The sequence below is a fragment of the Sphingomonas sp. P2_B6 genome (assembly GCF_056404755.1).
Map to the genome: position 1 here is coordinate 169,562 of NZ_JBFUDK010000008.1, position 57,671 is coordinate 227,232.

At 67.4% G+C, this 57,671-nt stretch carries 50 protein-coding genes, 1 pseudogene and 1 riboswitch (2 of these 52 running past the window's edge); of the genes and pseudogenes, 36 read left to right on the forward strand and 15 right to left on the reverse strand.

All coding sequences use genetic code 11. The features are described from left to right. A protein-coding gene (locus AC1DX5_RS13580; RefSeq protein WP_478015976.1) for a hypothetical protein crosses the window boundary here: on the forward strand, positions 1-1,149 show its 3' portion. It extends 330 nt beyond the left edge of the window; the window shows 1,149 of its 1,479 coding nt (coding positions 331-1,479); the start codon falls outside the window, past its left edge; it ends in the stop codon at positions 1,147-1,149. Continuing rightward, a riboswitch (ZMP/ZTP riboswitch) is annotated at positions 1,136-1,215 on the forward strand. Its footprint overlaps the gene before it by 14 nt. Before the next feature lie 20 nt (positions 1,216-1,235). Beyond that, positions 1,236-1,940 (forward strand): DJ-1/PfpI family protein, encoded by a 705-nt coding sequence (locus tag AC1DX5_RS13585; RefSeq protein WP_478015977.1) that lies wholly within the window; start codon positions 1,236-1,238, stop codon positions 1,938-1,940. Between the two features lie 25 nt (positions 1,941-1,965). Here the strand turns inward: AC1DX5_RS13585 and bla are convergent, their stop codons facing one another. After that, positions 1,966-2,874: a subclass B3 metallo-beta-lactamase gene (gene bla, locus AC1DX5_RS13590; protein ID WP_478015978.1), complete on the reverse strand. Its 909-nt coding sequence runs from the start codon at positions 2,872-2,874 to the stop codon at positions 1,966-1,968. Between the two features lie 554 nt (positions 2,875-3,428). Beyond that, complete coding sequence (locus AC1DX5_RS13595; RefSeq protein WP_478015979.1) at positions 3,429-4,067, reverse strand: DedA family protein; 639 nt, start codon at positions 4,065-4,067, stop codon at positions 3,429-3,431. 231 nt (positions 4,068-4,298) lie between these two features. Here AC1DX5_RS13595 and rpiA point away from each other — a divergent pair, with 231 nt between their 5' ends. From rpiA to AC1DX5_RS13620, 5 genes and pseudogenes are all read left to right on the forward strand, one after another. Beyond that, the gene (gene rpiA / locus AC1DX5_RS13600; RefSeq protein WP_465175504.1) at positions 4,299-4,955 is read left to right on the forward strand and encodes a ribose-5-phosphate isomerase RpiA; all 657 of its coding nucleotides are present in this window, start codon (positions 4,299-4,301) and stop codon (positions 4,953-4,955) included. A gap of 56 nt (positions 4,956-5,011) precedes the next feature. After that, a complete protein-coding gene (gene tkt / locus AC1DX5_RS13605; RefSeq protein WP_478015981.1) occupies positions 5,012-7,096 on the forward strand; it encodes a transketolase in 2,085 nt (694 codons plus the stop codon). Positions 7,097-7,098: 2 nt separating this feature from the next. After that, positions 7,099-8,226, forward strand: coding sequence for a transaldolase (gene tal, locus AC1DX5_RS13610; RefSeq protein ID WP_478015982.1), 1,128 nt, complete (start codon positions 7,099-7,101; stop codon positions 8,224-8,226). After that, positions 8,220-9,248, forward strand: a pseudogene (gene gnd, locus AC1DX5_RS13615) (phosphogluconate dehydrogenase (NAD(+)-dependent, decarboxylating)); the annotation flags it as partial. The gene tal and the pseudogene gnd, both read left to right, overlap by 7 nt. Continuing rightward, positions 9,248-10,069, forward strand: coding sequence for a Cof-type HAD-IIB family hydrolase (locus AC1DX5_RS13620; RefSeq protein WP_478015984.1), 822 nt, complete (start codon positions 9,248-9,250; stop codon positions 10,067-10,069). The pseudogene gnd and the gene AC1DX5_RS13620, both read left to right, overlap by 1 nt. Here the strand turns inward: AC1DX5_RS13620 and AC1DX5_RS13625 are convergent. Continuing rightward, positions 10,046-11,032 carry a bile acid:sodium symporter family protein gene (locus tag AC1DX5_RS13625; protein ID WP_478016063.1) on the reverse strand — a complete coding sequence of 329 codons (987 nt, stop codon included), beginning with the start codon at positions 11,030-11,032 and terminating at the stop codon, positions 10,046-10,048. The genes AC1DX5_RS13620 and AC1DX5_RS13625 overlap by 24 nt on opposite strands. Positions 11,033-11,263: 231 nt before the next feature. Here AC1DX5_RS13625 and AC1DX5_RS13630 point away from each other — a divergent pair, with 231 nt between their 5' ends. The 15 genes from AC1DX5_RS13630 to guaD all read left to right on the forward strand — a co-directional run bounded on the left by AC1DX5_RS13630 (position 11,264) and on the right by guaD (position 27,928). Continuing rightward, positions 11,264-11,416: an AtzG-like protein gene (locus tag AC1DX5_RS13630; protein WP_465171594.1), complete on the forward strand. Its 153-nt coding sequence runs from the start codon at positions 11,264-11,266 to the stop codon at positions 11,414-11,416. After that, the gene (locus tag AC1DX5_RS13635) at positions 11,409-12,728 is read left to right on the forward strand and encodes an AtzE family amidohydrolase (protein ID WP_478015986.1); all 1,320 of its coding nucleotides are present in this window, start codon (positions 11,409-11,411) and stop codon (positions 12,726-12,728) included. Before AC1DX5_RS13630 ends, AC1DX5_RS13635 begins: the two co-directional genes overlap by 8 nt. 97 nt (positions 12,729-12,825) lie before the next feature. Further along, the gene (locus AC1DX5_RS13640) at positions 12,826-14,175 is read left to right on the forward strand and encodes an NCS2 family permease (protein WP_478015988.1); all 1,350 of its coding nucleotides are present in this window, start codon (positions 12,826-12,828) and stop codon (positions 14,173-14,175) included. 24 nt (positions 14,176-14,199) lie between these two features. Continuing rightward, positions 14,200-15,780, forward strand: coding sequence for a gamma-glutamyltransferase family protein (locus tag AC1DX5_RS13645; protein WP_478015990.1), 1,581 nt, complete (start codon positions 14,200-14,202; stop codon positions 15,778-15,780). Beyond that, positions 15,774-17,081 (forward strand): allantoate amidohydrolase, encoded by a 1,308-nt coding sequence (locus AC1DX5_RS13650; protein WP_478015992.1) that lies wholly within the window; start codon positions 15,774-15,776, stop codon positions 17,079-17,081. The genes AC1DX5_RS13645 and AC1DX5_RS13650 overlap by 7 nt, the downstream gene beginning before the upstream one ends. Positions 17,082-17,118: 37 nt before the next feature. Beyond that, positions 17,119-18,297, forward strand: coding sequence for a pyridoxal-phosphate-dependent aminotransferase family protein (locus tag AC1DX5_RS13655; RefSeq protein ID WP_478016065.1), 1,179 nt, complete (start codon positions 17,119-17,121; stop codon positions 18,295-18,297). A 211-nt stretch (positions 18,298-18,508) separates the two neighbouring features. Further along, positions 18,509-19,390 carry an allantoinase PuuE gene (puuE, locus tag AC1DX5_RS13660; RefSeq protein ID WP_478016067.1) on the forward strand — a complete coding sequence of 294 codons (882 nt, stop codon included), beginning with the start codon at positions 18,509-18,511 and terminating at the stop codon, positions 19,388-19,390. Further along, entirely contained in the window at positions 19,387-19,767 is a 381-nt protein-coding gene (hpxZ, locus tag AC1DX5_RS13665) for an oxalurate catabolism protein HpxZ (RefSeq protein ID WP_478015994.1), read from the forward strand. The genes puuE and hpxZ overlap by 4 nt, the downstream gene beginning before the upstream one ends. After that, positions 19,764-20,243: a 2-oxo-4-hydroxy-4-carboxy-5-ureidoimidazoline decarboxylase gene (gene uraD / locus AC1DX5_RS13670; RefSeq protein WP_478015996.1), complete on the forward strand. Its 480-nt coding sequence runs from the start codon at positions 19,764-19,766 to the stop codon at positions 20,241-20,243. Before hpxZ ends, uraD begins: the two co-directional genes overlap by 4 nt. After that, positions 20,240-20,575: a hydroxyisourate hydrolase gene (gene uraH, locus AC1DX5_RS13675; RefSeq protein WP_478015998.1), complete on the forward strand. Its 336-nt coding sequence runs from the start codon at positions 20,240-20,242 to the stop codon at positions 20,573-20,575. Before uraD ends, uraH begins: the two co-directional genes overlap by 4 nt. 4 nt (positions 20,576-20,579) lie before the next feature. Further along, positions 20,580-21,785, forward strand: a complete 1,206-nt coding sequence (locus tag AC1DX5_RS13680) for a urate hydroxylase PuuD (protein WP_478015999.1) — start codon at positions 20,580-20,582, stop codon at positions 21,783-21,785. Positions 21,786-21,981: 196 nt separating this feature from the next. Continuing rightward, complete coding sequence (gene xdhA / locus AC1DX5_RS13685; RefSeq protein ID WP_478016001.1) at positions 21,982-23,385, forward strand: xanthine dehydrogenase small subunit; 1,404 nt, start codon at positions 21,982-21,984, stop codon at positions 23,383-23,385. Further along, complete coding sequence (gene xdhB, locus AC1DX5_RS13690; protein ID WP_478016003.1) at positions 23,378-25,690, forward strand: xanthine dehydrogenase molybdopterin binding subunit; 2,313 nt, start codon at positions 23,378-23,380, stop codon at positions 25,688-25,690. Before xdhA ends, xdhB begins: the two co-directional genes overlap by 8 nt. After that, complete coding sequence (gene xdhC / locus AC1DX5_RS13695) at positions 25,683-26,648, forward strand: xanthine dehydrogenase accessory protein XdhC (RefSeq protein ID WP_478016005.1); 966 nt, start codon at positions 25,683-25,685, stop codon at positions 26,646-26,648. The genes xdhB and xdhC overlap by 8 nt, the downstream gene beginning before the upstream one ends. After that, positions 26,645-27,928: a guanine deaminase gene (gene guaD / locus AC1DX5_RS13700; protein WP_478016006.1), complete on the forward strand. Its 1,284-nt coding sequence runs from the start codon at positions 26,645-26,647 to the stop codon at positions 27,926-27,928. Before xdhC ends, guaD begins: the two co-directional genes overlap by 4 nt. Here guaD and AC1DX5_RS13705 read toward each other — a convergent pair whose 3' ends face one another. Continuing rightward, a complete protein-coding gene (locus tag AC1DX5_RS13705) occupies positions 27,929-28,999 on the reverse strand; it encodes a LysR family transcriptional regulator (protein ID WP_465171608.1) in 1,071 nt (356 codons plus the stop codon). A 42-nt stretch (positions 29,000-29,041) separates the two neighbouring features. On the opposite strand from AC1DX5_RS13705, the gene AC1DX5_RS13710 reads away from it, so the two are divergent. Beyond that, positions 29,042-30,274: a GNAT family N-acetyltransferase gene (locus tag AC1DX5_RS13710; RefSeq protein WP_465171609.1), complete on the forward strand. Its 1,233-nt coding sequence runs from the start codon at positions 29,042-29,044 to the stop codon at positions 30,272-30,274. 31 nt (positions 30,275-30,305) lie between these two features. On the opposite strand, the gene AC1DX5_RS13715 is transcribed toward AC1DX5_RS13710, so the two are convergent. The 4 genes from AC1DX5_RS13715 to AC1DX5_RS13730 all read right to left on the reverse strand — a co-directional run bounded on the left by AC1DX5_RS13715 (position 30,306) and on the right by AC1DX5_RS13730 (position 35,613). Then, on the reverse strand, positions 30,306-32,234 hold the full coding sequence (locus AC1DX5_RS13715; protein ID WP_478016008.1) for a S9 family peptidase: 1,929 nt from the start codon (positions 32,232-32,234) through the stop codon (positions 30,306-30,308). Positions 32,235-32,511: 277 nt separating this feature from the next. Then, positions 32,512-34,290 (reverse strand): TMEM254 family protein, encoded by a 1,779-nt coding sequence (locus AC1DX5_RS13720; RefSeq protein WP_478016010.1) that lies wholly within the window; start codon positions 34,288-34,290, stop codon positions 32,512-32,514. Positions 34,291-34,300: 10 nt separating this feature from the next. Then, entirely contained in the window at positions 34,301-35,206 is a 906-nt protein-coding gene (locus AC1DX5_RS13725) for an ABC transporter ATP-binding protein (protein ID WP_478016012.1), read from the reverse strand. Next, a complete protein-coding gene (locus AC1DX5_RS13730; protein WP_465175522.1) occupies positions 35,203-35,613 on the reverse strand; it encodes a GntR family transcriptional regulator in 411 nt (136 codons plus the stop codon). The genes AC1DX5_RS13725 and AC1DX5_RS13730 overlap by 4 nt, the downstream gene beginning before the upstream one ends. A gap of 210 nt (positions 35,614-35,823) precedes the next feature. On the opposite strand from AC1DX5_RS13730, the gene AC1DX5_RS13735 reads away from it, so the two are divergent. The 3 genes from AC1DX5_RS13735 to AC1DX5_RS13745 all read left to right on the forward strand — a co-directional run bounded on the left by AC1DX5_RS13735 (position 35,824) and on the right by AC1DX5_RS13745 (position 37,698). Then, positions 35,824-36,126: a hypothetical protein gene (locus AC1DX5_RS13735; protein ID WP_478016069.1), complete on the forward strand. Its 303-nt coding sequence runs from the start codon at positions 35,824-35,826 to the stop codon at positions 36,124-36,126. A 93-nt stretch (positions 36,127-36,219) separates the two neighbouring features. After that, complete coding sequence (locus tag AC1DX5_RS13740; RefSeq protein WP_478016071.1) at positions 36,220-36,924, forward strand: hypothetical protein; 705 nt, start codon at positions 36,220-36,222, stop codon at positions 36,922-36,924. Positions 36,925-37,029: 105 nt separating this feature from the next. Then, positions 37,030-37,698: a hypothetical protein gene (locus tag AC1DX5_RS13745; protein WP_478016013.1), complete on the forward strand. Its 669-nt coding sequence runs from the start codon at positions 37,030-37,032 to the stop codon at positions 37,696-37,698. A 470-nt stretch (positions 37,699-38,168) separates the two neighbouring features. Here AC1DX5_RS13745 and AC1DX5_RS13750 read toward each other — a convergent pair whose 3' ends face one another. The 3 genes from AC1DX5_RS13750 to pdxH are packed head-to-tail and all read right to left on the reverse strand — an operon-like array spanning position 38,169 to position 40,479. Then, entirely contained in the window at positions 38,169-38,963 is a 795-nt protein-coding gene (locus tag AC1DX5_RS13750) for a PhzF family phenazine biosynthesis protein (RefSeq protein ID WP_478016015.1), read from the reverse strand. Further along, positions 38,960-39,904 (reverse strand): cation diffusion facilitator family transporter, encoded by a 945-nt coding sequence (locus AC1DX5_RS13755; protein ID WP_478016017.1) that lies wholly within the window; start codon positions 39,902-39,904, stop codon positions 38,960-38,962. The genes AC1DX5_RS13750 and AC1DX5_RS13755 overlap by 4 nt, the downstream gene beginning before the upstream one ends. Next, complete coding sequence (gene pdxH / locus AC1DX5_RS13760; RefSeq protein WP_478016019.1) at positions 39,901-40,479, reverse strand: pyridoxamine 5'-phosphate oxidase; 579 nt, start codon at positions 40,477-40,479, stop codon at positions 39,901-39,903. The genes AC1DX5_RS13755 and pdxH overlap by 4 nt, the downstream gene beginning before the upstream one ends. A 102-nt stretch (positions 40,480-40,581) precedes the next feature. Here pdxH and ku point away from each other — a divergent pair, with 102 nt between their 5' ends. From ku to aroC, 9 genes are all read left to right on the forward strand, one after another. After that, on the forward strand, positions 40,582-41,478 hold the full coding sequence (ku, locus tag AC1DX5_RS13765) for a non-homologous end joining protein Ku (protein ID WP_478016020.1): 897 nt from the start codon (positions 40,582-40,584) through the stop codon (positions 41,476-41,478). A gap of 69 nt (positions 41,479-41,547) precedes the next feature. After that, positions 41,548-44,031 carry a DNA ligase D gene (gene ligD, locus AC1DX5_RS13770; RefSeq protein ID WP_478016022.1) on the forward strand — a complete coding sequence of 828 codons (2,484 nt, stop codon included), beginning with the start codon at positions 41,548-41,550 and terminating at the stop codon, positions 44,029-44,031. Positions 44,032-44,098: 67 nt separating this feature from the next. Further along, entirely contained in the window at positions 44,099-46,585 is a 2,487-nt protein-coding gene (locus AC1DX5_RS13775) for a circularly permuted type 2 ATP-grasp protein (RefSeq protein WP_478016024.1), read from the forward strand. After that, positions 46,582-47,472 (forward strand): transglutaminase family protein, encoded by an 891-nt coding sequence (locus AC1DX5_RS13780; RefSeq protein ID WP_478016026.1) that lies wholly within the window; start codon positions 46,582-46,584, stop codon positions 47,470-47,472. Before AC1DX5_RS13775 ends, AC1DX5_RS13780 begins: the two co-directional genes overlap by 4 nt. A gap of 68 nt (positions 47,473-47,540) precedes the next feature. Further along, positions 47,541-48,467 (forward strand): DnaJ C-terminal domain-containing protein, encoded by a 927-nt coding sequence (locus AC1DX5_RS13785; RefSeq protein WP_478016028.1) that lies wholly within the window; start codon positions 47,541-47,543, stop codon positions 48,465-48,467. Positions 48,468-48,474: 7 nt separating this feature from the next. Then, positions 48,475-49,443: a YihY/virulence factor BrkB family protein gene (locus AC1DX5_RS13790; protein WP_465171625.1), complete on the forward strand. Its 969-nt coding sequence runs from the start codon at positions 48,475-48,477 to the stop codon at positions 49,441-49,443. Next, on the forward strand, positions 49,440-50,243 hold the full coding sequence (gene fabI / locus AC1DX5_RS13795) for an enoyl-ACP reductase FabI (RefSeq protein WP_478016030.1): 804 nt from the start codon (positions 49,440-49,442) through the stop codon (positions 50,241-50,243). The genes AC1DX5_RS13790 and fabI overlap by 4 nt, the downstream gene beginning before the upstream one ends. A gap of 59 nt (positions 50,244-50,302) precedes the next feature. Then, entirely contained in the window at positions 50,303-50,722 is a 420-nt protein-coding gene (locus tag AC1DX5_RS13800; RefSeq protein WP_478016031.1) for an endonuclease domain-containing protein, read from the forward strand. Continuing rightward, positions 50,722-51,792, forward strand: a complete 1,071-nt coding sequence (aroC, locus tag AC1DX5_RS13805) for a chorismate synthase (protein WP_478016033.1) — start codon at positions 50,722-50,724, stop codon at positions 51,790-51,792. Before AC1DX5_RS13800 ends, aroC begins: the two co-directional genes overlap by 1 nt. A gap of 18 nt (positions 51,793-51,810) precedes the next feature. Here aroC and AC1DX5_RS13810 read toward each other — a convergent pair whose 3' ends face one another. The 4 genes from AC1DX5_RS13810 to AC1DX5_RS13825 form a co-directional block, all read right to left on the reverse strand. After that, positions 51,811-53,100: an adenylosuccinate synthase gene (locus AC1DX5_RS13810; RefSeq protein WP_478016034.1), complete on the reverse strand. Its 1,290-nt coding sequence runs from the start codon at positions 53,098-53,100 to the stop codon at positions 51,811-51,813. A gap of 33 nt (positions 53,101-53,133) precedes the next feature. Further along, entirely contained in the window at positions 53,134-54,240 is a 1,107-nt protein-coding gene (locus AC1DX5_RS13815; RefSeq protein WP_478016036.1) for an ATP phosphoribosyltransferase regulatory subunit, read from the reverse strand. A gap of 118 nt (positions 54,241-54,358) precedes the next feature. Further along, positions 54,359-55,936: a phosphoglycerate dehydrogenase gene (gene serA / locus AC1DX5_RS13820; protein ID WP_465171630.1), complete on the reverse strand. Its 1,578-nt coding sequence runs from the start codon at positions 55,934-55,936 to the stop codon at positions 54,359-54,361. Positions 55,937-56,026: 90 nt separating this feature from the next. Further along, entirely contained in the window at positions 56,027-57,163 is a 1,137-nt protein-coding gene (locus AC1DX5_RS13825; protein ID WP_478016038.1) for a phosphoserine transaminase, read from the reverse strand. A 303-nt stretch (positions 57,164-57,466) separates the two neighbouring features. Between AC1DX5_RS13825 and AC1DX5_RS13830 the strand changes: the two genes are divergently transcribed. Further along, positions 57,467-57,671, forward strand: partial view of an extensin family protein gene (locus AC1DX5_RS13830; RefSeq protein WP_478016039.1) — the 5' end (the start) only. The gene runs 452 nt beyond the window's last position; 205 of the gene's 657 nt are visible here — the first part of the coding sequence; the start codon lies at positions 57,467-57,469; its stop codon lies beyond the right edge, outside the window.

Genomic DNA, 57,671 nt, shown 5'->3' on the forward strand with positions numbered 1-57,671 from the left:
AACAAGGATCTCTGGGATTATATGCGGCTGCGGCTGCGCATCGCGGTGGCGATGACGGTCGCGCTGCTCACGGCGCTCGCTGCGGTGCTGCTGCTCGATCTCGCGACCGGCATCACCGGCAGCGTGCGCGCCGGCTTGGTCACGGCGCTCGCCTATGCGCTGGCGACCCCGGTCTGGGGCTGGTCGACCACCCTGTTCGGCCATGCGCCGGTCGGGGCGCTGCTGCTGATCGCGACCTGGGCGATCTGGCGGGGCACCTCGGACGCGCGCGAGATCGCGCGGCTGCGCTATCCGGTTATCGCGGGCCTTGCGCTCGGCTGGGCGCTGGTCGTGGAGTTCCCGGCGGTCATCCCGGCCTTTCCGATCGGAATCTGGGTGCTGTGGCGGACGCGGGCAGTCGCCTGGCCAGTCCGCGCGCGGCTGTTCGGCGTCGCGGCGGCGGCGGGCCTGGTCGCGCTGCTCCCGCTGCTTGCCTACAACACCATCGCCTTCGGCACGCCGTTCAAGGTGGGCTATCAGGGCGTGGTCGGCTTCACTGGCATGCAACAGGGGTTCTTCGGCCTCACCTATCCCAAGGCCGAGGTGCTGTGGCAGATCGTCTTCGGCACCGAACGCGGCATGCTCTGGCTGGCGCCGGTGCTGCTGCTCGCGCCCTTCGGGCTGGTCCGGCTGATCCGCGCGCCCGGAACGCGCGACCTGGGCTGGCTCTGCACCACGATTACCGTCGCGGTGCTGCTGTACAATGCCGCCTATGTCTATTGGGATGGTGGCCACTCGACCGGGCCACGCCATTCAGTGCCGATGATCGGGTTCCTCTGCCTGGGCATCGCGCCGCTCTGGCAGGGGTGGAAAGCGACCGGCAAAGGCTGGATCGCCGGGCTCATCGCCTCGGGCATCTTCATCAACTTCGCCGTCGCGGCGTGCGAGATCGCGGCGCCGCATGGCTATCGTTTCCCGCTGGTCGCCCCGGTCATGACCGATCTTTTCAACGGCCAGGTCAACACCATCGCCGGCGACTATTGGGGCTGGACGCCCTGGCTCGGGCTGATCCCCTATCTCGTTGTCGCGCTGCCGCTGCTGGCATGGCTGATCCGGCAGGCGATCTTGTCGCCGTCGCCGCCCCGGCATATCACGACACCTCTCGCGTGACTGGCGAATCGTGGAGCACCACGGGGAAGCGCGGGACCTGAAAAGCCGCTCGCCTGGGCAGACCCTCGATCCGAAGGAGTGTCACCATGCCCGATCTCTCGCCGATCCGCGTCGCCTTCCTGCTTTTCCCAAACGTCACCCAGCTTGATCTGACCGGCCCGGCCCAGGTCCTGTCGCGGCTGGGCAATGCCACGATCGATCTCGTCGCGCGCGATCCGTCGCCGGTGCCCACCGATGCCGGGTTCGCGCTGCTGCCGACCGCGACGTTCGAGGATGCGGCACAGCCAGATATCCTCTGCATCCCCGGCGGTTTCGGCGTGAACGATGCGATGGAGACTGCGCCGACGCTCGCCTGGGTCGAACAGGCGGCGGCCGGCGCGACCTGGGTCACCAGCGTCTGTACCGGTTCGCTGCTGCTCGGCGCGGCCGGGCTGCTCAGGGGTTATCGCGCGACGACGCACTGGGCGTCGCACCATCACCTCGCTGCGTTCGGCGCGATCCCGGTGAAGGAGCGCGTGGTGATCGACCGCAACCGGGCGACCGGCGGCGGGGTGACCGCGGGGATCGATTTCGGCCTCGCACTGACCGCCGCGATCCGGGGTGAGGCACATGCCCGGCTGGTCCAGCTCAGCCTGGAATATGATCCGTCGCCCCCGTTCGATTCGGGCTCGCCCGAACGGGCGGACGCGGAGACGCTGGCGCGGTATCAGGCGCTGGCCGGGAAATCGGCGCCGGGTCGTGATGCGCGGACCGAGGCAGCGGCGGCGCGGATGATGGCGCGCATCTCCTGAGTCCGGCGCATCTGCGGGGCCGGGATCAGCCGGGCGACCCAGCGCGCTCGCGTGCGATCCTCGCGTCGAGCACGCCGCGATATTCGTCCGCATAGGCGCGGCAGGCGCCCGGATCGACGAACGGGTTGGGTGTCCGCCGCGCGCGGAACCTGGCGAGCTTCACGTCGCCGCCCGACACGTCGGGGTGGGAGGTGACCAGGATGTCGCAGGGCAGCGCGGCGAAGACGTCGAAGGTCCTGCGGAATCGTGCGACCGTCGCGGCATGGGCGGGATCGGAGAAACGATAGCCTTCGGCCGAAATGGGATTGAGGCTTGAGCCGAACACCATGTTGCGACAGGTGCCGCCGGCGCAGGACCGCCAGGTCCAGCTCATGCTGCCCGCGGTATGACCCGGCGTGGCGCGCGCGGTGATGACGGTATCGCCGACGCGCAGCTTCTCGCCGTCCTCCAGCGTGCGGATATTGGCGACCGCCGGAAAGGCCTCGAGCTGCCCGAATTGCGGGTCGTCAGCCAGGCTGTGCCCGAGCCCGAGCGCCTGCGCGCCCGCCCGGCTGGCGATCACCCGCGCTCCGCTGTCGCGGGCGAGCGCGGCGATGCCGCCGGCATGGTCGAAATGCGGCTCGGTGCTGAGGATGAACTTCACGTCCTTCACCCTGAACCCGAGCTGGCGGATATGCGCCTCGACGTCCTTCACCGCCTGCGGCACCGAACCGTCGATCAGGACCAGCCCGGCGCTGGTGCGGATCAGACCGACATTGAGGCCGCCGAAACCGACCAGATAGAAATTGCCATGCACATGAACCGGCGCCTGCGGCGCCAGCCAGCGCCTGGCGGATTCGGGTGCGATCGGCCGGGTCAGCGGATCGTCCGCCTGCGCCGTGGCCATCGCCGCTACTGACGCCAGTGCCACGCCGCCGAAAACCATCCACTTCATCGCTCGCTCTCCCGATTGCTCCCGCGACGATGTCGCGGCGGCGCCCGCACGACAAAACATCTTATCTCGGTGGAGACCCCAATTGGATTTGGGGCTTATGCCGCGCGCCATCGCGCCGATACGAACCACGCGCCGAAATATAGGCTCAGTGGCCGATCGAAAGGCGGCGCCCGGCAATCATGGCTGGCCGCCGATTCACTTTACCGGCGGGCCGTCGCATCATCACCGCGAAGGGTGGCCAGCGGCCTCCGTTCCGACCGCCGCTCGCTCAGGTAAGAACCGACAATGATCTCACCATACGATTCTCATAATTCGGCGAATAACGTGTCCGTAAAACGCTTGAAGGCTGAGCGAAACATCGTCGAAACCATCGACGATCCCCAAATGGCGTGTATCGCGCCGACAGACAAACGGCCCCGGGCACACGCGCGCGACCCGAAAAATCGGGGTCGACGTTGGCTGGCAAAAATGCCCGAATACTTGACTGGAACGGCCGAGATACCAGTTCGGTACTGGCAAGTCCGTTGTCGATACTTGCTGGAGCGGCTCCGGATCTATTCCTTCGGCTTGGCCTTCAGTCCATGCACCTTGTGCCAGATATAGAGGCCGACGAGCACGACCAGCACCACGCCGATCAGCGCGTCGGCGCTGTGGAACGCCGCCTTCACGCGTGGGTCGCTGTTCCACTTCTCGCCCAGCACCATGCCGAGCCAGGCCAGGCCGAAGCACCACGGCCAGGATCCGATAAAGGTATAGATATGGAAGGGGATCAGCTTCATCCGCGCGACGCCGGCGGGAAAGGCGATGAACGACCGGATCACCGGCAGCAGCCGGCCGATCAGCACGGCCTGATTGCCCCAGCGATCGAAGAAGCGATCGGCCATGTCGAGCTCGCCCGGGCCGATCAGGACATAGCGGCCCCAGCGCTCGGCCAGCGGACGCCCGCCGCGCTTGCCGACTTCATAGGCGACGATCGAGCCCAGATTGCAGCCGATCGCCCCGGCGGTCGCCGCCAGATACAGGTCGAACCGCCCGATCGAGACGAGATAGCCCGCGAACGGCATGATGATCTCGGATGGCAGCGGAATGCAGGCCGATTCGATCGCCATCAGCAGGACGATGCCGAGATACCCTCCCTTGGAGATCACGGCGATGGTGAAGGTCGCGAGTATCGCGAGGATTTTCTCGATCATGGGTTCCCCCTTTCGACGAAGAGGGTGCGTGTCGCCAGTGGAAAAATCGTGAGGCAAGGGATTGCGGAAACTACGCCGTTCGTCCTGAGTAGCCATTGAGCTTGTCGAAATGGCGTATCGAAGGACAGGCCTCACCCATGTCCTGCGATACGGGTCTTCGACTTCGCTCAGCCCCTACTCAGGACGAACGGAGTAATGGTATCGGGCGTTTGATAGAGGAAGTGGCCGCCCATGACCGATGACGACAAACGCGCCGCGGCGCTCGCCGCGGTGGAAGAGGTGAGGCCGGGCATGCTGGTCGGGCTCGGCACGGGCTCGACCGCTGCCTTTGCGCTCGAACGGCTGGGCGAGCTGGTGCGGGGCGGGCTCGACATCCGTGCCGTGGCGACGTCGCGGCGCACCGAGTCCATGGCGCATATGGCCGGCATCCCGATGCTGGATTTCGCCGAGGTCGAGTCGGTCGATCTCACCATCGACGGTGCGGACGAGATCGACGACCGGCTGTTCGCGATCAAGGGCGCCGGCGGCGCGATGCTTCGCGAGAAGATCGTGGCGGCGGCCTCGCGCCGGATGATCGTCATCGCCGATGCCTCGAAACGAGTCGAGCGTATCGGCAAGGCCAAGCTGCCGGTCGAGATACTGCCCTTTGCCCGCGCCTTCGTCGCGACTCGGCTGGCGGGACTCGGCGCGAAGACGAGTGTGCGCGTCGCGCGGTCCGATCAGGACAATATCATCATCGACTGTTTTTTCGCTGAAATGCCCGATCCTTGCGCCCTGGCCATGGGGCTTTCCGCGATCCCCGGCGTTCTGGGGCATGGCCTTTTCCTTGACGAGGTGGATTGCGCCTATATCGGCGGGGGCGGCCGCGTGATCCGGCTCGAAAGATAAGGCAACCACCAGCGACGGACAGCGTTCGACTGTCCGATAGAAAGCGAGTTTCTCTCATGTCCGATGCCGCCACGGCCAGCGCACCCGCCAAGGGCCTCCACGAGGACGGCTCGCCGGAACGCCTGGCGATCGACACGATCCGCACGCTCTCGATGGATGCAGTGCAGAAGGCCAATTCGGGCCATCCCGGCACGCCGATGGCGCTCGCGCCCGTCGGCCACACGCTCTGGTCGCAATTCATGCGGACCGATCCGGACAAGCCCGACTGGCCCAATCGCGACCGCTTCGTGCTGTCGGTCGGCCATGCCTCGATGCTGCTCTACGCGCTGCTGCACCTCGCCGGCGTCAAGGAGATCGACCGCGACGGCAAGCCGACCGGCAACCTCGCGGTCAGCCTGGAGGATATCGAGCAATTCCGCCAGCTCGGTTCGAAGACCCCGGGGCATCCCGAATATCGCCATACCACCGGCGTCGAGACCACGACCGGTCCGCTCGGCGCGGGCTGCGGCAATTCGGTCGGCATGGCGATCGCCGAGCGCTGGCTCGCCGCGCGCTACAACAAGCCCGGCTTCGACCTGTTCGACCATGACGTCTACACGCTGTGCGGCGATGGCGACATGATGGAGGGCGTCTCGGCCGAGGCCGCCTCGCTCGCCGGCCACCTCAAGCTCTCCAACCTGTGCTGGATCTACGACAGCAATCATATCAGCATCGAAGGCGACACCGCGCTCGCCTTCGACGAGGATGTCGGCATGCGCTTCCAGGCCTATGGCTGGAACGTCATCCATGTCGACGACGCGAATGATATCGGCGCGCTGGCCGATGCCTTCGCCAGCTTCAAGGCGACCAATGACCGCCCGACCTTCATCGTCGTGCATTCGATCATCGGTTGGGGTTCTCCTCGCGCCGGCACCGAAAAGGCGCATGGCGAGCCGCTCGGCGCCGACAATATCAAGGCAACCAAGCTGGCCTATGGCTGGCCCGAGGATGCGCAGTTCCTGGTGCCGGAGGGTGTCGCCAAAGCGTTCGAGAAGTCGATCGCCGATCGCGGCCGTCCTTTGCGCGAGGCATGGGAGGCGAATTTCGCCGACTATCGCAAGGACAATGCCGATCTCGCGGCGGAACTCGACCTGCTGCTCAAGGGCGATCTGCCCGAAGGCTGGGATGCCGATATCCCGGTGTTCGATGCGGACGAAAAGGGCGTGGCGTCGCGCGACGCCGGCGGCAAGGTGCTCAACGCCATTGCCAATCGCGTGCCGTTCCTGATCGGCGGCTCGGCCGATCTCGCGCCTTCGACCAAGACCGACGTGAAGGGCAAGGCGTCGTTCGAGGCCGATAATTATGGCGGCTCCAACTTCCATTTCGGCGTGCGCGAGCATGGCATGGGTGCCGTGGTCAACGGCATGGCGCTGTCGCACCTGCGCTCCTACGGCTCCACCTTCATGGTCTTCGCCGATTATATGCGTCCGCCGATCCGCCTTGCCGCGATCATGGAACTGCCCTCGATCTTCGTCTTCACGCATGATTCGATCGGCGTGGGCGAGGACGGCCCGACGCATCAGCCGATCGAGCATCTCGCCACGCTCCGCGCGATCCCCGGTCTCGACACGATCCGCCCGGGCGACGCGAACGAGACCGCCTGGGCCTGGCGCGCCGCGCTCGAGCACAAGCATCGCCCGACCACCCTGGTCCTGTCGCGCCAGGCATTGCCGACGCTCGACCGCACCAAATATGCTTCGGCCGAAGGGCTGATGAAGGGCGCCTATGTTCTCGCCGGCGACGCCGACCCCGAGGTGATCCTGATCGCCACCGGCAGCGAGGTCTCGCTGGCGGTCGCGGCGCATGAGGCGCTAACGGCACAGGGCGTCCGCTCTCGCGTGGTGTCGATGCCGAGCTGGTATCGCTACGAACTGCAGGATCAGGCCTATAAGGAATCGGTCCTGCCCAAGGCCGTCACCGCCCGCATCGCGATCGAGATGGGCGGCGAGATCGGCTGGGACCGGTATGTCGGGCTCGACGGCAAGACGGTGACCATGTCGACCTTCGGTGCCTCCGCCCCGATCKCGAAGCTGCAGGACAAATTCGGGTTCACCGTCGACAATGTCGTCAAGGTCGCCCGCGCATTGCTCGGAAAGGATTGATCATGGGCCGTCTCAACGATCTCGCCGCCCTGGGCCAGGCCGTCTGGCTCGATTTCGTCGACCGCAAGTTCCTCGCCGAGGGGGGCTTGCAGAAGCTGGTCGACGAGGACGGGCTGACTGGCGTCACCTCCAACCCGTCGATCTTCGAAAAGGCGATGGGGCACGGCGACGCCTATGATGCTGCGCTCGCCGCGTTCGACCGCGACCATCCCGGCGCGCCGGCGATGCAGCGCTACGAGCATCTCGCCATCCAGGACATCCAGGCCGCGGCCGATACGCTGCGCCCGGTCTATGACCGGCTCGGCGGCAAGGATGGCTATGTCAGCCTCGAAGTTTCGCCCTATCTCGCCAACGACACCGACGGCACCATCGCGGAAGCGAAGAAGCTGTGGGCGGCGGTCGACCGGCCGAACCTGATGATCAAGATCCCGGGCACGCCCGCTGGCGTGCCCGCGATCGCCGCGACGATCGATGCCGGGATCAACGTCAACGTGACGTTGCTCTTCTCGATCGAGGCGTACAAGGCGGTCGCGCTTGCCTATGTCGACGGCCTCGAGGACCGGGCGTCGCGCGGCGAGCCGGTCGACGGGATCGCCAGCGTCGCCAGCTTCTTCGTCAGCCGCATCGACAGCAAGATCGACGACAAGATCGACGCGCGCGTCAAGGACGGCGATGCCGAGACCGACGCGCTCAAGGCCGTGCGCGGCAAGGTCGCCATCGCCAATGCGAAGCTCGCTTATGCCTGGTATGAGGAGTTCATCGCCTCGGATCGCTGGCAGGCGCTGGCCGCCAAGGGCGCGATGCCGCAGCGGCTGCTCTGGGCGTCGACCGGGACCAAGAACCCCGATTATCCCGACACGCTCTATCTCGACACCCTGATCGGCAAGGACACGGTCAACACCGTGCCGCCGAAGACGCTCGACGCCTTCCGCGATCACGGCACCGCGGCGGAGACGCTGACTCAGGACGTCGACGGCGCCCGCCACACCCTCGCCGAAGCCGAACGGCTCGGCCTGGATTTGACCGGGGTGACGGATACCCTGGTCGAGGAAGGCGTTGCGTCCTTCTCCAAGGCGTTCGACGATCTGCTCGGGGCGATCGGCGCCAAGCATCCCGAACCCGCGAACTGATCCAAGACCTGTCCACAACGACCCATCCGGAGATTGCCATGCGTATCGGACTGATCGGCCTTGGCCGGATGGGGGGCAACATCGCGCGGCGGCTGATGCGCGCGGGGCACGAAACGGTCGCCTATGACCGCTCGCCCGAGGCGATCGCCGAACTGGTCGAGGACGGCGCTGTCGGTGCCGACTCGCTGGAGGACATGCACGCCAAGCTCGCCAGCCCGGCGATCTTCTGGGTGATGCTGCCCGCCGGCGCGCCGACCGAGGACACGATCGCGACGATCGCCGGCTTCGCGAAGCCCGGCGACATCGTCATCGATGGCGGCAACAGCTTCTACAAGGACGATATCCGCCGCGCCAAGGCGCTGGCGGAAAAGCAGATCCGCTATGTCGATGTCGGCACCTCGGGCGGGGTCTGGGGGCTGGAGCGCGGCTATTGCATGATGGTCGGCGGCGACAAGGAGGCTGTCGACCTGCTCGATCCGATCCTCGCCGCGCTCGCGCCCGGCCTCGGCACGATCCCGCGCACGCCCAATCGCGGCGACAAGAGCGAGGATCCGCGCGCCGAGCAGGGCTATATCCATGCCGGCCCTCCCGGCTCGGGCCATTTCGTGAAGATGGTCCATAACGGCATCGAATACGGCCTGATGCAGGCCTATGCCGAGGGCTTCGACATCCTCGCCGGCAAGTCTTCGGACAAGCTGCCCGAGGACGAGCGCTTCGATCTCAACCTGACCGACATCGCCGAAGTGTGGCGGCGCGGCAGCGTGATCTCGTCCTGGCTGCTCGACCTCTCCGCCTCGGCGCTCGCCGAGGATCAGCAGCTCGACAAATATTCCGGCAAGGTCGCCGATTCGGGCGAAGGCCATTGGACGATCGAAGCGGCAATGGAGGAGGCGGTGCCGGTCAACGTGCTCAGCGCCGCCCTGTTCGCGCGCTATCGCAGCCGGGTCGATCATACGTTCGGCGACAAGCTGCTGTCGGCGATGCGCTTCGGGTTCGGCGGCCATGTCGAGATGCCCCAATAGTGGGCAACGGACCGAGCGAAACGATCCGGCTGGTCGTTTCCGATCTCGACGGCACCCTGGTCGACAAGCAGAAGAAACTGACGACCGGGACCATCGCCGCGGTCGGCCGGCTGCGGGAGGCCGGAGTGGGCTTCACCATCATCAGCGCCCGGCCACGATCGGGCATGATGCCGATCGCCGATGCCCTGGCGATCGATGACGTGATGGGCGCGTTCAACGGCGGCACCATCTTCCGCCGCGACGGGACCGTGCTCGAGCAGCACCGGATCGATCCGGCGGTGGTGCGCGGCGTGTTCGACCTGGTCGGCGATGCCGCGGTCGATATCTGGGTGTTCGCCGACGACCTTTGGTACGCCAGCACCGAAACCGGGCATCATGTCGATTCGGAACGGGTCTCGTCGAACCAGGCGCCGGTGATCGTCGCCGACTTCGCCGCCTTGTACGACCGGGCCGACAAGCTCACCTTCGTCAGCGACGATCCCGCCTTGCTCGGTGCGCTGGCCGAACGGGCGGCAGCGGCGTTCGGCACGCGGGCGACCGTGGTGCAATCCCAGACCTATTATCTCGACGTGACAGCGCTTGCCGCCAACAAGGGTGACGGCGTGTCGCTCCTTGCCGAGGCGCTGGGCGCATCGCTCGCGCAGACCGCGGTGCTCGGCGACCAGGGCAATGACCTGGCGATGTTCGCCCGTGCCGGCCTGTCGATCGCGATGGGACAAGGGCCTGAAGCAGTGCGCGCCAAGGCCGATTTCGTCACCGGAGCGAACGACGCGGACGGCGTGGCGCAGGCGATCGATTCAATCATCCTGCCGCGTTGCTAAAGGTACGGGATCGTCCGCATAACGCCGCGCGATCACCGCGCAGGCGATGAGCTGGAGCTGGTGGAACAGCATCAGCGGCAGGATGACCAGGCCGACCTGCGCCGGCGCGAACAGCACGCCGGCCATCGGCACCCCCGATACCAGGCTCTTCTTCGACCCGCAGAACAGCAGCACGATCGAGTCCTCGCGGCTCAGCCCCATCAGCCTGCCCGCGCCCCAGGTGGCGAGCAGCACCAGCGCGAGCAGCACCGCGCAGACCGCGAGGATCACGGCGAGCTCCTCCGCCGAGAGCCGGTGCCAGATGCCGTCGACCACCGCCGCGCCGAACGCGGTATAGACGACCAACAGGATCGATCCGCGATCGACGATCGTCAGCAGCTTCTTCTGGCGCGTCACGAAGGCCCCGATCCATGGCCGCAGCAAATGCCCGGCGACGAAGGGCAGCAAGAGCTGGACGACGATCGATTCGACCGAGGACAAGGACACGCCCGCGCTGCCGCTCGAATGGATCAGCACCGCGGTCAGCGCCGGCGTCAGCACGATACCGAGGATGTTGGAGATGGATGCGCTGCACACCGCCGCCGCGACATTGCCCCGCGCGATCGCGGTGAAGGCGATCGAGGACTGCACGGTCGAGGGGAGCAGGGTCAGGAACAGCATGCCCATCGCGACCGGCGGCGTCAGGAAGGGCAGGGCGGCGACGCCCAGCCCCAGCACCGGAAACAGAATGTAGGTCGCGGCGAACACGGCGAGATGAAGCCGCCAGTTGCTCATCCCCGCCAGCACTGCCTCGCGCGACAGCTTGGCGCCGTGGAGGAAGAACAGCAGCACGATCGCGATATCGGCGATGGCACCGAACAGCGGCACGCCCGCGCCGCGCGGCGGCAGGATCGAGGCGATCACGACCGTGCCGATCAGCATCAGGATGAACGGCTCGAAGATGACGAGGAAACGTTTCAGCATCAGCCCGTGTCGCGCGATCGGCGAAACGCCGCAATGGGTTTGCGTGGTGGAGCGCGACCACATTCCCATCTTCGTCATGCCGGACTTGTTCCGGCATCCATGTTTCCGCAAGCGCCGCCGGCGTTTCGTTCGCGGCACGATGGACCCCGGAACAAGTCCGGGGTGACGCCGGAGGTGAGGGGGCCGCAAAGCCGCATATCGTCCGATGGAGATTGGCCGTAAGCTGGCCCGATGGACGATACCCCCCTTACCGACACAGCAATCGTCGAGATGGCGCGCGCACTGCTCGATCTCGATATCCCGCCGGAATGCCTGCCGGGTGTCCGGACGAACCTGGATGTCCTGGCCGGGCATGTGAAGCTGGTCGAGCAGTCCAATGACTGAGAGCATCCTCGCTATCGCCCAGGCCGTGCGCAGCGGTCATCGATCGGCCGTATCGGTCGCGGAAGAGGCAATCGCACGCATCCACGAACGCGACGGGGCGATCGGTGCGGTAACGCGGCTGCTCGACGAACGCGCGCTGGTCGAGGCGCGGGCGGTCGATGCGATCGTCGCGGCTGGGGGCGATCCCGGGCCGCTGGCGGGCGTGCCCTACGGGGTCAAGGACCTGTTCGACGTCGCCGGCCTGCCGACTACCGCGGGCGCGGCGATGTTGCGCAATGCGCCGCCGGCGAAAGCCGATGCCGAAGCGATCGTGCGCCTGCGCACGGCAGGCGCGGTGCTGGTCGCGACGCTCAACATGGACGAGTTCGCTTACGGCTTCGCGACGGTCAACGCGGCCTTCGGCACCACGCGCAACCCGCACGACACGGATCGTCTCGCCGGCGGATCGTCCGGCGGATCGGCGGCGGCGGTGGCGAGCGGCATGCTGCCGCTGACGCTCGGGTCCGACACCAACGGGTCGATCCGCGTGCCGGCCGCCTTGTGCGGGCTGTACGGACTCAAGCCGGCGCATGGCAGCCTGCCGATGCAGGGCGTCTACCCGTTCGTCGACAGCTTCGACGATATCGGCCCCTTCGCCACCTCGATCGCCGACCTGAAGCTGGTATGGGAAGTTCTCGGTGGCGTCAGTGGCGCGACCGGAACCCGCATCGCCCGGCTCGGCGGCTGGTTCGACCGCACCATCGCGCCCGAGCTGACAGCGGCGATCGACGCGGTGGACGCGCATCTCGGCGGGCTGGAACGCGTCGAGTTCCCCGAGGTCGACCGCGCCCGTTCCGCCGCCTTTCTGATGACCGCGGCCGAGGGCGGCGCGCGGCATCTGCCCGAATTGCGCCACTGCCCGCTCGACTTCGACCCTGCAACTCGCGACCGGCTGATCGCCGGCGCGATGCTCCCCGCACCGCACTATCTGACGGCCCAGGCCTTTCGCGAGACCTTCCGCGCCGCCGTACACGCCCTGTTCGAACGCCACGACGCACTGATCGCACCCTGTGTCGACGACGTCGCACCGCGCATCGACGATCCTTTCATCACCGTCGATGGCGCCCGCGTGCCCGCCCGCGCCCATCTCGGCCGGCTGACTCAGCCGCTCAGCTTCATCGGCCTGCCAGTGATCGCGGTGCCGCTGCGCAGGCCGGGCCGGTTGCCGCTCGGGCTGCAACTCGTCGGCGTGCCCGGTCGCGAAGGCGCTTTGTTCGCCCTGGCGGAGCGGCTCGAGGCGGAGGGCCTGACCGGGTTCAGCCCGCCCGCCTGAACCCTCTTCCGCTCGCGTAAAGTCGCGCTATGCTCGTGGCCGATCCGGCACCGACCGGAAGGACGGGAGCGGATCTGGGGCAGCCGGGGGACCGCCAATGTCGACGACCGAGGAAACGCAGAGGACGGGACGGCTCGCCGCCTGGTTCGAGCTTGCCGAACGCGGCACGACGGTGCGGACCGAGGTGCTGGCCGGCGCCACTACTTTCCTCACCATGGCCTATATCATCGTCGTCAACCCGGCGATCCTCGGCGCGGCGGGTATGCCGATCGCCGCGGTGGCGGCGGCGACCTGTTTTGCCGCGGGTGTCGCCAGCATTCTGATGGGTTGCTTCGCCAATGTGCCGCTCGCGCTCGCGCCGGGCATGGGATTGAACGCCTATTTCAGCTTCACCGTGGTGCAGGGCATGGGTGTGCCCTGGCCCGTCGCGCTCGGCTGCGTGCTGATATCGGGCGTGGTCTTCCTGCTGCTCACCGCGGCGGGCATCCGCCAGATGATCCTCGCCGCGATCCCGCCGCACCTGCTCGCGGCCGTCGCCGGCGGTATCGGCCTGTTCATCGGTTTCATCGGGCTGAAGAACGCCGGCATCGTCGTCAACAATCCGGCGACCAGCGTTGCCCTCGGCGATCTCCACGCGCCCAGCGCGGCGCTGGCGCTGATAGGGCTGGTAACGATCGCGGTGCTCAGCGTCTGGCGGGTGCGCGGCGCGGTGCTGATCGGCATCGTCGCGACCACGCTGATCGGCTGGGTCTTCGGCCTCGTCGCCTTCACGCCCCAGCCCTATTCGTTCGAGGCGCTGACCGAGRCGGCGTTCAAGCTCGATCTCGGCGGCGTGTTCGGCGCCGATGGCAGGCACGGCCTCGGCGTGATCGAAATCCTGTTCGTGTTCCTGTTCGTCGACCTGTTCGACAATATCGGCACGCTCGTCGCCGTGACCAAGCGCGCCGGCCTGGTCGCGCCCGACGGCAGCATCCCCCGGCTCAACCGCATGCTGTTCACCGATGCGATCGCGACGATGATCGGTGCGCTGGCCGGCACCAGCACCGTCACCTCCTATGTCGAAAGCGCGGCGGGCGTCGAGGCGGGCGGCCGCACCGGGCTGACGGCGGTGGTGACCGGCTTGTTGTTCCTCGCAGCCATGTTCGTCGCGCCCTATGCCCAGCTCATTCCAGCCGCGGCCACTGCGCCGGCGCTGATCCTGGTCGGCGCGCTGATGATGATGCCGCTCGCCGAGGTGGCGTGGGACGATCCGGAAGTGGCGATCCCCGCCTTCCTGACCGTCGCGCTGATCCCGTTGACCTTCTCGATCGCCAACGGCCTCGCCTTCGGTATCACCGCGCATGCCGTGCTGAAGCTGCTGCGCGGCAAGATCACGAAGACCGACTGGTTGCTGCTGGTACTCGCGGCGCTGTTCATCCTGCGCTTCGCATGGCTGGCGGCCGGATGATTACAGGTTCATGTTGCCGTCGTGATGCGTAACGAAGTGAGAAGCCTGCGCGGCATGGTGACCGCGCCCCATCATCTGGCGGCACAGGCCGGGCTCGGCGTGCTGCAGGATGGCGGCAACGCGGTCGAGGCGACGGTCGCGGTCGCGGCGTGCCTCGCGGTGGTCTATCCGCACATGACCGGCATCGGCGGCGACGGCTTCTGGCTGATCGCCGAGCCCGACGGGCGGACTCATGCCATTGATGCTTGCGGCGGCGCTGCCGCGACCGCCAACCTTGACCTCTATGAAGGGCATGGGCCGATCCCCTGGCGCGGTCCGCTCGCCGCCAATACCGTCGCCGGGACGATCTCCGGCTGGGCGGCGGCGCTCGCGACGAGCGACAGTGCGTTGCCGCTCGCGCGGCTGCTGCGCGATGCTATTCACCATGCCGAATTCGGCGTCGCGGTGACGCGCGGCGGGGCGGAGATCGCCGCGGCCAAGGGCGCGGAACTGCGCGACCAGCCGGGCGCCTGGGCGGCAACGTTCGAGCCTCAGGGGCGGCCGCTGGTCGAAGGCGAGATATTGCGCCAGCCCCAGCTCGCCGCGACCCTGACGATACTGGCGCGCGACGGCCTGGGAAGCTTCTACGAGGGCGGTCTGGCGCGATCGATCGCCGCTGATCTCGGCCGGCTCGGCAGCCCCGTTTCGGCGATCGACCTCGCCGCGCACCGCGCCACCCGGCCCGCGCCGCTGAGCGTGCCGATCGCGGGCGCGCGGCTGTTCAACACCGCGCCGCCCACCCAGGGTCTCGCCTCGCTGCTGATCCTCGCTTTGTTCGACCGGCTCCATGCCGCCGGGGCTGAGGGGTTCGACCATGTCCATGGCCTGGTCGAGGCGACCAAGCAGGCCTTTCTGATCCGCGACCGGCACGTCGGCGACCCCGCTTATATGGAGATCGATCCACAGGCGCTGCTCGATGACCCGGCCGGTCTCGATCGGCTGGCGGCGCGGATCGACCTCACCCGCGCACTGCCCTGGCCGCAGCCGGCATCGGCGGGCGATACCTGCTGGTTCGGCGCGGCCGATGCCGAGGGCCGAGTCGTCAGCGCGATCCAGAGCACCTATTTCGAATTCGGGTCGGGCCTGGTCCTGCCCGGGACCGGCATTACCTGGCAGAATCGGGGAAGCAGCTTCCGCCTGACGGAGCAGGGCTGGAACGCGCTGCGGCCGGGGCGCAAACCCTTCCACACGCTCAACCCCGCGCTGGCGCGTTTCGACGACGGGCGCGTGATGGCCTATGGCACGATGGGCGGGGAAGGGCAGCCCCAGACCCAGGCGGCGATCTTCACCCGCTATGCCCGTTACGGCATCGGCCTGCAGGAAGCGATCAGCCGCCCGCGCTGGCTGCTCGGGCGGACCTGGGGCGATGACAGCACCACGCTCAAGATCGAGGATCGCTTCGCGCCCGATCTGTACGAGGACCTTGTCGCCGCGGGCCATCAGGTCGAGCTGATGCCGGCCTTTACCGCGACCATGGGCCATGCCGGCGCGATCGTCCGCCATGCCGACGGCATGCTGGAGGGCGCGACCGATCCGCGCAGCGACGGGCAGGTGGCGGCATGGTGAGCAGCGGGCAGCGCGCGGTGGAACGCTGCGATGCGCTGGGCGTCGCGCCGTTCAGCGACATGGAGGGTGGCCTGTTCCGCGCCTGGCTGTCGCGCGCCTTCGCGGCCGCGCAGAAGGCGGTCGCCGGCTGGATGGTCGAAGCGGGCATGACGGTCCGCATCGACGCCGCGACCAATGTGGTCGGCCGGTATGAGGGCACGACCCCCGGCGCCCCCGCATTGCTGATCGGCAGCCATCTCGACAGCGTGCGCGATGCCGGCCGCTATGACGGGCCGCTCGGCGTGATGCTGGGCATCGAATGCGTCGCGGCGCTGAACGCGGCGGGCCGGCGCCTGCCTTTCGCGATCGACGTGATTGCGTTCGGCGACGAGGAAGGCTCGCGCTTCCCCGCCCCGATGCTGACCAGCCGGGCGGTGGCGGGGACGTTCGATCCGCAGGCGCTCGACGTAACGGACAGCGATGGCGTGTCGATTATAGAGGCATTGAGAGCTTACGCTCCTCCCATTCGTGTCGAGCGAAGTCGGGAAACCTGTGTCTCGACTACGCTCGACACGAACGGTGTTGGTGGGGCCGTACGCGCCCGAGGCTCCGTCATCGCCTATCTCGAGGCGCATATCGAACAGGGCCCGTCATTGGAGGCGGGCGGCCTTGCAGTGGGCGTGGTCACCGGCATCGCCTCGCAACGTCGCTATAATGTCCGGGTCGAAGGCGTGGCGGGTCATGCCGGCACCACCTCCATGGGCCTGCGCCGCGATGCGCTGGCGGCGGCGTCGGAAATGGTCCTGGCGATCGAGCGGCTCGGCAGCGGCGGAACGTCCGATCTCGTTGCGACGGTTGGCCGGCTCGAGGCGAGGCCCGGCGCGGTCAACGTCATCCCCGGCGATGTCGCCTTCTCGATCGACATTCGCGCGCTCGATCCGGCCGCCCGCGACGCGGTCGCGGGCGCGATTCTCGCCGAGATCGAGGCGATCGGCGCCCGGCGAAAGATCGCGGTCTCGGCTGACCGCGTCCATGATCTGCCCGCGAGCCCCTGTGACGCGACGCTGATGGATCTGCTGTCCGACGCCATGGCGGCAGAGGGGCAGCCGGAACGCCGCCTCGCCAGCGGGGCGGGGCATGATGCGATGGTGATGGCATCGCTCTGCCCGACCGCTATGCTGTTCGTCCGTTGCGCGGGCGGCATCAGCCACAACCCGGCAGAAAGCGTTGATCCGGCTGACGCGGAGATCGCGCGGCGGGTGATGCTCGGCTTCATCGACCGGCTCGGCGAACGCTTCTTGGGAGACAGTTTTGACGCCTGACCTTTTCGGAGAGATCGATCCGCCGCAGCGGCTGCTGATGGGCCCCGGTCCGGTCAATGCCCATCCGCGCGTGCTGCGCGCGATGTCGGCTGACCTGCTCGGCCAGTTCGACCCCGAGATGACGGCCTATATGAACCAGGTCATGGCGCTCTACCGCCCGATCTTCGGGACGGAGAATCCCTGGACCTTCCTCGTTGATGGCACCGCGCGCGCCGCGATCGAGGCTGCTCTGGTCAGCCTGATCGCGCCGGGCGATACCGTGCTGATCGTCAATTTCGGCCGCTTCGGGCTGCTGCTGCGCGAAATCGTCGAACGCATCGGCGGCACTATAGAGACGGTCGACGCGCCCTGGGGCGAAGTGGTGCCGATGGAGGCGATCGCCGCCGCGATCGAACGGACCGGGCCGAAGGTCGTGGCCGCGGTGCATGGCGACACCTCCACCACCATGGCGCAGCCGCTCGCCGGGCTCGGCGCCCTGTGCCGTGCGGCGGGCGCGCTTTCCTATGTCGATGCAACCGCGACGATCGGCGGCATGGCGATCGAGGCCGATGCCTGGGGCGTCGATGTGGTCACCGGCGGCCTGCAGAAATGCCTGGGCGGACCTTCGGGTTCGGCCCCGATCACCATCTCGGACCGTGCTGCGGAGCATATCGCGTCGCGCCGCCATGTCGAAAAGGGCATCGTCCGCGACGACATCACCAACGGCTCCGGTACGCGGATCGGCTCCAATTATTTCGATCTCGCCATGGTGATGGACTATTGGAGCGAGAAACGCCTCAACCATCATACCGAGGCGACGACCATGCTCTACGGCGCCCGCGAATGCGCGCGCGTGGTGCTGGGCGAGGGGCTCGAGGCACGGTTCGCGCGGCATCGCCTCGCGGGTGCTTCGGTGGTGGCCGGCGCGCGGGCGATGGGGCTGACCGTGTTCGGCGACGACGCGCACCGCATGACCAACGTCACCGGCATATTCGTGCCCGAAGGCATCGATGGCGAAGCGGTCCGCCGCCGCATGCGCGAGGATTTCGAGATCGAGATCGGCGCGGCGTTCGGGCCGCTGCAGGGCAGGATCTGGCGGATCGGGGCGATGGGCTATAATGCGATGAAGCATAAGGTGGCGATCACGCTGGGTGCGCTGGAGGCGGTGCTGCGGGCGGAAGGATTTGCGACACTGCCGGGCGCTGGCGTGGATGCGGCGCTGGAGGTCTGGCGGTGAGGGGGCCTGGAAATCTCCCTCTCCCCTTGTGGGAGAGGGAAGGGGCCCATCGCGAAGCGATGGGAAGGGTGAGGGGGACACTCGCTAGTGTCGCGAGCCTCACTCCCCCTCATCCGGCCCTTCGGGCCACCTTCTCCCACAAGGGGAGAAGGATTTTTGCCGCGCTTAACCCAGTACGTGAATCAGATCTTCCCAAAAGGGAGGGGCAATGATTCCCCGCGACCTCATCGGCTACGGCCAGACCCCGCCCAACCCGCGCTGGCCGAACAACGCCCGCGTCGCGGTCCAGATCGTGCTCAACTACGAGGAAGGCGGCGAGAACAGCGTCCTCAACGGCGACAAGGGTTCCGAGGCCTTCCTCTCCGACATGGTCGGCGCGCAAAGCCACCCGGCGCGTGCGATGGCGATGGAAAGCCTCTACGAATATGGCTCGAGGGCCGGCTTCTGGCGCCTCCATCGGCTGTTCACCGAGCGCCGGATCCCGATCACCGTGTTCGGCGTCGCCTCGGCGATGGAGATGAACCCCGCCGCGGTCGAGGCGATGGCCCTGGCCGACTGGGAAATCGCCAGTCACGGCTATCGCTGGATCGATTATCAATATGTCGCCGAAGAGATCGAACGCGAGCACATCACCAGGGCCATCGATCTCCATACCCGCCTGACCGGCACCCGCCCGCTCGGCTGGTACCAGGGCCGCACCTCGCCCAACACCGCGCGGCTGGTCACCGAGGAAGGTGGCTTCCTCTACGATGCCGACAGCTATGCCGATGACCTGCCCTATTACGACCGCCGGCACGGCAAGCCGCAGCTGATCGTCCCCTATTCGCTCGACGCCAACGACATGAAGATGGTCGCGCTCAACGGCTTCACCGAGGGCGTGCAGTTCTTCCGCTACCTCGTCGACACCTATGAGCAGCTCCGCGCGGAAGGCGGGCGGATGATGTCAGTGGGGCTGCACGGGCGCATCGCCGGCCGCCCCGGTCGCGCCATCGCGGTCGCGCAGTTCCTCGATCATGTGCTGGAGAGCGGCGACGCCTGGGTCGCGCGCCGCATCGACATCGCGCGGCACTGGCTCGAACTGTACCCGGCATGACGATCGACGATCCCCGGGTCCTGGCCGAAGTGACCGCCGCCTTCCACGCGTACGAACGCGCGTTGATGGCGGACGATATCCCGGCGATGGACCGGCTGTTCGCCGATGCGTCGACCACGATCCGCTACGGCGTCGGTGAGGTGCTGTACGGCGCGGACGAGATCAGGGCATTCCGCAAGGGCCGTGGCGGATCGCCGCAGCGCCGGCTCGGGCGCGTCGCGATCACGACCTATGGCGACAGCTTCGCCACCGCCAATGCCGAATTCTTCCGCGACGGCAGCGGCAGGCGCGGCCGCCAGAGCCAGGCCTGGGTGAAGGGCGCTGATGGCTGGAAGATCGTCTCGGCGCATGTCTCGATCGAAGGGACGACGTCATGATCGACGAGACCGATCCCGACGTCTTTATCCGCCACTATGGCGGACTGTTCGAGCATAGCCCCTGGGTGGTGATGCGTGCCGCCGCCCGCCTGCCGCTCGGCGACGTCCATGCCGGGCTGATGGCGGTGGTGCATGAGGCGACGCCAGAGGAACAGCTCAAACTGATCCGCGCCCACCCGGAACTGGCCGGCAAGGCAGCGATCGACCGGACGCTCACTGCGGAATCAGCGGCCGAACAGGCCTCGGCGGGTCTCGACCGCCTGACACAAGAAGAGTTCGACCGCTTCCACGCGCTCAACGCTGCGTACGGCGAGCGTTTCGGCTTCCCCTTCATCCTCTGCGTGCGGCTGACCGACAAGGCCGGCATCCTCGCGGCGATGGAGCAGCGGCTCGGCAATGACCGCGAGACCGAGATCGCCACCGCCATCGCCGAGATCGGCCAGATCGTGCGCCTCCGCCTCAAGGACATGGCATGAACAGCCTTTCCACCCATGTGCTCGACACCACGCATGGTCGGCCTGCCGCCGGCCTAAACCTGGCGCTGACCGGGCCACACGGCGAGATCGCGCGCGGCACGACCAATGCGGACGGCCGCTGCCCGGAACTGATGCGCGACGATCTCAGGCCGGGCCGCTACGCGATCCGCTTTTCCGTCGCCGATTATTTCCGCAGTCTTGGCGTCGTTTTGCCCGATCCGCCCTTCCTCGACGAAGTGGTGGTCGATTTCGGCATCGCGGCGGATGGCGGGCATTATCATGTGCCGCTGCTCGTCTCGCCTTATGGCTATTCCACCTATCGGGGCAGCTGAGACCATGACGATCGACCTCGCCGAATGGCTCAACCTGGCGATCAGATGGCTGCATCTGACGGCGGGCATCGCCTGGATCGGGTCGTCCTTCTATTTCGTCTGGCTCGACAATCACCTGACGCCGCCCGCGCAAGGCGAGGCCTCGGGCGAGCTCTGGTCGGTCCATGGCGGCGGTTTCTACCACAACCAGAAATACCAGGTCGCGCCGAGCCAGATGCCGGATCGCCTGCACTGGTTCAAATGGGAGGCCTATTTCACCTGGATCAGCGGCTTCTCGCTGCTGGTGCTGGTCTATTATGTCGGCGCGCAGAGTTATCTGATCGATCCGGCCAAGGCAGCGCTCAGCCCCGCCGAAGCGATCGCCATCGGCCTCGTCGCGCTGGCGGTCGGCTGGCTGTTCTACGATCTGCTGTGCCGCTCGCCGCTGGGCACGAACAACCGGCTGCTCGGAATCGTCTGGTTCGCCTTCCTGCTCGTCGCGGCCATATTGCTCGACCGCGTGTTCAATGCGCGTGCGGCGTATATGCATCTCGGGGCGATGATGGGCACGGCGATGGTCGCCAATGTGTTCTTCGTCATCATCCCCAACCAGCGCAAGGTCGTCGCCGATTTGGTCGCCGGGCGCACGCCCGATCCCGCGCTGGGCAAGGCGGCCAAGCAACGCTCGCTGCACAACAACTACATGACCCTGCCGGTGCTGTTCATCATGATCAGCCATCACTATCCGATGACGTACGGGGCGCAGCGCCCCTGGCTGGTGCTGGCGCTGCTCGGCCTGACCGGCGTCGCCGTCCGCCATGTCTTCAACCTGCGCCACCGCGCTCAGCCGACCGGGGCGGCGATGGTCGTGGCGGCGGTGCTTGCCTTGGCGAGCGTCACCTATGTCTCGATGGAGAAGAGTGCCGTAGTGCGGACTGCCGACCCTGGCACCCAGCCGCTACCGGCCGGTAATGTCGTGTTCGCCGATATCGAGCCGATCCTGACGAAGCATTGTGTGGGTTGCCATAGCCTGCACCCGACCAACCCCGCCTTCACTGCGCCGCCGCTCGGCGTGGTGATGGACAATTACGGCCATGTCCGCGCCCTGTCGGCGCGCATCCGGAAGGTAGCGGTCGATTCCGACGTCATGCCGCTCGGCAACGCCACCGGCATGACGACAGCCGAACGCCAGAAGCTCGGCGCCTGGATCGCTGCCGGGGCACCGAGATGAGGGCGCGGCAATCTTTTCTAAAGCCCCTCCCCTTCAGGGGAGGGGTTGGGGTGGGGCAGTCCCGCATATGCAGGCGCCAGTTCTTGCCGCACTGCCCCACCCCCAACCCAGCATCGCCGCCCTTGGCCCTGTCCGGGGGACAGGGCTGCGGCGATGCTCCTAAAGGGGAGGGGCTTGAAGTAAGTCAGGCCGTGCAATGACAGGCACCGTCCGCTTCGTCCTCGACAGCGCAGTGATGGAGGTGGCCGCCAACGCCACCGACAGCGTGCTCGACCTGCTGCGCTACAAGCTCCGCCGCACCGGCACCAAGGAAGGCTGTGCCGAGGGCGATTGCGGCGCCTGCACCGTGCTGCTCGGCGAGCTGGACGGCGAGGCGGTGGCATGGCGCGCGGTCAACGCCTGTATCCTGTTCGTGCCGATGCTCGACGGCAAGGCGCTCCGCACGGTCGAGAGCCTGTCGCCGGACGGCGAACTCCACCCGGTTCAGCGCGAGATGGTGGAGCGGCACGGCTCGCAATGCGGCTTCTGCACACCCGGTTTCGTGATGTCGCTCTATGGCCGCAGCATCGGCGCGGCGGGTACAAAGGGTGAGCCGGTGGCGGACGTTATCGCCGGCAATCTCTGCCGCTGCACCGGTTACGGCCCGATCCTCGCTGCGAGCGAGGCCGTGCTGCCGGGCGAGTCCGACGACGCCGACGTCGCGGCCTTGCTGCGCGGGATCGCCCGTCAGGGCTTAGGCGCCGATTGGTTCGCCCCGCAGACCGGCGATGAACTCGCCGCGCTGCTGGTCGCGCATCCCGGCGCGCGGATCGTCGCCGGGGGGACCGATGTCGGACTGTGGGTGACCAAGCAGCATCGCGATCTCGGCACCGCGATCTTCATCGGCGATGTCGCCGATCTGCGCACCATTGCCGAGGACGCGGACGGCCTCACCCTCGGCGCGGGCGTCCGCTATACCGAGGCGAAGGCGGCGCTGGCGCGGCTCCACCCCGATCTGGGCGAGCTGGCGCGGCGGATCGGCGGGTTGCAGGTACGCAATTCGGGCACGATCGGCGGCAATATCGCCAATGGCTCCCCAATCGGCGACATGCCGCCCGCGCTCATCGCGCTCGGCGCGACCCTGACGCTCCGGCGCGGCGATGTGCGGCGGACGATTCCCCTGGAAAGCTTCTTCATCCGTTACGGCGTGCAGGATCGCGCCCCCGACGAGTTCGTCGAAAGCGTGCGGGTGCCGCGCCCCTCGGCCGGGACGATCGTCCGCATCGTCAAGCTGTCGAAGCGCTTCGACAGCGACATTTCCGCAGTGTGCGGCGCCTTCGCCATCACGGTCGATCAGGATCGGGTGACTGCCGCCCGTATCGCCTTTGGCGGCATGGCCGGCACCCCGGCCCGCGCGCCCGCCTGCGAAGCCGCGCTGATCGGCCAGCCCTGGTCCGAGGACGCGGTCGAGGCCGCGGCGCAGGCGCTCGCCCGCGACTATTCGCCGCTCAGCGATGCGCGGGGCTCCAGCGCCTATCGCCTTACCGTCGCCGCGAACCTGTTGCGCCGCCTCTGGGCCGAGCAATCGGGCGACGTCACCAGCGTGCTGGCCGATGGCTGACGCCGAACGCCTCCCCGGCGCGGTCCACCAGCCGCTGCGCCACGACAGCGCCGAAGCGCATGTCGCCGGCCGCGCGCTCTATGTCGACGATGTCGCGGAAGCGCCCGGTACGCTCCATCTCGCCTTCGGACTGGCGACCGACGGGCATGGCAGGCTCGTCTCGCTCGACCTCGACGCCGTCCGCGCCGCGGCCGGCGTGGTCGTGGTGCTCACCGCCACCGACATTCCGGGCAAGAACGATGTCAGCCCCGTCGCGGGCGACGACAAGCTCTTCGCGGAAGCGGAAATCCTCTATCCCGGCCAGCCCCTCTTCGTCGTCGCGGCGACCAGCACCGGTGCAGCCCGCCGCGCCGCGCGGCTGGGCAAGGCGATTGTCGAGCCACTCCCCGCGCTCGTCACCATCGGTCAGGCGCAGGCCGCGGGATCGCTGATCGAACCAGCGCAACGCATGGCCCGCGGCGACGCCGATGCCGCGCTCGCCGCCGCGCCGAATCGCCTGTCGGGCCGGCTGGAGATGGGCGGGCAGGAGCATTTCTACCTCGAAGGCCAGGCTGCGCTCGCCACGCCGGGCGAGGGCGGGCACGTCCATGTCCTGTCCTCCACCCAGCATCCCAGCGAAGTGCAGCACCTCATCGCCAAGGTGCTGGCGCGCAGCCATGCCGATGTCACGGTCGAGGTCCGGCGCATGGGCGGCGCGTTCGGCGGCAAGGAGACTCAGGCCGCCGCCTATGCCGCCGCCTGCGCGCTGGTCGCGGCGAAGACCGGCCGCCCGGCCAAGATCCGCGCCGACCGCGACGACGACATGGTCATGACCGGCAAGCGCCATGAATTCGAGATCGGCTATGACGTCGGCTTCGATGACGAAGGCCGAATCGAGGGCATCCGCCTGGAACTCGCCTCGCGCTGCGGCGCCACCGCCGATCTGTCGCCCGCAATCAACGACCGTGCGATGTTCCACGCCGATAATTGCTACTGGCTGCCCGCGGTCGAGATCGTCAGCCATCGCCTGAAGACGCACACTGTCTCCAACACCGCCTTTCGCGGGTTCGGCGGGCCGCAGGGCATGATGGCGATCGAGCGGGTGATGGACGCCATCGCCGCCGCCCGCGGGCTCGATCCGCTCGCCGTGCGCCGGATCAATCTCTACGCGCCGGGCCGCGACGTCACGCCCTATCACATGACGGTCGAGGACAATGTCGCGCCCGACCTGATCGCCGAACTGGCAGCGCGCACCGGTTATGACGCGCGCCGCGTGGCGGTCGAGGCGTTCAACGCCCGCCACAAGGTGCTGAAAAGGGGGCTCGCCCTCACGCCGGTGAAGTTCGGCATCAGCTTCACCACCACGCATCTCAACCAGGCCGGCGCGCTCGTGCATGTCTATGCCGACGGCTCGATCCATCTGAACCATGGCGGCACCGAGATGGGGCAGGGCCTGATGGTCAAGGTGGCGCAAATCGTCGCTGACGTCTTCGCCGTGCCGGTCGATCGGGTGCGCATCTCCGCGACGCGCACCGACAAGGTGCCCAACACCTCGGCCACCGCGGCATCGTCGGGCGCCGACCTCAACGGCATGGCGGCCTTCAACGCAGCCGAGACGATCCGCCTGCGCCTCGCCGAGTTCGCGGCGGGCAAGTTCGGCGGCTCGGCTGAGGCAGTGCGTTTCACCCGCGACGGCGTCGTCGCGGGCGGCGAGACGGTGCCGTTCGATACGCTCTGCCGGCTGGCCCATCTCGGCCGCATCTCGCTGTCCTCGACCGGCTTCTACGCGACGCCCAACATCAAATACGACCGCGCCAGCCATAGCGGCCGGCCCTTCCTCTATTTCGCCTATGGCGCTGCCCTGTCCGAGGTGGTGATCGACACGCTCACCGGCGAGCACAAGGTGCTGGCGGTCGATATCCTCCATGACGTCGGCCGCTCGCTCAATCCGGCGATCGATCTCGGCCAGGTCGAGGGCGGCTTCGTCCAGGGCATGGGCTGGCTGACCACCGAGGAGCTGGTCTATGACGATCGCGGCCGGCTGCTGACTCATGCGCCGTCGACCTACAAGATCCCGACCGCCAGCGACCGCCCGCGCCGCATGGACATCCGGCTCTGGGAACGCGGCCGCAACACCGAACCGACCATCCACCGCTCCAAGGCCGTCGGCGAGCCCCCGTTCATGCTGGCGATCTCGGTCTTCTCCGCGCTGACTCAGGCCATCGCCGCGGCGGCGCCGGGCAAGGGCCTGCCCGATCTCGACGCGCCGGCGACACCCGAGCGTATCCTCGCCGCGATCGATCGTCTGCGGGGCCGTCATGGCTGAATGGACCGGAGCGGCGCGCGCGGCGCTGGCGCAGGGCCCGACCGCGCTGGTGACGATCCTCGCAACCGAAGGCTCCGCCCCGCGCGGGCCCGGCGCGCGCATGGTGGTGACGACGGATGCGCTGCACGGCACGATCGGCGGCGGCGCACTCGAATGGCGCGTGACCGAACAGGCGCGTGCGATCCTGGCGCTGCCGCCGGGAAGCTGGCGCGTGCAGGATTATCCGCTCGGGCCGCTGCTCGGGCAATGCTGTGGCGGGCGGGTGAGGGTGCTGGTCGAGCGGCTGGACGAGAGCGTGATCGAGATTCTGGATCAGGGTCGACCTACCGTCGTTAGCCTGCTCGAGGATCGCATCGAGCGCGAGCTGTTCCCCCGCGAAGGCGGGGGTCCAGAGCCAAAAGCGTCGATGTCTGCGACTCTGGACCCCCGCCTTCGCGGGGGAACGGTCCTGCTTCTCGCTCGCGGCCCGCTTCCCGTCGCCGGCATCCGCTTTGTAGAACCTACCGAAACCCCGGGCACCCCCCTCATCCTCTTCGGCGCGGGCCATGTCGGCCGCGCCATCGCCGATCGCGCGCCCGGCCTGCCCCTCCACCTCGCCTGGTTCGACAGCCGCGAGCAAGCCGCCGACTATCCCGGCGTCATGCAGGCTGAAGAAGACGCGATGGTCGACTGCGCCCGCGCAGCCCCCACCGATGCCGCGATTCTGATCGTCACGCACGATCACGCCCTCGACTACCGCCTCACCGCCGCCGCGCTCGCCGGAACCGCAGCCTATGTCGGCCTGATCGGCTCGGCCACCAAGCGCGCGCGCTTCCTCTCCCGGCTCTCGAACGAGGGAATCGATGCGTCGCGCCTCACCTGCCCGATCGGCCTGCCCGGCGTGACCGGCAAGCAACCGGCGGTGATCGCCATCGCGGCGCTTGCCCAGATCCTCTCGCTCGCCCGGCACGCCGCATGACCGCCCAGGGCTTCCGCGCCGAGCTGCTGAGCGTTCCGGAAGATCCGGCGCAAGGGGGCACGATCCGCCACCATGAAGACGGGCTGCTCGTGGTCGAGGACGGCCTGATCGTGGCGTTCGGCGACTACGCCGATCTCGCCCCGCGCTTCTCCAGCATGCCCGTCGAACGCCTGTCGGGGCTGCTCGTCCCCGGCTTTGTCGACACGCATATCCATTATCCGCAGACCGACAGCATCGCCGCTTATGGCGGGCAACTGCTCGAATGGCTCGAACGCCATATCTTCCCGGCCGAAGCCGCCTTTGCCGATCGCGCTCATGCCGATGCAGTCGCGGCCTTCTTCCTCGACGAACTGCTGCGCAACGGCACCACCAGCGCTTTGGTTTTCGCGACGGTCCATGCTCATTCCGTCGATGCCCTGTTCGAGGCAGCGCTCGCGCGGAACATGCGGATCGTCTCGGGCAAGGTGCTGATGGATCTCGGCCCCGAGACCCTGCGCGATTCGGTCGAGACCGGCCGGGCCGACAGCGAGGCGTTGATCGCGCGGTGGCACGGGCGCGGGCGGCTCGGTTACGCGGTGACGCCGCGCTTCGCGCTTACCTCCTCGGATGCGCAGCTTGCCGGGGCGGGCGATCTGGTCGCCGCGCACGCCGAGGTGCTGATGCACACCCATCTCGCGGAGAATAGCGGAGAGATCGCCGCGGTCGCGGGTCGCTTCCCGGCCGCGCTGAATTATCTCGACGTGTATGACCGCTTCGGCCTGGTCGGCCCGCGATCGGTGTTCGCGCACTGCGTCCATCTGGAGGATCGCGCGCTTGCCCGGCTGCGCGACGCCGGGTCCAGCATCGCCTTCTGCCCGACCAGCAACCTGTTCCTCGGCTCCGGCCTGTTCGATCTGGCGCGCGCCGATCGCCACGGCGTGAAGATCGGGATCGGCACGGATGTCGGCGCGGGCACCAGCTTCTCGCTGCTCGCGACCCTGGGCGAGGCCTATAAGATCGGGCAGATGCGCGGCACGCCGCTCGATCCGTTCCGCGCGCTCCATCTCGCTACGGCCGGTGGCGCCCGGGCGCTCGGTCTCGCCGACCGGATCGGGGGGCTTCAGCCCGGGCAGGAGGCCGATTTCGTGGTGCTCGATCCTGCGGCCACGCCGTTGCTCGCACGGCGCACCGCCGGGGCGGGCCTCGCGGACAAGCTGTTCGCGCTCCAGATATTGGGCGATGACCGCGCGATCGCCCGAACCTATGTCGCCGGCCGCTGCGCCTGGACGCRGCCGGCCTGACTATTTTCTTGGGTCGAGCAGCCCTTCGAACAGCCGGATGACCTTGCCGGTACGGTTCTTCTCGAAATCGCGCGGATGCACGAACTGATCGGCGAACCAGGGATAGAGATCCGAGTCGAACGCCGTCTTCAGCCAGTCGATCGTCGCACGCACCGCCGGCGAATGCCGCGCTTCGGCATGGAAATAATACCAGAGGTCGAACCGCAGCGGCAACGGCACGTCGAGCGGGATCAGATGCTTCGACACTGCCCGGGCATAGGTCGGTAGCGCGGCGATGCCGGCGCCATTGACCACCGCCCAATAGACGGACAGCGCCGAGTTCGACCGGATCGGCATGAAGCTCGCCGGCCAGTCCGATCCGACCAGATATTTGATCAGTCCGGGGTTGAGGCCCGGCCCGCTCTGCTCGACGAACTGGTGTTCGCGGAACTGATCGAGCGACGTCATCGCGCCGTTGCGGCGGATATAGGCTTCGGACGCGAACAGCATGTAATGCACCGTTGCCAGCTTGGCCCGGACCAGATCGCGCCGGTGCGGCTCGCTGAACGCGACGCCGACATCGACGACGTCGCTGCGGTCGCGCGCGACGTCGTAATCGAGCTGCAGCGAAACGGTCAGGTTGGACAATGCGGGCGACAGGTCGTTCAGGCGCGGCGTCAGCCACAGGCTGCCCAGCCCTTCGGTACAACCGATGGTCAGTTCACCGGGATTGATCAGGACATTGGCCTCGCCATCACCCTCCGACTCGGCCGACAGGGCGGCGCCCGCCATCTCGCGCGCGGCGCGGGCCAGCATCAGGCCGATATCGGTCGGCACGACGCCGCTTCTCGACCGACCCAGCAATTTGGTGCCGATCCGGTCCTCCAGCCGCTCGATCCGGCGGCGCAAAGTATTGAGGGACAGCCTGGAACTGTCTGCCGCAGCACGAAAACTATGATGTTCGGTGACGAGCAGGAGCGCGCGAAGATCGTCCCAGTCCAGGTCCCGAACGAGCGTGCGAACGTGCGTGGCGTTCCACCTGGGAACACCATGGTCCGGATTTTGGATCGCGGCCGGTTGCTTGCTCGCCATTACACTCCTGTCCGAGGCTAACTTAACAGTGGGAGCGACAAAATGCGAGCAGAGCCGCACAAACGGAATTCCGACAGTTTCGGCAGGCTTCGCTTCTCCGAAAAGGTCGAGCGCACCCTGTCGCGGACCGAATCGCCGCCCGTATCGCGGCCTGCCAGCGACGCCGAGATCCAGGCCGTGCTCGACAAGGCCGGACGCCTTTTCCCGGTCGCGCCGTTCAGCGCGATCGACCGGATGCGCAAGCGCAATCCCGCCATCGTCCGCGTCATCGAGGGGCTGAGCGACGCGGACGACCCCACCATGATCGCCTATCTGCCGCTGTCCGCCGAGGGCGCGGAGCATCTGCTCGCCGGCACCCTCAACGGCCGCGAGCCGAAGCCGGAATGGATCGTCGCCGAGCATGAGATTCCGACCGCGGTCTATATCTGGATGACCTGGACGCCCGGTCGGCTGGCCCGCGCGCTTCCCGGCATGGCACGGATCTTTTCCGAGCTGGTGCCCGATGGCTGTCCGCTCTTCTCCCGCGCCGTGACCGATCATGCCGCGCGACTCAACGCCGCGATGGGCTTCGAGCAGGCCAATCGGGTCTATCCGGGCGCGCCCGACTGGTTGCTGGTCGTCCTGCCCCGGGCGGAGATGGCGCCGATCCCGACGCGGATGACGGCGCCGGCGCGCCAGGCCCCGAAGATCGAGGTGCGCCCGGTCCGCTCGTTCGAGGACATGGCGATGATCTTCGCCGTGCGCTCCTCGACCTACATCAGCGAGCAATTCTGCCTCTACTCCGAGGAATTCGACGGCAACGACTTCTGCGCGACTCACCTGATCGGCTTCATCGACGGCGATCCGGCGGGGTGCATCCGCATGCGCTATTTCGGCGATTTCGTGAAGGTCGAGCGGCTGGCGGTACGCCGCGAATATCGTCGCAGCCGGCTGGCGTTCAAGCTGGTGCGCGAGGCGCTGGCGCTGGCGCGGCACAAGGGTTTTCGCCGTTTCTACGGCCATGCCCGGCTCGATCTGGTGCCGTTCTGGGCGATGTTCGGCTTCCGCGAAATGGCGGAGCGCCCGTTGTTCAAATTCGCCGATGTCGACTATCGCGAGATGGAGTTGGATGGCGAGGCGGACGAGCATCCGATCGGCATCGGCGACGATCCGATGGTGACGATCCGTCCCGAAGGCGCCTGGGGCGTGCCCGGTCCGCTCGAACTGTCCAACCTCCGCCCGAGCCGCGCCGCCTTTTTCAGCGACATGAAGACGGTCGGCCGCGCCGCTCACTAGGCAAAGGACGCGACGCCTCCCGGCCGGCTTCTCATCCGGCCGGGCGCGGTGGTTCGCGTGCCGGATACGCGTCGAGGTTCGCGCCGATCCATTGGCGCAGATCCTCGGCGGGCGGCGCGGCGGCTGGGCCGCTGAGGTACTGCGCGAGCATCGTCTCCATGAAATAGAGATAGGCGCGCCGGGCCATGGGGTCGTCGGGTGCGTGCGGCTGCTTGCGCGCGACGATCACCTCGGCGTTTCGGCCGAGCTGCCTGAGGCGCGCGGCATAATCGATCACGCTGCGGATCGGCACGCGCTCGTCCCGGCCGGCGGCGATGATGAGCAGCGGCGTGCGCATCGCCGCCACGCGCGCATAGGGCGATTGCGCGGTCAGCCGCCGGGCGATCGCCGGGTCGCCCGCGTCGAGGCCAAGCAGGCGCAGGGTCGTCGCGAAGGCGATGCCGCCGCTCGAGCCGATAGTCCCCCGATCGACCACCTGGCGCGACACCCAACCGAAATCGGCCGGCGGTACGATCGCGACCCCGACGCGGAACAGGCCCGATCCGTTCGACAGTGCCTGCAAGGTGGAATAACCCCCGAACGAGGCGCCGGCGATGCCGACCCGTTTCGGATCGCCGATCCCGCGCGCCAGCAGCCAGCGCACGCCTTCCTCGATATCGCGCTGGACCCGGCCATCGCCGAAATCGCCGCGTGCGCTGAGCATATAGGCGCGCCCATAGCCGGTCGATCCGCGGAACTGCGGACGAAACACCGCATAGCCGCGATTGGCGAGAAGCTGGGTGGTCGTGCTGTAATCGGGCTCGTCGTGCGACCACGGGCCGCCATGCACGGCGGCGATCAGCGCCACGTGCCGCAGGTCGCGGCCCGCCGGGACGGTGAGCAGGCCATGGATCAGCATGCCGTCGGAAGCGGGAAAGCTGACCGGCACCGTTGCTGCGAGCGCCGCTTCCGGCACGCGCGGCCTTTTGCCCGAATCGTCGAGCATCGGGTCCAGCCGGCCGGTCCGCGGATCGAACAGGTACCAGCGCAGGCCCTGCAACCGCGACCCGCGCTCGCGCACCAGCCACTGTCCGGAGGTGGGGGACACGGTGATGTCGCCGGACAGGCGTTTCGCCAGCAGCGCCATGGCCTGCCGCGAATCGTCGGTCAGGCCGTGGCTTGCCGGAGTGCCGCCGCGATAACCGGCGATGAGCGGCACGCCCGATCGCGGATCGATCGCCAGTGAATCGAGATCGCGCTCGCCCGACGGATCGCGGTGCAGGATCGTGCGGCGCCCATTGGCGTCGATGCGCATCACCCCGCGCAGATCGCCGCCAAGATCGCTCGCGAGATACAGGCCGCGCCCATCGGCCGTGGTGCCGGCCAGATCGCAGCGCTCGAGCTGCACGCACAGCGCGAGGATTCGGTATCGCCCGTCGGCGCGGCGCGCCTGGATGACATGGTGATCGCCCTCGACCAGCTTGGCGAACGCGACGCGGCCGTCAGGAGCCATGGCAAAATCGACCGGATCGCGGCGGCCAAAGGCGATCAGCTGGCGTGTGCCGTCGCGCTCGACGCGCCATAGCCGATAGCCGACCGGGTCGCGCTGCCCGTCGACCCGCAGTTCTTCCTTGAGGATCGCGGCGGCGGGACGCCAGGGATCGATCCCGGCAAAGCGCAGCCCGGTCGATCCGCCGATCTGCGCCACCAGCCCCGACCCGAGATCGCCTGCCACCGCGACCCGCCGCAGCGTGCGGTTCGACACGAGGTACAGCCAGCGCCCGTCATGCGACCAGAAGATGTCGTCCGCATCGGCACGGCGCAGCAGCGTGCGTGCCGCCCCGCCGCTTGGCTTCAGCCACAGACTCGTCTCCTCCCCGACCTTGCGCAGCCAGGCGACATGCCCGCCATCGGGCGCGATCGTGGCCGCACTGATCGTCGGTTCCACCAGGAATGCGTCGCGCGGGATCTGCGCCGGCACCGGCCGAGCCCGTTCGGCGGCGAGATTCGCTCTCAGAACAGATAACAGAGATCCACCCCCTCCGTTCGCCCTGAGCTTGTCGAAGGGCTGTACTTTTCTTCCGCAGAAGGAAGGGCAAGGCTGCGACAAGCTCAGCCCGAACGGTGAGAGACTAGTCAGCCCAGGAGAGCTTCGCATGGTGTTCGACGCGCCTACCGCCCCACTGAGGGCAAGCATCATCACCCCGGCCGCGACGAGGCGCAGCCGCCGATCATCAGTCATCGTCCGTCTCCAGAATTCAGCGTTGCGCCTTGGGCCGGATCAGCGCGAAGGCCACCAGCATCGGCACCCCCAGGATCAAGGTCGCGACGCCCCACACCGCCTGCGCCCGTGCAACCAGCCCCCGCCGTCGCGCCAGCAGCCAGGCGATCACCGCTGAGAGCAGATGCAGCACCGTCATCCCCACGATCACCGCGACCGGCAACACCACCGGCATGCGCACCTCAAGCGGCTCATGCTCGCCGAACAGCCCCTCGGCCGCATCGCGCACGACCTTCAATGGCAGCGACAACCAGTAAGGCGCATAGCGCGACACTGCCGGGAAATCCGGATTGAGCGTCCGCTCGGCAACCGCAGCCGCATGTCCCGCCCCGTCGACTCGCACGATCTGCTGCCACGCCCGGCCCGGCCCGTCGATCGCACCATGCCCATAGGTGAAGGAGATCAGATAACCGTCGAGCAACTCGATCGCATCGATCCGCGACATGCCGCCGATCGGCGCGGGCAGGGGGATCGTCGCCAGCGCCGGATGAAGCCGGTCGCCCTCGTCGAGCACCCGCGCATCGTAAATCCGCAGCGCCCGGTCGCTCACCAGCCCGATCGCATCGCCCATCTTCGTCGGTCCGTTCGCGATCGTCTCGGCCGCGGGCAGCGTGATGCGCGTATGGAGCCGCCCGTCATCCTCGTTGAACGCAGCGATCTGCGATGCCGCCATTAGCTGCCCGCCGGCGACCGGCAAAGGCGGCGTCCGGAACGCCGCGCCGCCATCGAGGCCGAGCACCCCGGCGCGCGCGAGCGTCGCCAGCCGCACCCCGTGGAAGCGCATGTCGTCATGGCTGAAAGTCCAGCGCACGCCCCTCCGCTCGTCGTCGAATTCGATCGGCACGACATTGGTCAGTGCGCCCCGCGCGGGCAGCCGCGCGGCCTGCGGCGGCAGATAGAAAACTTCGGAGAGCTTCACCTGCTCGCGCCACAGATCGGCCTCGCGGTCACGCCGGCCGGCCAGCCCCGCTTCGATCAAAGCTCCACCGTCGGCGCGCACGGCTTCGACCACACCGCCTTTGGGCGGCACGCTGTTCAGCGGATGCGTACCCGTGGCGATCCACAGGATCTGGAAGACGATGTCCCCCGCCACCACCGCGACGACATAGGCGCCCATCGCCACGCTCAGCGCGGTGCCGGCCAGCGCGCCACCACGCGGTGTCTCCTCCAGGTCGGGCTTGAATACGCTCGCGACCAACGCCGCCAGCAGCGCCGCGACCATCGCCTGCACCGCGATCGCACCCCATCCCGAGGCAGCGCTCATCGTCGGCAGCAAGGCCGGCACCAGCGCCAGCCAGGCGTAGCGACGGGGCCCAAGCATCGCATAGATGCCGGCAAGATAGCCGATCAGCGCGATCAGCAACGCCGCGACCGGCAACAGCCAGTGCCGTGCATCGACGAAACGCGCGCCGATCGCGCCGTGGCTGGCCAGCAGCACCAGCACCGGCAATGCGGCGGCCACCGCCAGCATCGCCGCCCCGGCGCCCGCCACCGCGAGCAGGATCCGCCCCGGCGCCAGCGGCCGGTGCAGCAGCATGATCCACTGGTTGGTGCGTCGGTACGTGCCCGCCTGGTACAGGCCGAACAATATGCCGGCGACGGCGTAGATGCCCGCGACGAGCTGATAGACCATCAGCGGCTGCTGGATCGCGTCGACCACCCGGTCGAAGAACAGCAGCACCCCGGCATGCAGGCCGGCGGCACCAAGCGCCAGCCAGCGGAAGCGGCGGCACTCGGCCTTGAACAGTTCGACCATGAAAAACTCCTCAGCCCGTGGGGCCGGCGTGATGACGAGTCAGGAAGGCGTCGACTGCGCGGTCGAGCGGCACTGCCTGGCTCTGGATGGTCTTCGCGCCGTGCCCGCGCAGGAAGTCGGCAAACGCATCTCCCTGGTCGATCACGGTATAATGATGCACCCCGTCGATCCGGCGATGCTGGAGCAGCCCCGGCACGCCCCCCGGCTCGGGCCCCTTGAACGGGATGTCGGTCACCCACAGCCGGATGCGTTCGCAGAAATCGTCGGGCGCCGAGACATTGCGCAGCCGCCCGCGCTCCAGCACGATCAGATTGTCGGCCAGCCGCTCGACCTCCTCGATCTGGTGCGAGCAATAGAGGATCGTCCGCCCCTCCGCGGCGACCCCGTCGATCAGCGCGTCGAGCACGCGGCGCTTGGCGACCACGTCGAGCCCTAGCGTCGGTTCGTCCAGGATCAGCAGTTCCGGATTCTGCCCCAGCGCCATGGCGAGGTTGAGCCCCGCCCGCTCGCCGCGCGACAGCTGCGATACGCGCTGCTGCGCCAGCAGGTCGAAACTGCCGATGACATTATGGAACGCCCGCTCGTCCCAGCGCGCGGCATGGTGGCGCCGCTGCATCTCCGCCACGGCGGATACCGTCATCCAGCCCGGCAGAATATGCTCTTCGTTGACGAAGCCGATCCGCCCGCGATCCTCCGGCGTCAGCGCGCGGCTGTCGCGGCCGAGGATGAACGCGTCGCCCGAATCCGCGGTGATGAAGCCGAGCAGCAGCCGGAACAAGGTCGACTTGCCCGCGCCATTGGCGCCGACCACCGCGTGGATGCCTCCGCGCGGCAGTGCGAGATCGAGCCGGTCGATCGCTACCTTCCTGCCATGCCGCCGCGTCAGCGCCCGCGTCTCGATCGCGAGATCGCTCACGCGATCTTCCTCGGCGCGACCTGATCGAGTGCATCCCCGACTCGCGCGATCGCAACGTCATGCGGATACTGGATCGCCACCACTTCATTGACGAACCGCCCGAGCGCATCGTCGAACCGCCGCTCGCGCTCCTCCGCGCTGAACTGCTGCCGCCGCACCGCGACGAACAACCCCAGCCCCTGGCGCGATTCGAGCCAGCCCTCGGAGGTCAGGATCGTATAGGCCTTGGCCACGGTATTGGGGTTGATGCCGAGCTGTTGCGCCAGCCCCCGAACGCTCGGCACCTGCGCGCCCTGCGCCAGATCGCCCGTGGTGATCTGCATGCGGATGGCGTCGACGATCTGGCGGCTGATCGATCGGCTGTCGCCAGTGACGATCGCAATGGCGATGGGGGTGGTTCGGGCCAAAGGGGGGTGACTCGCTGTCTGTGTGTACTATGTGACTTAGTACAGTGAGATGAAGCGCCGGTCAAGCAGGAGGCGCGATCGTGCCACCCTTGCCGCCAAACTGCCGTTTTCCGTCGGTTCACCGGACCGGAGGCACGGCCGATCCGAAAGGATGGAACCCGATTGATTGCCTTCTGTTCGCGCAGTTCGCTGATCATTTGGGAGTATGCGATGTTGCCGTCCGTGACGAAATTGGCCCCCGCGGCCCTGGTTCTTGTGGGTGCGATGGGTCTGGGTGGCTGCGCCACCAAGGGATATGTGCGGGATCAGATCGCGCCCGTCAGCCAGCGCGTCGATGCGCTCGAATCGCGACTGCAGGAAACCGATAGCACCGCGAAGTCGGCGCTGGCGCAGGCCCAGGCCGCATCAGGCCAGGCCCAGAATAACGGCCAGCGCCTCGATCAGCTCAATGCCCGTGTGGACGGCATCGAGCAGAGACTGCAGGAAGCGCAGCGCAAGCGGCCCCGCAACTGACGCCGCAAGACAGCATATGCTGACCACGTCGTGACGGCCCGCGTCCGCCGCTCCCGCGGAGCGGCGACCGGTCCTGTTCGAGCGATTCACCTCCTGGCGCTGGCCGGGCTTGCCCTGACCGTTTCCGTACCCTCGCGGGCGGAACAGGCGGCCAAGTCCGCCACGCCCGGATCGTCGCAGCCGGAACGTCCGGCAGCGGAAGAGCCGAGCCAGTCGGCGGCCGCGAAGCGTGTTGCCGACTGGATCGCGGCGTCCGGCGACAACGGGTCGCTGCCGTACATCGTCATCGACAAGCAGCAGGCGTCGCTGTTCCTGTTCGGTGCGGATGGGACACCGCTCGGCAACGGGCCGGTCCTGATCGGCGTCGCTGTCGGCGACGATGCCACCCCCGGCATCGGCAGCAAGAATCTCGCCGAGATCGGCCCGGCCGAGAAGACCACGCCCGCCGGGCGCTTCCTCGCCAAATTCGGCCTCGCCGCCGGGCGGCAGAAAGTGCTGTGGGTCGATTACGCGACCTCGGTGGCGCTTCACCCGATCCCGCCGGGCGCCAGCAGGAAGGAACGCCGCCGCGAGCGCATGCTGTCGCCGACGCCCGACGACAATCGCATCACCTTTGGCTGCATCAACGTGCCGCTCGCGCTTTACGGCAAGACCATAGCGCCGCTGTTCCGGAAAAAGGGCGGTTATGTCTATGTCCTGCCCGACACCAGGCCGCTGGAGGCCGTCTTTCCCCTTCTCTACGCGCGGGGCGCGCCCCTGCCCGGCACCACCGCCGCCGCGGAAAAGGGGTCAGAGTGATTTTTGGTCCTGGGCGGCTCGGCCCCCGGGGCGTCACTCTTCGCGACGCTTGAGGCGCACCCCAAAAGCAGACATGCTCGCAACCGGATCTCGATGAGGAACGCCATGCGGAACACGCTCGTTCGTCTGGCCCTGCTGGCCGCTCTGGCATGGTCTTCGCCCGCATGGAGCCAGGCGACCACGCGTCAATGTGGCGCGGCCGAGGAACCGGGCCCGGCCTGCCTGCTCGCCCGCAAGGAACTCCCCGCTCTTCCGGCCGGACAGACCTTCTGGCTACTCGACCGGTTTCCCTCGAAACAGGCCGCCGAAAAGGCCGCCATCGCAACGAGCGTCGTCGTCGAGGCGTTCGGATCGACCTGGCTCTTCACCCTTGAGCATGCCGGGTGGCGGCCCAGAGGAGGCAGGCATGTTGCCGAAATCGGCCCGCTCGCGGTGGAGCCGGCCTCGACCTATGCGGCCGAATATCTCCGCTCGATCTTCGTTCCCGGCGCGACCGCCCCCCTCCACACGCATTCCGGTCCGGAGGCCTTTTACGCGGTCAGCGGCGATACCTGCCTCGAGACGCCGGACGGTCTTCGGATCGCTCGCGGTCCCGGCAACAGCCTGACGATCAAGGCGGGGCCGCCGATGCTGCTGATGGCCATCGGAACCGCGCCACGCCAGGGCTTCGCGCTGATCCTCCACGATGCCGGCCAGCCGCCCACCACCCTGACTCACGACTGGCACCCTCAGGGGTTGTGCGCCCGGCAGCTTGCGACGGACCAGGCCCGGTAAAGGGCTGGCCGATCCCTGCCCAGGCGGGTCAATCGGGGACGACGAGACGCTTCGATTCAAGCTGGGAGGATCATCCCCTACCCTTTGCGATCGGTCCGCCGGGTGGCGGGCTGCGGGGAATGACGATGATTCAGGCGAACCGGGTCGGGCAAGTAAAAGTCAGGCTATATCTGACCAATTCTCATAATTCGATAAGTAAAAGCCCGCGCGACGCAGGCTATATTTTGCGCGTCATGGCCTATTATCGTTGGAGATATCCAACTCAAGGAATGATCGCGTCCAACACGAGGCGTCCAGCCGAGAAGAGGCTTCGGAATTTTCGGGTCGACGTTGGCTGGCAAAAATGCCCGAATAGTTGCGCGGAGTGCGGGATCGACCCCGGTGATGACTGTTTCGTCCAAGCGCCGCGCGTACCAATACGCTTCATGGCACCCAGAATAGTGGCATATTACTTCCCGGACGCCATGGACCTAGAGGAAGAACGTCCCCTCGATCACCGTCACGCACGTCCCGCCCAGGATCACCCGGTCGCCATCGAGCCGGCAGGCCAGCCGGCCGCCGCGCGCGCTCGCCTGGAAGGCAGTGAAGCTGTCGCGGCCCAGTCGCGTCGCCCAATAGGGCACCGACACGGCATGGGCGGAGCCCGTCACCGGATCCTCGTCGATGCCCGCGCCGGGCGCGAACACGCGGCTGACCACGTCGGTCTCGTCGCCCGGCGCGGTCGCGATGGTCAGTACATCGCCTTCGGCCGCGAGCTTGCGGAAATCGGGTTTCAGCGCGCGTATCTGCGTCTCGTTCTCCAGTACGATCAGGGCATATCCCCCCGTCCGCCACAAGGTCTCGACGGTGCCGTCCAGTCCCAGCGCCGCGACGATCTCCGGCAGCGGCCCGGGCTCGGGTGCCCAGGCCGGCAGCGCCAGCTCATATCCGTCGCCGGCGCGCGCGACCTCGAGCACGCCCGATGTGCGCGTGCGGAACGTCACCCTGTCGATCGTCGAATCGCTCGACAGCACGAAATGCCCGCTCGCCAGCGTCGCATGGCCGCACAGGGCGACCTCGACCGTCGGCGTGAACCAGCGCAGCTCGAAATCCGCCGCTCCGCTCGTGTCGGGCAGGATGAAGGCGGTCTCGGCCAGGTTGTTCTCCGCCGCGATCGCCTGCAGCGTCGCATCGTCCAGCCAGCTGCTCAGCGGCATCACCGCCGCGGGATTGCCCTCGAACGGATTGGCGGCGAACGCGTCGATCTGGACGAACGGAATCCTCATATGCGCTTCCCGAACCAATGGGGGGTGACGTCCGCCTCGATCAGCGGATTGTCGGTGTCGACATGCCCATCGGGATCGAGATGGATCAGCACCTCGACCTTGGGGAATTGCTTGCGGATCTTCGCCTCGACCGCATCCATCACGACATGCGCGTCGGCGATCGTCATCTCGGGCGCCACATACATGTGGAACTGCGCGAAGTCGTGGCTGCCCGACCGGCGGGTGCGGAAATCATGGATGCCGCGCAGCTCGGGATGCTGTGCCGCTGCTTCGATAAAGCGCGCGCGCTCCTCCTCGGGCCATTCCTTGTCCATCAGCTGGTCGATCGCGTTGCTCGACGCGCGAAACGCGCCGAACGCCAGCCAGGCGGCGATGACGATGCCGAACAGCGGATCCGCGCCGCTCCAGCCGAGATACTGGTCGAGCACCAGCGCGACGATGACCGATCCGTTGAGCAGGACGTCGGACTGGTAATGCATATTGTCGGCCATGATCGCGACCGATCCGGTGCGCCGGATGATGCTGCGCTGATAGACCAGCAGCATCATGGTCGCGACGATCGCGATCACCGACACGCCGATGCCGAACTCGGCATCGCGCGTCGGATCGGTCTCGCTGAACGCCATGATCGCACGCCAGGCGATGCCCGCCGCCGACGCCGTGATCAGCATGACCTGGAACAGCGCGGCCAGCGCCTCCGCCTTGCCATGGCCGAAACGATGGTCGTGATCGGCCGGCGTCGCGGCGAGCCGGACGCCGTAGAGCGTGACGAGCGAGGCGAGCAGGTCGAGCGCGGTATCGGCCAGCGACCCGAGCATCGCGACCGATCCGGTATGCCAGGCCGCAAAGCCCTTCAGCCCGAGCAGGAACAATGCCATCGCCACGCTGGCGAGGGCGGCGCGCACGACATAGGGAATGGCGCGGCGCTGGTCCTCGGTCATGGGAACAGCAGCCCTTCGCTCCAGCCATCTCCGTCACGCACGAACAGGCGGCGCTCGTGAAGCCGGTGCGCGCGGTCCTGCCAGAATTCGATCCGGTCCGGGCTCAGCCGGTACCCGCCCCAATGCGGCGGCCGCGGCACCGGGCCGCCCTCGAAGCGCGCCTGCACCTCGGCGAACCGCGCCTCGAAGGTCGCGCGGGAATCGAGCCAGCGCGACTGGTCGGACGCCCAGGCGCCGAGCTGCGAATCGCGGTGCCGGCTGGCGAAATAGGCGTCGGATTCGGCGTCGCTCACAGGGCTCAGCGTGCCCTCGATGCGGATCTGCCGGCGCCGCGACTTCCAGTGGAACAGCAGGGCGGCCTGCGGATTGGCGGCGATGTCCGCGGCTTTGCGGCTCTCGCGGTTGGTGTAGAAGACGAAGCCGTCGGGCCCATGCCCCTTGAGCAGCACCATGCGCACGGAAGGACGGCCCTCCGCGTCTGCGGTGGCCAGCGCCATCGCGTTCGAATCGTTCGGCTCGGTTTCGCGTGCCTCGGCATACCAGAGGTCGAACAGTTGGAAGGGATCCTGTACCATGGTCGCGCTTTACGGCCGCCACGGACGGGTGTCGAGGAACGGAACCGTCCCCCAGGGATTGAATCGCCCCCAAGGCAATCGGGGCAACAAAGGAACCGGAAAATGGCCGCACGCGCCTATTGGCAGGGACAGATCAGGCTCGCGCTCGTCTCGATTCCGGTCGAGATCTACACCGCGACCAAGTCCGGCGCGCAGGTCAGTTTCAAGCAGATCCACGAGCCGAGCGGCAAGCCGATCCATTATGAAAAGGTCGTCACCGGCATCGGCCCGGTCGACACTGACGAGATCATGAAGGGCTTCGAGTACGAGAAGGGCGAGTTCGTCCTGCTCGAACAGGACGAGATCGACGCCGTGAAGCTCGAATCGAAGAAGACGCTGGAACTCACCCAGTTCGTCGATGCGAGCGAGATCGACGTGCTCTATTACGAAAAGCCCTATTTCGTGGTCCCGGCTGACGATCTCGCCGAGGAAGCGTTCATCGTGCTGCGCGAGGCGCTCCGACGGACGAAGAAGGTCGGGCTCGGCCAGCTCGCCATGCGTGGCCGCGAATATGTCGTGAGCCTCAAACCCTGCGGGCGCGGCATGGTGCTGGAGACGCTGCGCTACGCGGACGAGGTCAACAAGGCGCAGGGATATTTCCGCGACATTCCCGATTCGAAACCCGACGAGGATCTGCTCGAACTGGCCGAGGCGCTGATCGAAAAGAAGACCGGCGCGTTCGATCCGAAGGATTTCCACGATCATTATGTCGAGGCGCTGAAAGGCCTGATCGAGCGCAAGCGCAAGGCCAAGGGCCGCAAGATCCTGGAAGACACCAGCGACGAGCCGTCCGGCCGCTCGGGCTCGAATGTGGTCGACCTGATGGCCGCGCTCAAGAAGTCGATGGAACGGCCGGGTGCGTCGCCTTCGTCGAAGCCGGCCGCAGCCAGCAAGAAGCCCGCAGTGAAGAAAGCAACTGCCGCGCCCGCAAAGAAACCGGCGGCGAAGAAACGTGCATAGCGCCGACCTTTGTACCCCCGCGAAGGCGGGGGTCCAGACTGGGCTCCCGCCTTCGCGGGAGCACAATTGATGGTACGCGCGACCGACCCGCTGGCGCTGTACAACGCCAAGCGTGATTTCGCGCAGACCGCGGAACCGGCGGGCACGCTCGCGCCCGGCCATGGCAACAGCTTCATGGTGCAGAAGCACGACGCCTCGCGCCTCCACTGGGATTTCCGGCTCGAGATCGACGGCGTCCTGAAGAGCTGGGCCGTCACCCGCGGCCCCAGCCTCGACCCGAACGAGAAACGCCTCGCCGTCCGTACCGAGGATCATCCGTTGTCCTACGCCACCTTCGAGGGCACCATCCCAAAAGGGCAATATGGCGGCGGTACGGTGATGCTGTGGGATCGCGGCACCTGGTCCCCGATCAAGGGCAAGAGCGCCAAGGACTTGGAGAAAGGCCACCTCCATTTCGTGCTCGATGGCGAGCGCATGAAAGGCGAATGGCTGCTGATCCGCCTGAAGCCGCGCGGCAAGGAAAAGAGCGAGAACTGGCTGCTGCGCAAGATCGACGATGCGGAAGCAGGCGGCACCGACACGCTCGTGGAAACCGCCCTCACCAGCGTCGCGACCGGCCGAACCATGGTCGAGATCGCCGAAGGCGCCAAACCCAAATCCTCCCCCGCGAAGCGGGGGAGGGGGACCAGCGAAGCTGGTGGAGGGGGCCGTCCCAAACGCGCCGCCGGTGGCAAGCCGGCTTCCGGCACCTTGCCAGCCTTCCGCGATTTCCAGCTCGCCACTTTGGTCGACAGCGTCCCCACCGGCAGTCGCTGGCTGCACGAGGTGAAGTACGACGGCTACCGCGTGCTGCTCGCGATCGCCGGCACGAAGGTGAAGATCTACAGCCGCTCCGGCCTCGACTGGACCGAGAAATTCCCCGGCATCGCCGAAGCCGCGGCGACCCTGAACCTCGGCAACGCGCTGATCGACGGGGAAGTGGTCGCCTTCAAGGACGGCAAGCCGAACTTCTCCACCCTGCAGGACGCGATCGCCAAGGGCGGTGACATGACCCTGTTCGCCTTCGACCTGCTCGAATTGGACGGCGAGGATATCGCCGCCCTGCCCAACATCCAGCGCAAGGAACGCCTGCGCCCCCTGATCCAGGGCACCGACGCTCGCCTGCAATTCGCCGAGCACATCCTCGGCTCGGGCGAGCAATTGTTCGAGACGATGTGCCGCGAAGGCTATGAAGGCATCATCTCGAAGCTGGCCGATGCGCCCTATCGCGGCCAGCGCAGCAAGAACTGGCTCAAGGTGAAGTGCATCAGGCGCCAGGAATTCGTGATCGTCGGCTGGACGCCGTCCGACAAGTCGCGCGGCTTCCGCGCGCTGCTGCTCGGCCTCAACGGACCTGACGGATTCACCTATGCCGGCAAGGTCGGCACCGGGTTCGACACCGACACGATGCTGGACCTGAGCGCGAAGCTCGCCAAGCTCGAACGCAAGGAGCCGACCGTGCAGGCGCCCCGTGCTGCCGTGCGCGGCGCGCATTGGGTCGAACCGAAGCTGGTCGCCGAGATCGCCTTTGCCGAGACCACGCCCGATGGCGTGCTGCGCCACTCCAGCTTCCTCGGCCTGCGTGAGGACAAGGCGGCCAAGGATGTCGTCGCGGAGAAGCCGATCCCCGTCGATGCCACGCCGGTCCCGGAGGTGCATGTGAAGGTCAGCAGCCGTGACCGGCTGATCTTCCCCGATTCGGACGTCACCAAGGGCGATCTCGCCGATTATTACGCGCGCCTTGCGCCCGCCGTGCTCCCTTGGGCGGCCAATCGGCCGATCAGCCTGGTGCGCTGTCCCCAGGGTCGCGCCAAGCGCTGCTTCTTCCAGAAGCACGATGCCGGCACCTTTGGCGAGCATGTCCATCAAGTGCCGATCCGCGAGAAGGACGGGTCGGTCGAGGACTATCTCTATATCGACGACGTCGATGGCCTGGTGATGTGCGTGCAGATGGGCACGATCGAGTTCCATGGCTGGGGATCGTCGGTCGCAACGCTCGAACAGCCCGACCGCATGGTGTTCGATCTCGATCCCGACGAGGAACTCGGCTTCGATGTGGTCAAGAAGGCCGCGGAGGACATCAAGAACCAGCTCGCCGAAATCGGGCTGGTCAGCTTCGCGATGCTGTCGGGCGGCAAGGGCGTGCATGTCGTGGTGCCGTTGAAGCCCCAGGCCGAATGGCCGGCGGTGAAGGACTTCGCCGAACGCTTCTGCCGCGCGCTCGCCGAGGCCGAGCCGGAACGCTATGTCGCCAACATGGCGAAGGCCAAGCGCAAGGGCCGCATCTTCCTCGACTATCTGCGCAACCAGCGCGGCTCGACCGCGGTCCTGCCTTATGTTGCAAGGGCGCGGTCCGGCGCGCCGGTCGCCGCGCCCGTCACCTGGACCGAGCTGCGCGACATCGAGAATGCCCATCGCTGGGGCGTGCGCGATGGCGCCGAGTTGCTCGAACGCGCCAATTCGCGCGAACTCGCGGGTTGGGGATTTGCCGATCAGGTGCTGCCCGATCTCTGATCCTTGTTGCACGCGCGAAGGGATTGTGGTCGAGTCGTCGGGTTCTAGGGGAACGCCTCAAATCGCCATGGCCACGCTCGCAGCGCCCTCTCTGCTCGATCCATCGATCCACGCATTGCGCTGGGTCGCTGATTATTGCGCCCGGGAGAAGGCGGGCGATGTGCTCTGCGCGGGCCAGGGCGACCCGGCCTGGACCGCGATGTTCGAGGAACTGGCCGCCGTCGCCGGCGACGACCTCGCCCAGGCGCGGGACCGGGTGCAGCGCCACGCCGCCGATATCGGCACCGGCTTTCGCATCATCGGCGAGAGCGAGGAGCGCGCCTGGCCGCTGTCCCCCGTCCCGCTGCTGATCGAGGCCGATGAATGGGCCGGGATTGAGGCCGGTGTCGCCCAGCGCGCCGAACTGCTCGAGACGATCCTCGCCGATCTCTATGGCGACGCGAAGCTGGTCGAGCGCGGGCTGATCCCCGCCGCGCTGGTCGCGGGCAGCCCCTTCTTCCTGCGGCCGATGGCGGGGCTGGTGCCGCCGGGCGGGCATCACCTCCATTTCATCGCGATCGATCTCGGCCGCGGGCCGACCGGCGAATGGCGCGTGCTGGCCGATCATCTGCGCGCGCCCGCCGGCGCCGGCTATGCGCTGGAAAACCGGCTGGCGATCTCGCGCACCCTGGGCGGGTTGCAGGGCCGGCTGAACGTCAAGCGCCACGCGCCCTTCTTCGCTGCCTATCGCGATGGCCTCGCCGCTGCCTGTCGCCGCTCGGACCCGCGCATCGGCCTGCTGACCCCCGGCCGCTACAATCCGAGCTATGCCGAACAGGCGCATCTCGCCCGCTATCTCGGGCTGTTGCTGGTCGAGGGTGCCGATCTCGCCGCGCTCGAGGACAAGCTCTATGTCCGCACCATCGGCGGGTTGAAGCGAGTCGATGCGATCTGGAACCGGCTCGATCCGCGGCTGCTCGATCCGCTCGCCTTCGATTCGCATTCGAGCATCGGCGTGCCCGGGCTGATCGACGCGATGGCGGCGGGCAATGTCGTCATCTCGAACGTACCCGGCGCGGGCGTGCTCGAATCCGCGGCCTTTGCCGCCTTCCTGCCGATGCTCGCGACCCGGCTTACTGGCCGGGATCTGCTCCTTCCCAATATCGCCACCTGGTGGTGCGGACAGGACAAGGAGCGCGCGCGCGTGATCGAGGATCTCGATCAGCTGCTGGTCGGTCCGGCCTTTGGCGTCCAGCCGCTCGGGCTGGAAGGCATCATGCCTCGCCCCGGCGCGGAGATCACCGGTGCCGCGCGCGCTGCACTGCTCGACGATATGGGCAGGCGCCCTCAGGACTATGTCGGGCAGGAGATCGTGCACCTGTCGACCATGCCGGTCGTCAGCGATGACGGCCTCGCCGCACGGCCCTTTACCTTGCGCGTCTTCGCGGCGCGGGGGGCGGATGGCAGCTGGGCGATAATGCCGGGCGGCTTCGCGCGGATCGGCGAGCACAAAGATCCCCGCGCTTCGGTGATGGGCGAGGGCAATTGGTCGGCCGATGTCGCGATCCACGGCCCGGAGCCGGTCGCCCCGGTCTCGCTGCTGCCGCCGAGCGATTCGATTCACGTCCGCCGCAACCCCGGCACCCTGCCGAGCCGCGTCGCCGACAATTTTTTCTGGCTCGGCCGCTATCTCGAACGCGGCGAGGCGCTGCTCGGCGTGATTCGCGTCATGCTGGGCAATTCGATCGATGCCGATGCCGGCGCCGCGCTGGGGCCGGATACGGTCGGGCGGCTGGTCGGCATGGCGGTCAATATCGGGGCCGCACCGCACCCGGCGAGCCTGCGCCGCGCCGACCTGACCTTGTTTGCCCGTACCGCGATGGAATCGGGCGAAGGCGCTTGGCACAGCGTGCGCGCCATCAACCGGCTCGCCCGCGGTATCGGGCGCGGCTCGCGCGACCGGCTGGCCGCGGACATGGTGAAACTGCTCGACGCGCCCTTCCCGACCAAGGGCGGCATGCTCGACAAGGCGGGGACGCTCCAGCGCCGCTACGCCGCACTGTCCGGCCTGTCGGCCGAGCATATGGGGCGGACCGCGGCGTGGCGCTTCCACGACCTCGGGCGTCGGCTCGAACGCGCGCTGACCGTGACGCGCGCGGTGCGCATGTTCGGCATGGCCAATGGGACGGTCGACGATCTGTCGACTCTGCTCGATCTCGCCGACAGCCAGATCAGCTACCGCCAGCGGTATCTGACCGGCATCGCCCGGGTGCCGGTGGTCGATCTGGTGGCGCTCGACCCGGGCAATCCGCGCTCGCTCGCGTTCCAGGTCGATCGCATCTGCGAGCATATGCGCGCGCTGCCGGTGCTTGGCGACGACGGCATGGACGAGCCGCAACAGGCGGTCGCCACGGTGCTGGTCTCGATCGTCTCCACGGCGACCGCGGCGACCCTGGACGAGACCATATTGGGCGATCTCGAACGGCGGCTGTTCGCGCTGTCGGACGCGGTCGCGCGGCGCTACTTCCTGCAGGGCGCGGAGCCGCTAAGGGCCGGCGGGCTGACGCTGGCATGATCTACGATATCCGTCACGTGACGCGCTTCGATTACGGCGCCTCGGTCAAGTTCGCGCGCTGCAACCTGCGGCTGAAGCCGATCCACTGGTCGGGCCAGGAACTGCGCGACTATCGCCTGTCGATCAGCCCTTCGGGCCGCACCGCGCCGGCGCGTGCCGAGGCCGGGCTAGCCAATGTCATGCGGCTGGTGGTCGAGGAGCCGGTGCGCCATCTCGTCATCGAAAGCGTGTCGCGCATCCTGGTCGACCGGCAGGTGCCGATGCCGTCGGACAGCGACCCGACCCTGGCCCAGGTCGCGATCGCCGCGCGCGCCAGCCGCGATGCCTCGCCCGCCGGGCCTGCCAATTATCTCTTCCCCTCGCCGCTGATCCCGCTCGACCGCGACATCGCCGACTGGTGCGCGCAGGATCTGGACCCCGACCGCCCGTCGCTCGAGGCCGCTATCGCCCTCGCGCGGCGCATCCAGAACGAGTTCGATTTCGATCCCGAGGCGACCTTGGTCGACACCGTCCCGCACGAAGCCTTTGTGAAGCGCGGTGGCGTCTGCCAGGATTTCGCGCAGATCATGATCACCGGGCTGCGCGCCGCGGGCCTGCCCGCCGCCTATGCCTCGGGCTATATCCGTACCATCCCGCCGCCGGGCCAGCCGCGGCTGGTCGGTGCCGATGCGACTCATGCCTGGGTGCTGCTGTGGTGCGGGCCGGATCTGGGCTGGGTCGGGGTCGATCCGACCAACGGCATCTGGATGGCGGGCGACCATATCATCATGGCGATCGGCCGCGATTACGGCGAGATCGCACCGATCGATGGCGTGGTGCTGGGCTCCGGCGCACAGAAGATGAACGTATCGGTCGACGTCGCGCCGGTGCTTGAGGTGGTTGCTTGACGTTCGGGGGTTTGCGCTTCCGGCATCGATCCCCCAAATAGATGGCAGAATAGAAACAGAGGGCAAAAGTGGCCGATCCATATGCAACGCTTGGCGTGCCGCGCACCGCCAGCGAGGCCGACATCAAGAAGGCGTATCGGAAGCTCGCAAAGGAGCTCCATCCCGATCGCAACAAGGACAATAAACAGGCGACCGAGCGATTCAGCCAGGTCACCAATGCCTATGACCTGCTGACCGACAAGGACAAGCGCGCCCGGTTCGATCGCGGCGAGATCGACGGCGACGGCAATCCCGCCTCGCCCTTCGGCTTCGGCGGCGGCCAGGCCGGCTTCCGCCCGGCACCGGGCGGCGGATCACCGTTCGAGGCCGACGGGCCGGATATCAGCGATATCTTCGAGGGCATGTTCGGCGGGCGCGGCGGCGGCGGTTTCGGCGGCGGCTTTGGCGGTTTCGGCCGCAAGCCCCAGCCCAAGGGCGCCAATGTCGCCTACAAGCTCAACGTCTCCTTCACGGATGCCGCGACGCTCGCCGCTCAGCGTATCACGCTGGCGGACGGCAAGACGATCGATCTCAAGCTGCCCGCCGGCCTGGAAAGCGGCTTCCAGATGCGCCTTGCCGGCAAGGGCCAGCCCGGGCCGGGCGGCGCCGGCGACGGGATCGTCACGATCAGCGTCCAGCCGCATCGCTTCTTTACCCGCGATGGCGATGACGTGCGGCTCGACCTGCCGATCACCCTGTCCGAAGCCGTGCTCGGCGCGTCGGTGCGTGTGCCGACCGTGGAGGGCGCCGTGATGCTGACGGTTCCGGCCGGTTCCACCTCGGGCAAGGTGCTCCGCCTGCGCGGGCGCGGCTTCCACAAGAAAGGCGGCACGCGCGGCGATCAGCTGGTGACCCTGATGGTCGATCTTCCCGCCAAGGATGAGGCACTGACCGAGTTCGTCGAGGGATGGAAGGATCGCGACAAGAGCAACCCGCGCGCGGCCATGGGCGTTTAATCGCCCGATGCAGGAAGTTTCGCCCCAATCGCCCGAGGAACGCCGCAAGAGGCCGGGTGAAGGGCAGACCAGGCTCAGCCGGCGCATGGCCTTTATGCGGCCGGGCAGCTACGCCCGCGAGGTGCTCAAGCGCGTCTTTGTCGGCGTCTATAGCGACGGCTTCGTTCATGCCGGCAATCTCGCCTATCTGTCGCTGGTCACGCTCTTCCCCTTCTTCATCGTCGCGGCCGCCGTTGCGCGGCTGTTCGGGCAGACGGGCGAGGGCCTTCACGCGGTCGAGGCGTTCCTGCGCACCGTCCCGCCCGGCGTCGCGCAGGTGTTGCAGACGCCGATCACCGATGTGCTCACGGCGCGCTCTGGTTCGCTGCTCTGGTTCGGCGCGATCGTCGGCCTGTGGACCACGGCGAGCTTCATCGAGACGATTCGCGATATCCTCCGCCGCGCGTACGGCGTGAAATCGATCCGGCCCTTCTGGCAGTATCGGCTCTGGTCGATCGGCCTGATCCTCACCGCGATGATCCTGATCCTGGTCGCCTTCGCCTTCCAGATCATGCTGCTCGCGGTCGAACAGTTCATCCTGCGCGTGCTGCCCTTCGCGGCGGATGCTGCCACGATCGTGTCGTTCAGCCGGCTCGCCCCGGGCCTCGCGCTGTTCGCGGCGCTCTACATGGTGTTCTACTCGCTCACCCCGCGCAAATATCGCGAGAGCAAATGCCCGAAATGGCCGGGCGCATTGTTCACCGCGGCGTGGTGGCTGCTGGTCACCGCGCTCCTGCCGCTCATCCTCGGATTGCTCGGCAGCTACGATCTTACCTATGGCAGCCTGGCAGGCGTGATGATCGCGCTTATCTTCTTCTTCTTCGTCGGGCTCGGTCTGGTCGTTGGCGCCGAATTGAACGCGGCACTGGCGGAATCCGATGATGAGGGAGTAGAGGACCTCGGCGGCAGCAACAAACAGGAGGCGGCAGCAGCGTGACGGGATTGATGCAGGGCAAACGCGGATTGATCATGGGCCTGGCCAATGATCGGTCGCTCGCCTGGGGAATCGCCAAGAAGCTCAGCGAAGCGGGTGCTGAGCTCGCCTTCTCCTATCAGGGTGAAGCGCTCGAAAAGCGGGCAAGGCCGCTTGCCGAGCAGCTCGGCTCGACCCTGCTGATCGACTGCGACGTCTCCGACATGACAGCGCTCGACACGGCGTTCGAGGACCTGGCGAAGGTGTGGCCGACGATCGACTTCGTCGTCCACGCGATCGGCTTTTCCGACAAGAACGAGCTGCGTGGCCGGTTCATGGACACCAGCCTCGACAATTTCCTGACGACCATGAACATCTCGGTCTACAGCTTCGTCGCGGTGGCGCAGCGCGCGGCGGCAATGATGCCCGATGGCGGGTCGCTGCTGACGCTCAGCTATTACGGCGCGGAAAAGGTCATCCCGCATTATAACGTCATGGGTGTGGCCAAGGCGGCGCTGGAGACGAGCGTGCAATATCTCGCGGTCGATCTCGGCCGCGACAATATCCGCGTCAACGCGATCTCGGCAGGGCCGATCAAGACGCTTGCCGCCTCGGGCATCGGCGATTTTCGCCTGATCCTGAAGTGGAACGAGCTGAACTCGCCGCTCAAGCGCAACGTGACGATCGAGGATGTCGGCGGCGCCGGCCTGTACCTGCTCAGCGATCTGGCGAGCGGCGTGACGGGCGAGGTGCATCATGTCGATGCCGGCTATCACGCGATCGGCATGAAGGCCGAAGACGCGCCCGATATCGCGCTGGTCTAGAACCCCTCTCCCTGCAGGGGAGAGGGAGGGGCCCATGCGGAGCATGGGAGGGTGAGGGGATGAAACGGCCACCGGGCAAAGAAGCTTTGGAGCGCCAGCGGCAATTGCGGCGTGAGCCGACAGAGCCGGAAAAACGGCTTTGGAAGCAGCTTCGCGGCCGCCAGGTTGCCGGGTTGAAGTTCCGGCAACAGGTCTGGTTCGATTCCTACATCGTCGATTTCTTCTGTGCCGAGGCCCGGCTAGTGATCGAGCTGGATGGCGAAACCCATGTCGGGCCTGAAGCTGAGGCTTATGATGCGCGACGCACGGCGATCATTGAGGCCGAAGGCTATCGGGTAAGACGGTTCTGGAACAATGATGTGATGCAAAATATCGAAGGTGTGGTGGCGATGATTGCGGAAGCTGCACAAGAAACAGCCCCTCACCCTCCCACCGCTTCGCGGCGGGCCCCTCCCTCTCCCCTTCAGGGAGAGGGTTAATGAGTCTCAACAGCTTCGGTCACGTCTTCCGCTTCACCACCTGGGGCGAGTCGCATGGCCCGGCCATTGGCGCCGTCGTTGATGGCTGCCCGCCCGGGCTGATCATCTCAGAAGCCGATCTCCAGCCGTTCCTCGACAAGCGCCGCCCCGGTACCTCGCGCTTTACCACGCAGCGGCAGGAGCCCGACCAGGTCCGCATCCTGTCCGGCGTGTTCGAAGGGAAGACGACCGGCACGCCGATCAGCCTGATGATCGAGAATGTCGACCAGCGCTCCAAGGACTATTCGGAGGTCGCTGAGGCCTATCGCCCAGGCCATGCCGATTATGCCTATGACGCCAAATACGGCTTTCGCGACTATCGCGGCGGCGGGCGGTCCTCCGCCCGCGAAACCGCTTCACGGGTGGCAGCGGGTGCTGTCGCGCGGCTGGTCATCCCCGAGGTGCGCATCCGCGCCTGGGTCGAGGCGATCGGCGGCGACCGGATCGATCCGGCCAATTTCGATCCCGACCAGATCGACGCGAATCCATTCTTCTGCCCCGATGCCCAAGCGGCTGCGCGCTGGGAGGCGCTGGTCGACGGCGCGCGCAAGGCGGGCTCGTCGCTCGGCGCAGTCATCGCGTGCGAGGCGACCGGCGTGCCCGCCGGCTGGGGTGCCCCGCTCTACGCCAAGCTCGACGCGGAACTCGCTTCGGCCTGTATGAGCATCAACGCCGTGAAGGGTATCGAGATCGGTGACGGCTTCGAAGCGGCAACGCTGCGCGGCGAAGAGAATGCGGATGCCATGCGGCCGGGTGCCGACGGGCCCGAATTCCTGGCGAATCACGCAGGTGGCATTGCCGGCGGCATCGCCACAGGCCAGCCGATCCGCGTCCGCGTCGCGTTCAAGCCGACCAGCTCGATCCTGACGCCGGTCGAAACCATCACCCGTAGCGGCGAAGCGACCGAGATCATGACCAGGGGCCGCCATGACCCCTGTGTCGGTATCCGCGGCGCACCGGTGGTTGAGGCGATGGTCGCGCTCGTCCTGGCCGACCAGAAACTGCTGCACCGGGCCCAGACCGGGCGCTGAGCGCCCGGTCCTTGCCGATCAATCCGCGAAGGGATCCCGCACGAGGATGGTGTCCTCGCGCTCGGGGCTGGTCGACACCAGTGCCACCGGGCAATGGATCAACTCCTCGATGCGGCGGATATATTTGATTGCCTGGGCGGGCAGATCGGCCCAGCTCCGCGCGCCGGCGGTCGATTCCTGCCAGCCCGGCATCGTCTCGTAGATCGGCTCGACGGCTGCCTGATCGGCGGCATGCGAGGGGAAATAGTCGAGCGTCTCGCCACGCAGTTTGTAACCGACGCAGATCTTCACTTCGTCAAAGCCGTCGAGCACGTCGATCTTGGTCAGCGCGATGCCGGTGATGCCGCCGACCGCGGCCGATTGCCGCACCAGAACGGAGTCGAACCAGCCGCAGCGGCGCTTGCGCCCGGTGACGGTGCCGAATTCATGCCCACGCTCGCCCAGCCGCTCGCCGGTGGCGTCCTCGAGCTCGGTCGGGAAGGGGCCGGAGCCGACGCGCGTCGTATAGGCCTTGGCGATGCCCAGCACGAAACCGACCGCGCTCGGCCCGAGGCCCGACCCGCCGGCTGCCGTGCCCGAAATGGTGTTGGACGAGGTAACGAAGGGATAGGTGCCGTGATCGACGTCGAGCAGCACGCCCTGCGCGCCTTCGAACAGGATGCGGCGACCGCGCGCACGCGCCTGGTTGAGGTCGCGCCAGGCCGGCCTGGCGAAGGACAGCACGAAATCGGCGATCGCGCGCAGCTCCTCGACCAGCGCGGCGCGGTCGATCGGCGGCTCGCCGAAACCGGCGCGGAGCGCGTCGTGATGCGCGGTCAGCCGGTCGAGCTGCGAATCGAGCGCGTCGAGATGCGCGAGGTCGCACACGCGGATCGCTCGGCGACCGACCTTGTCCTCATAGGCCGGGCCGATGCCGCGCCGCGTGGTGCCGATCTTGCCCGCGCCGCTGGCATCCTCGCGCAGCGAGTCGAGATCGCGGTGGAAGGGCAGGATCAGCGCGCAATTGTCGGCGATCATCAATGTCTCGGGGGTGATCGTCACGCCCTGGCCGGCCAACTTTTCGACCTCCGCCTTGAGCGCCCAGGGATCGAGCACCACGCCATTGCCGATCACCGAAGGCGTGCCGCGCACGATGCCCGAAGGCAGCAGCGACAGCTTGTAGACCTTTTCGCCGACGACCAGCGTGTGGCCGGCATTGTGACCGCCCTGGAAGCGCACGACCATGTCGGCGCGCTCGGCGAGCCAGTCGACGATCTTGCCCTTGCCCTCATCGCCCCATTGGGCGCCGATTACTGCGACATTTGCCAAAACTGAGTTCCTTCGATCGGGACGGTGCGGCGCCTAGAGCGAGCGCGCCGCGCCTTCCACCAAAATATGCGTGCAGAGCTGTGCCTCGGGCGTATCGCCTGCTTCGAGCGCGGCGACGGTGACCCAGCCTTGCGCCCGCATCGCGGCCGGGACGGCGGGGTCGGTATCCAGCGGCACGAACAGGCGCCGCCGGTCGACATCGGCCAGCCCGGCCGCGACGATCGCATCGGCATAGAGCGAGAAACCGGTCGCGGCTTCTTCGGCGCCGTCCTCATGGACGATGGTGTAGCTGCCGCCGCGCCCGATCTCGCCGCGCACGCCATCGGCAAAGATCGAGAAACCGAGCCAGGTCTGATATTCGAAGCCGTGCCGCTCGGTCGGGTCGAGCGTCAGCGCGGTCCGGCCCTTGAGCCCCGAGGCGATCTGCCACAGCCCATCGAGCCGCGAGCGCAGTGCGCCGCCGACATCGAAGGCGCACAGCCGGTCATGCGCCGTCTCGAACGGACCGGCCGCTTCGATCAGTGGAAGATAGGCAGGCGCGATCTCGGCAACGCCGCCGGCGTCCTTCGCGTCGAGCCGGTCGCGGAGCTGCTCGATCAGCCAGGGTTCGACCGGCAGCGGACCATCCGCCAGGATCGGGACGAGATCGGGCAGCGTGAAATCGATCGAAATGCCGCGCACGCCGGCCGCTTCGAGCGCTTCGACCGCGACGCCGACGATTTCCTTCGCGGCGGCAACGGTGTCGAGACCGATCAGCTCGCAGCCGATCTGGCGCAGCTCGCGCTCCGGGCTGAGCTGCGAGGCGCGGAGCTTCAGCACCGGCCCGGCATAGGACAGGCGCACCGGGCGCGGATGATGCCCCATGCGCGTCGCGGCGATTCGGCCGATCTGCGCGGTCATGTCTGGCCGGATGGCGAGCGTCGCCTGCGATACCGGATCGACGAAGCGTACCGCGTCCTGCGCGCGTGCCGCCTTCAGTCGGCCAGCCAAGCCTGCCTCGAACTCGGCCAGGGCGGGGTCGGCCCGCTCATAGCCGTGCGCATAGGCCGCTCCGAGCACCGCCGCTTCGAGACGCGCGGCGGCATCGCCGAACGGGGGCAGCCGGTCGCGGAAACCTTCGGGGAGCAGGGCATGAGTCATGGCCGGGAAAGAGATCCAAAACGCCCGTTCGGGCTGAGCTTGTCGAAGCCCTGTACTTCCTTCCGGGGAAGAAAGAACAGTCCTTCGACAGGCTCGGGACGAACGGGGAGGTTTTGGTTCAGAACGACAGCCCCATGACGGTCTTCACGCCGGCCAGCGCGCGGACCTTGGCGATCAGCTCGGGCGTCACCGGCTCGTCGACCGAGAGCAGCAGCACCGCTTCGCCCCCGGCCGAACGGCGGCCGAGATGGAAGGTGCCGATGTTGACGCCTTCCTCGCCGAGCAGCGAGCCGAGCCGGCCGATGAAACCGGGCGCGTCTTCATTGACGACATAGAGCATGTGCCCGACCAGATCGGCCTCGACCTTGATGCCGAACAGCTCGACCAGGCGGGGCGCGGCGTCGCCGAACAAGGTGCCCGCGACCGAGCGGTCGCCGGCGTCGGTCTTCACCGTCACGCGCAGCAGCGTGTGGTAATCGCCCTCGCGGTCGTGACGGACCTCACGCACGTCGATGCCGCGTTCCTTGGCGAGGAACGGCGCGTTGACCATGTTCACCGTGTCCGAATGCACGCGCATCAGCCCGGCGAGCACCGCACTGGTGATCGGCTTCTGGTTGAGCGCAGCGGCGGCACCCTCGACCTCGATGTTGATGCCCGACAGCGCGCCGTGCGCGAGCTGGCCGATCAGCGAGCCGAGCTTCTCCGCCAGCGCCATATAGGGCTTCAGCTTCGGTGCTTCCTCGGCCGACAGGCTCGGCACGTTGAGCGCGTTGGTGACGCCGCCTGAGACGAGATAATCGGCCATCTGCTCGGCGACCTGGATCGCGACATTGACCTGGGCTTCCGAGGTGGAAGCGCCGAGATGCGGGGTGGAGACGAAGTTAGCCGTGCCGAACAGCGGCGAATCGGTCGCCGGTTCGGTCACGAACACGTCGAGCGCGGCGCCGGCGATGTGGCCCGAATCGAGCCCGGCCTTCAGCGCGACCTCGTCGATCAGCCCGCCGCGCGCACAGTTGATGATGCGCACGCCCTTCTTGGTCTTGGCGAGATTCTCGGCCGACAGGATGTTGCGGGTCTGGTCGGTCAACGGGGTGTGCAGCGTGATGAAGTCGGCACGGGCGAGCAAGTCCTCGAGCGTGACCTTTTCGACGCCGGTCTCGATTGCGCGCTCGGGGGTGAGGAAGGGATCATAGGCGATCACTTTCATCTTCAGGCCGCGGGCGCGATCGGCGACGATCGAGCCGATATTGCCGGCGCCGATCAGGCCGAGCGTCTTCGAGGTCAGCTCGACGCCCATGAAGCGGTTCTTCTCCCACTTGCCCGCCTGGGTCGAGGCATCGGCCTCGGGCAGCTGGCGGGCGAGCGCGAACATCAGCGCGATCGCATGCTCGGCGGTGGTGATGGAGTTGCCGAACGGGGTGTTCATCACGACCACGCCTTGGGCGGAGGCCGCCGGGATATCGACATTGTCGACGCCGATGCCGGCGCGGCCGACGACCTTCAGGTTGGTCGCATGGGCCAGGATATCCTTGGTCACCTTGGTCGAGCTGCGGATGGCGAGGCCGTCATACTGGCCGATGATCGCCTTCAGCTCGTCGGGCGTCTTGCCGGTGATCTCGTCGACCTCGACCCCGCGCTCGCGGAAGATCTGGGCGGCCTTGGGATCCATTTTGTCGGAAATGAGGACTTTGGGCATGGTGATGCCTTTCATGATCGCAGGAAGGTTGTGCTCCCGCGAAGGCGGGAGCCCAGACTGGGTCCCCGCCTTCGCGGGGACACAAGAAGGTCAGGCGACGACGGTGACCGAGGCGTAGGCCCAGTCGAGCCAGGGACCGAGCGCTTCGATATCGGCGGCGTCGACGGTCGCGCCGCACCAGATGCGCAGGCCCGCCGGGGCATCGCGGTAACCCGCAATGTCATAGGCGGCATGCTCGGCTTCGAGCAGGCCGGCGAGCTTCTTGATCAGCGCTTCGTCGGCACCCTCGACCGTCAGGCACACGCTGGTCTTCGACCGCGAGGCCTCGTCCAGCGCGAGATGGCCTAGCCAGGGGCGATCGGCGACGATCCTGTCGAGCGCGGCGGCATTGGTGTCGCTGCGGGCGATAAGGCCCTGCAGCCCGCCAAGACCCTTGGCCCATTCGAGCGCGAAGATCGCGTCCTCGACGGCGAGCATCGACGGGGTGTTGATCGTCTCGCCCTTGAACACGCCTTCGGTCAGCTTGCCCTTGGAGGCGAGGCGGAACACCTTGGGCAGCGGCCATTTAGGCGTGTAGCTTTCCAGCCGCTCGACCGCGCGCGGGCCGAGGATCAGCACGCCGTGGCCACCCTCGCCGCCCAGCACCTTCTGCCAGGAGAAGGTCGCGACATCGATCTTGTCCCACGGGATATCGTAAGCGAACACCGCGCTGGTGGCGTCGGCGAAGCTCAGGCCCTCGCGGTCGTCCGGGATCCAGCCGCCGTTCGGGACGCGCACGCCCGAGGTGGTGCCGTTCCAGGTGAACAGCACGTCGTTCGACCAGTCGACCTGGGTCAGGTCGGGAAGCTGGCCGTAATCGGCGCGGAGGATGGTCGGATCGAGCCCGAGCTGCTTGACCGCATCGGTGACCCAGCCCTCACCGAAGCTTTCCCAGGCGAGCGCCGTTACCGGCTTCGCGCCCAGCATCGTCCACATCGCCATCTCGAACGCGCCGGTGTCGGAGCCGGGGACGATGCCGATGCGGTGCGTGTCGGGGAGCTGCAGCATCTCGCGCATCAGGTCGATCGCGTATTGCAGGCGCGTCTTGCCGAGCTTCGAACGGTGTGACCGGCCGAGCACTTCCGTCTGGAGCTTTTCGGGGGTCCAGCCCGGCGGCTTAGCGCAGGGACCGGAAGAGAAATAAGGACGCGTCGGCTTCGTCGCCGGAGGCGCAAGGTATTCAGTCATGTAGTCTCTCCTTACAGAGAGCACGCGCGGCGTTGGGACCGCGTGGCCCGTTGACGGCCCTAGCGATTTACGCCGCTACGTCAATCTTCATTCTGCTGCGCTGCGGCAAGCGAGCGCGCCGGGACACCCGTAAGTACCGGGTCGCCGCATGCCGACAGGCGTTGCATTGCCTCCGCGGGCCAGCGCTATAATCCTCGGCGCGGCGGTGCGGAGTTTGTCGATATGGTGCATCCAATATTCTGCCTGGCGCTTTGGGCGCAGGGTGTAGCTGGAGAAACCCGTAGCGCGGTCCGACGCGGGCGTATGACAGCGATAATCGCGATAAGCCTGACGCTGACCGGGTGCGGGCGCGGGGACGATCGTCCGCCGCCGCCGCGGCCGGTGGGCGCGCGGCCAGTGACGCTCGACCTGCCGACCTCGCGCGAGACTCAGGCGTGCTTCGCCGATCTGTCGCGCGAGGAGGTGCGCTTCAGCCCCTTGCCCGACCGCGATTTCGGCGGGGGGTGCC

Excerpts from the sequence above, each read along its gene's own strand:
- xdhB (WP_478016003.1), top strand. The coding sequence starts at position 23,378 with ATGGCTGACGCCGAACGCCTCCCCGGCGCGGTCCACCAGCCGCTGCGC.
- AC1DX5_RS13775 (WP_478016024.1), top strand. The coding sequence starts at position 44,099 with ATGGCCACGCTCGCAGCGCCCTCTCTGCTCGATCCATCGATCCACGCA.
- AC1DX5_RS13635 (WP_478015986.1), top strand. The coding sequence starts at position 11,409 with ATGACTGAGAGCATCCTCGCTATCGCCCAGGCCGTGCGCAGCGGTCAT.
- uraH (WP_478015998.1), top strand. The coding sequence starts at position 20,240 with ATGAACAGCCTTTCCACCCATGTGCTCGACACCACGCATGGTCGGCCT.
- AC1DX5_RS13680 (WP_478015999.1), top strand. The coding sequence starts at position 20,580 with ATGACGATCGACCTCGCCGAATGGCTCAACCTGGCGATCAGATGGCTG.
- pdxH (WP_478016019.1), bottom strand. The coding sequence starts at position 40,479 with ATGGTACAGGATCCCTTCCAACTGTTCGACCTCTGGTATGCCGAGGCA.
- rpiA (WP_465175504.1), top strand. The coding sequence starts at position 4,299 with ATGACCGATGACGACAAACGCGCCGCGGCGCTCGCCGCGGTGGAAGAG.
- AC1DX5_RS13710 (WP_465171609.1), top strand. The coding sequence starts at position 29,042 with ATGCGAGCAGAGCCGCACAAACGGAATTCCGACAGTTTCGGCAGGCTT.
- AC1DX5_RS13815 (WP_478016036.1), bottom strand. The coding sequence starts at position 54,240 with ATGACTCATGCCCTGCTCCCCGAAGGTTTCCGCGACCGGCTGCCCCCG.
- AC1DX5_RS13655 (WP_478016065.1), top strand. The coding sequence starts at position 17,119 with ATGGGCCCCGGTCCGGTCAATGCCCATCCGCGCGTGCTGCGCGCGATG.
- AC1DX5_RS13720 (WP_478016010.1), bottom strand. The coding sequence starts at position 34,290 with ATGGTCGAACTGTTCAAGGCCGAGTGCCGCCGCTTCCGCTGGCTGGCG.
- AC1DX5_RS13585 (WP_478015977.1), top strand. The coding sequence starts at position 1,236 with ATGCCCGATCTCTCGCCGATCCGCGTCGCCTTCCTGCTTTTCCCAAAC.
- hpxZ (WP_478015994.1), top strand. The coding sequence starts at position 19,387 with ATGACGATCGACGATCCCCGGGTCCTGGCCGAAGTGACCGCCGCCTTC.
- AC1DX5_RS13650 (WP_478015992.1), top strand. The coding sequence starts at position 15,774 with ATGGTGAGCAGCGGGCAGCGCGCGGTGGAACGCTGCGATGCGCTGGGC.
- ligD (WP_478016022.1), top strand. The coding sequence starts at position 41,548 with ATGGTACGCGCGACCGACCCGCTGGCGCTGTACAACGCCAAGCGTGAT.
- AC1DX5_RS13790 (WP_465171625.1), top strand. The coding sequence starts at position 48,475 with ATGCAGGAAGTTTCGCCCCAATCGCCCGAGGAACGCCGCAAGAGGCCG.
- AC1DX5_RS13625 (WP_478016063.1), bottom strand. The coding sequence starts at position 11,032 with ATGCTGAAACGTTTCCTCGTCATCTTCGAGCCGTTCATCCTGATGCTG.
- bla (WP_478015978.1), bottom strand. The coding sequence starts at position 2,874 with ATGAAGTGGATGGTTTTCGGCGGCGTGGCACTGGCGTCAGTAGCGGCG.
- AC1DX5_RS13745 (WP_478016013.1), top strand. The coding sequence starts at position 37,030 with ATGCGGAACACGCTCGTTCGTCTGGCCCTGCTGGCCGCTCTGGCATGG.
- AC1DX5_RS13825 (WP_478016038.1), bottom strand. The coding sequence starts at position 57,163 with ATGACTGAATACCTTGCGCCTCCGGCGACGAAGCCGACGCGTCCTTAT.
- AC1DX5_RS13800 (WP_478016031.1), top strand. The coding sequence starts at position 50,303 with ATGAAACGGCCACCGGGCAAAGAAGCTTTGGAGCGCCAGCGGCAATTG.
- xdhA (WP_478016001.1), top strand. The coding sequence starts at position 21,982 with ATGACAGGCACCGTCCGCTTCGTCCTCGACAGCGCAGTGATGGAGGTG.
- AC1DX5_RS13735 (WP_478016069.1), top strand. The coding sequence starts at position 35,824 with ATGTTGCCGTCCGTGACGAAATTGGCCCCCGCGGCCCTGGTTCTTGTG.
- AC1DX5_RS13645 (WP_478015990.1), top strand. The coding sequence starts at position 14,200 with ATGCGTAACGAAGTGAGAAGCCTGCGCGGCATGGTGACCGCGCCCCAT.
- uraD (WP_478015996.1), top strand. The coding sequence starts at position 19,764 with ATGATCGACGAGACCGATCCCGACGTCTTTATCCGCCACTATGGCGGA.
- AC1DX5_RS13755 (WP_478016017.1), bottom strand. The coding sequence starts at position 39,904 with ATGACCGAGGACCAGCGCCGCGCCATTCCCTATGTCGTGCGCGCCGCC.
- AC1DX5_RS13780 (WP_478016026.1), top strand. The coding sequence starts at position 46,582 with ATGATCTACGATATCCGTCACGTGACGCGCTTCGATTACGGCGCCTCG.
- AC1DX5_RS13630 (WP_465171594.1), top strand. The coding sequence starts at position 11,264 with ATGGACGATACCCCCCTTACCGACACAGCAATCGTCGAGATGGCGCGC.
- AC1DX5_RS13595 (WP_478015979.1), bottom strand. The coding sequence starts at position 4,067 with ATGATCGAGAAAATCCTCGCGATACTCGCGACCTTCACCATCGCCGTG.
- serA (WP_465171630.1), bottom strand. The coding sequence starts at position 55,936 with ATGCCCAAAGTCCTCATTTCCGACAAAATGGATCCCAAGGCCGCCCAG.
- AC1DX5_RS13750 (WP_478016015.1), bottom strand. The coding sequence starts at position 38,963 with ATGAGGATTCCGTTCGTCCAGATCGACGCGTTCGCCGCCAATCCGTTC.
- aroC (WP_478016033.1), top strand. The coding sequence starts at position 50,722 with ATGAGTCTCAACAGCTTCGGTCACGTCTTCCGCTTCACCACCTGGGGC.
- tal (WP_478015982.1), top strand. The coding sequence starts at position 7,099 with ATGGGCCGTCTCAACGATCTCGCCGCCCTGGGCCAGGCCGTCTGGCTC.
- xdhC (WP_478016005.1), top strand. The coding sequence starts at position 25,683 with ATGGCTGAATGGACCGGAGCGGCGCGCGCGGCGCTGGCGCAGGGCCCG.
- ku (WP_478016020.1), top strand. The coding sequence starts at position 40,582 with ATGGCCGCACGCGCCTATTGGCAGGGACAGATCAGGCTCGCGCTCGTC.
- AC1DX5_RS13705 (WP_465171608.1), bottom strand. The coding sequence starts at position 28,999 with ATGGCGAGCAAGCAACCGGCCGCGATCCAAAATCCGGACCATGGTGTT.